Source organism: Streptococcus equinus (genome assembly GCF_900101445.1).
GTDB classification, from domain to species: Bacteria; Bacillota; Bacilli; order Lactobacillales; family Streptococcaceae; genus Streptococcus; species Streptococcus equinus_B.
Map to the genome: position 1 here is coordinate 57,672 of NZ_FNKE01000002.1, position 57,671 is coordinate 115,342.

At 38.3% G+C, this 57,671-nt stretch carries 49 protein-coding genes, 1 tRNA gene and 1 other RNA gene (1 of these 51 only partly in view); 38 read left to right on the top strand and 13 right to left on the bottom strand.

The window, feature by feature from the left end:
- The 7 genes from BLR83_RS07880 to BLR83_RS07910 form a co-directional block, all read left to right on the top strand.
- A protein-coding gene (locus BLR83_RS07880) for a GntR family transcriptional regulator (RefSeq protein WP_081341005.1) crosses the window boundary here: on the top strand, positions 1–981 show its 3' portion. Its footprint begins 96 nt before the window's first position; only the last 981 of its 1,077 coding nucleotides appear in the window; its start codon lies beyond the left edge, outside the window; the stop codon is at positions 979–981.
- A 178-nt stretch (positions 982–1,159) separates the two neighbouring features.
- On the top strand, positions 1,160–2,746 hold the full coding sequence (locus tag BLR83_RS07885; RefSeq protein WP_074561162.1) for a xylulokinase: 1,587 nt from the start codon (positions 1,160–1,162) through the stop codon (positions 2,744–2,746).
- Between the two features lie 9 nt (positions 2,747–2,755).
- Entirely contained in the window at positions 2,756–3,457 is a 702-nt protein-coding gene (locus tag BLR83_RS07890; RefSeq protein WP_074561163.1) for an L-ribulose-5-phosphate 4-epimerase, read from the top strand.
- A 43-nt stretch (positions 3,458–3,500) separates the two neighbouring features.
- Positions 3,501–4,925 carry an L-arabinose isomerase gene (gene araA / locus BLR83_RS07895; protein WP_074561164.1) on the top strand — a complete coding sequence of 475 codons (1,425 nt, stop codon included), beginning with the start codon at positions 3,501–3,503 and terminating at the stop codon, positions 4,923–4,925.
- Positions 4,926–5,044: 119 nt separating this feature from the next.
- Entirely contained in the window at positions 5,045–7,408 is a 2,364-nt protein-coding gene (locus BLR83_RS07900) for a phosphoketolase family protein (RefSeq protein WP_074561274.1), read from the top strand.
- Positions 7,409–7,562: 154 nt separating this feature from the next.
- A complete protein-coding gene (locus BLR83_RS07905) occupies positions 7,563–9,515 on the top strand; it encodes a glycoside hydrolase family 127 protein (RefSeq protein WP_074561165.1) in 1,953 nt (650 codons plus the stop codon).
- On the top strand, positions 9,512–9,754 hold the full coding sequence (locus tag BLR83_RS07910; RefSeq protein WP_074561166.1) for a DUF6171 family protein: 243 nt from the start codon (positions 9,512–9,514) through the stop codon (positions 9,752–9,754). Before BLR83_RS07905 ends, BLR83_RS07910 begins: the two co-directional genes overlap by 4 nt.
- Before the next feature lie 38 nt (positions 9,755–9,792).
- Here BLR83_RS07910 and BLR83_RS07915 read toward each other — a convergent pair whose 3' ends face one another.
- A complete protein-coding gene (locus BLR83_RS07915) occupies positions 9,793–10,683 on the bottom strand; it encodes an ArsR/SmtB family transcription factor (protein ID WP_074561167.1) in 891 nt (296 codons plus the stop codon).
- Between the two features lie 339 nt (positions 10,684–11,022).
- Here BLR83_RS07915 and BLR83_RS07920 point away from each other — a divergent pair, with 339 nt between their 5' ends.
- The 13 genes from BLR83_RS07920 (at position 11,023) to BLR83_RS07980 (ending at position 27,216) form a co-directional block, all read left to right on the top strand.
- Positions 11,023–12,363: an ABC transporter substrate-binding protein gene (locus BLR83_RS07920; protein ID WP_074561168.1), complete on the top strand. Its 1,341-nt coding sequence runs from the start codon at positions 11,023–11,025 to the stop codon at positions 12,361–12,363.
- A gap of 116 nt (positions 12,364–12,479) precedes the next feature.
- Positions 12,480–13,385 carry a carbohydrate ABC transporter permease gene (locus BLR83_RS07925; RefSeq protein WP_074561169.1) on the top strand — a complete coding sequence of 302 codons (906 nt, stop codon included), beginning with the start codon at positions 12,480–12,482 and terminating at the stop codon, positions 13,383–13,385.
- Positions 13,386–13,394: 9 nt separating this feature from the next.
- Positions 13,395–14,228 (top strand): carbohydrate ABC transporter permease, encoded by an 834-nt coding sequence (locus BLR83_RS07930; RefSeq protein WP_074561170.1) that lies wholly within the window; start codon positions 13,395–13,397, stop codon positions 14,226–14,228.
- A gap of 5 nt (positions 14,229–14,233) precedes the next feature.
- A complete protein-coding gene (locus tag BLR83_RS07935; RefSeq protein ID WP_074561171.1) occupies positions 14,234–14,839 on the top strand; it encodes a DUF624 domain-containing protein in 606 nt (201 codons plus the stop codon).
- 105 nt (positions 14,840–14,944) lie between these two features.
- Complete coding sequence (locus tag BLR83_RS07940) at positions 14,945–15,907, top strand: glycoside hydrolase family 43 protein (protein ID WP_074561172.1); 963 nt, start codon at positions 14,945–14,947, stop codon at positions 15,905–15,907.
- 56 nt (positions 15,908–15,963) lie between these two features.
- Entirely contained in the window at positions 15,964–18,354 is a 2,391-nt protein-coding gene (locus tag BLR83_RS07945) for a family 43 glycosylhydrolase (protein WP_074561173.1), read from the top strand.
- Between the two features lie 15 nt (positions 18,355–18,369).
- Entirely contained in the window at positions 18,370–19,563 is a 1,194-nt protein-coding gene (locus tag BLR83_RS07950; protein ID WP_074561174.1) for an arabinan endo-1,5-alpha-L-arabinosidase, read from the top strand.
- 37 nt (positions 19,564–19,600) lie between these two features.
- Positions 19,601–21,109, top strand: a complete 1,509-nt coding sequence (locus BLR83_RS07955; protein ID WP_074561175.1) for an arabinosylfuranosidase ArfA — start codon at positions 19,601–19,603, stop codon at positions 21,107–21,109.
- A gap of 20 nt (positions 21,110–21,129) precedes the next feature.
- Positions 21,130–21,777 (top strand): fructose-6-phosphate aldolase, encoded by a 648-nt coding sequence (gene fsa / locus BLR83_RS07960; RefSeq protein WP_074561176.1) that lies wholly within the window; start codon positions 21,130–21,132, stop codon positions 21,775–21,777.
- A 23-nt stretch (positions 21,778–21,800) separates the two neighbouring features.
- Complete coding sequence (locus BLR83_RS07965; RefSeq protein WP_074561177.1) at positions 21,801–23,240, top strand: alpha-N-arabinofuranosidase; 1,440 nt, start codon at positions 21,801–21,803, stop codon at positions 23,238–23,240.
- Between the two features lie 68 nt (positions 23,241–23,308).
- A complete protein-coding gene (locus BLR83_RS07970) occupies positions 23,309–24,649 on the top strand; it encodes an MATE family efflux transporter (protein WP_074561178.1) in 1,341 nt (446 codons plus the stop codon).
- A 539-nt stretch (positions 24,650–25,188) separates the two neighbouring features.
- Entirely contained in the window at positions 25,189–26,220 is a 1,032-nt protein-coding gene (locus tag BLR83_RS07975) for an aldose epimerase family protein (RefSeq protein ID WP_074561179.1), read from the top strand.
- A 39-nt stretch (positions 26,221–26,259) separates the two neighbouring features.
- Positions 26,260–27,216: an alpha/beta hydrolase gene (locus BLR83_RS07980; protein WP_074561180.1), complete on the top strand. Its 957-nt coding sequence runs from the start codon at positions 26,260–26,262 to the stop codon at positions 27,214–27,216.
- 32 nt (positions 27,217–27,248) lie between these two features.
- Here the strand turns inward: BLR83_RS07980 and BLR83_RS07985 are convergent, their stop codons facing one another.
- Positions 27,249–27,815 carry an NAD(P)H-dependent oxidoreductase gene (locus BLR83_RS07985; protein WP_074561181.1) on the bottom strand — a complete coding sequence of 189 codons (567 nt, stop codon included), beginning with the start codon at positions 27,813–27,815 and terminating at the stop codon, positions 27,249–27,251.
- A gap of 625 nt (positions 27,816–28,440) precedes the next feature.
- Between BLR83_RS07985 and BLR83_RS07990 the strand changes: the two genes are divergently transcribed.
- On the top strand, positions 28,441–29,865 hold the full coding sequence (locus BLR83_RS07990) for an isopeptide-forming domain-containing fimbrial protein (protein ID WP_074561182.1): 1,425 nt from the start codon (positions 28,441–28,443) through the stop codon (positions 29,863–29,865).
- Positions 29,866–29,967: 102 nt separating this feature from the next.
- On the opposite strand, the gene BLR83_RS07995 is transcribed toward BLR83_RS07990, so the two are convergent.
- The 4 genes from BLR83_RS07995 to BLR83_RS08010 form a co-directional block, all read right to left on the bottom strand.
- Positions 29,968–30,040: transfer RNA gene (locus BLR83_RS07995), tRNA-Lys, on the bottom strand.
- Positions 30,041–30,042: 2 nt separating this feature from the next.
- A non-coding RNA gene (gene ssrS / locus BLR83_RS08000) (6S RNA) lies at positions 30,043–30,233 on the bottom strand.
- A 109-nt stretch (positions 30,234–30,342) separates the two neighbouring features.
- Positions 30,343–31,611 (bottom strand): replication-associated recombination protein A, encoded by a 1,269-nt coding sequence (locus BLR83_RS08005; protein ID WP_074561183.1) that lies wholly within the window; start codon positions 31,609–31,611, stop codon positions 30,343–30,345.
- Entirely contained in the window at positions 31,601–32,095 is a 495-nt protein-coding gene (locus tag BLR83_RS08010) for a GNAT family N-acetyltransferase (protein ID WP_074561184.1), read from the bottom strand. Before BLR83_RS08010 ends, BLR83_RS08005 begins: the two co-directional genes overlap by 11 nt.
- Before the next feature lie 63 nt (positions 32,096–32,158).
- Between BLR83_RS08010 and BLR83_RS08015 the strand changes: the two genes are divergently transcribed.
- The 6 genes from BLR83_RS08015 (at position 32,159) to BLR83_RS08040 (ending at position 39,044) form a co-directional block, all read left to right on the top strand.
- Positions 32,159–32,629, top strand: coding sequence for a DUF3013 family protein (locus tag BLR83_RS08015; protein ID WP_074561185.1), 471 nt, complete (start codon positions 32,159–32,161; stop codon positions 32,627–32,629).
- A 245-nt stretch (positions 32,630–32,874) separates the two neighbouring features.
- Complete coding sequence (gene prmA, locus BLR83_RS08020; protein WP_074561186.1) at positions 32,875–33,828, top strand: 50S ribosomal protein L11 methyltransferase; 954 nt, start codon at positions 32,875–32,877, stop codon at positions 33,826–33,828.
- On the top strand, positions 33,829–34,572 hold the full coding sequence (locus BLR83_RS08025) for a 16S rRNA (uracil(1498)-N(3))-methyltransferase (protein ID WP_074561187.1): 744 nt from the start codon (positions 33,829–33,831) through the stop codon (positions 34,570–34,572).
- Positions 34,573–34,668: 96 nt separating this feature from the next.
- A complete protein-coding gene (locus BLR83_RS08030) occupies positions 34,669–35,682 on the top strand; it encodes a LacI family DNA-binding transcriptional regulator (protein WP_074561188.1) in 1,014 nt (337 codons plus the stop codon).
- A gap of 263 nt (positions 35,683–35,945) precedes the next feature.
- Complete coding sequence (locus BLR83_RS08035) at positions 35,946–38,126, top strand: PTS transporter subunit IIBC (RefSeq protein ID WP_074561189.1); 2,181 nt, start codon at positions 35,946–35,948, stop codon at positions 38,124–38,126.
- 102 nt (positions 38,127–38,228) lie between these two features.
- Positions 38,229–39,044 (top strand): endonuclease/exonuclease/phosphatase family protein, encoded by an 816-nt coding sequence (locus BLR83_RS08040; protein WP_234791877.1) that lies wholly within the window; start codon positions 38,229–38,231, stop codon positions 39,042–39,044.
- A gap of 337 nt (positions 39,045–39,381) precedes the next feature.
- On the opposite strand, the gene BLR83_RS08045 is transcribed toward BLR83_RS08040, so the two are convergent.
- Together BLR83_RS08045 and nrdI are read right to left on the bottom strand one after the other, a co-directional pair.
- On the bottom strand, positions 39,382–40,419 hold the full coding sequence (locus BLR83_RS08045) for a M42 family metallopeptidase (protein ID WP_074561191.1): 1,038 nt from the start codon (positions 40,417–40,419) through the stop codon (positions 39,382–39,384).
- A 99-nt stretch (positions 40,420–40,518) separates the two neighbouring features.
- Positions 40,519–40,989, bottom strand: coding sequence for a class Ib ribonucleoside-diphosphate reductase assembly flavoprotein NrdI (gene nrdI / locus BLR83_RS08050; RefSeq protein WP_074561192.1), 471 nt, complete (start codon positions 40,987–40,989; stop codon positions 40,519–40,521).
- 231 nt (positions 40,990–41,220) lie between these two features.
- Between nrdI and BLR83_RS08055 the strand changes: the two genes are divergently transcribed.
- Together BLR83_RS08055 and BLR83_RS08060 are read left to right on the top strand one after the other, a co-directional pair.
- A complete protein-coding gene (locus BLR83_RS08055; RefSeq protein WP_074561193.1) occupies positions 41,221–41,535 on the top strand; it encodes a PTS cellobiose transporter subunit IIB in 315 nt (104 codons plus the stop codon).
- Between the two features lie 16 nt (positions 41,536–41,551).
- Positions 41,552–41,872: a PTS cellobiose transporter subunit IIA gene (locus BLR83_RS08060; RefSeq protein WP_014334244.1), complete on the top strand. Its 321-nt coding sequence runs from the start codon at positions 41,552–41,554 to the stop codon at positions 41,870–41,872.
- A 188-nt stretch (positions 41,873–42,060) separates the two neighbouring features.
- Here BLR83_RS08060 and BLR83_RS08065 read toward each other — a convergent pair whose 3' ends face one another.
- Positions 42,061–43,461, bottom strand: a complete 1,401-nt coding sequence (locus BLR83_RS08065) for a glycoside hydrolase family 1 protein (RefSeq protein ID WP_074561194.1) — start codon at positions 43,459–43,461, stop codon at positions 42,061–42,063.
- A 150-nt stretch (positions 43,462–43,611) separates the two neighbouring features.
- Here BLR83_RS08065 and celB point away from each other — a divergent pair, with 150 nt between their 5' ends.
- The 3 genes from celB (at position 43,612) to manA (ending at position 46,696) form a co-directional block, all read left to right on the top strand.
- The gene (gene celB / locus BLR83_RS08070) at positions 43,612–44,880 is read left to right on the top strand and encodes a PTS cellobiose transporter subunit IIC (protein ID WP_074561195.1); all 1,269 of its coding nucleotides are present in this window, start codon (positions 43,612–43,614) and stop codon (positions 44,878–44,880) included.
- A gap of 52 nt (positions 44,881–44,932) precedes the next feature.
- A complete protein-coding gene (locus BLR83_RS08075) occupies positions 44,933–45,658 on the top strand; it encodes a GntR family transcriptional regulator (RefSeq protein WP_074561196.1) in 726 nt (241 codons plus the stop codon).
- Between the two features lie 87 nt (positions 45,659–45,745).
- Entirely contained in the window at positions 45,746–46,696 is a 951-nt protein-coding gene (gene manA, locus BLR83_RS08080) for a mannose-6-phosphate isomerase, class I (RefSeq protein WP_074561197.1), read from the top strand.
- 54 nt (positions 46,697–46,750) lie between these two features.
- On the opposite strand, the gene panD is transcribed toward manA, so the two are convergent.
- The 4 genes from panD to BLR83_RS08100 form a co-directional block, all read right to left on the bottom strand.
- Complete coding sequence (panD, locus tag BLR83_RS08085) at positions 46,751–47,152, bottom strand: aspartate 1-decarboxylase (protein ID WP_074561198.1); 402 nt, start codon at positions 47,150–47,152, stop codon at positions 46,751–46,753.
- A gap of 14 nt (positions 47,153–47,166) precedes the next feature.
- On the bottom strand, positions 47,167–48,009 hold the full coding sequence (gene panC, locus BLR83_RS08090) for a pantoate--beta-alanine ligase (RefSeq protein WP_074561199.1): 843 nt from the start codon (positions 48,007–48,009) through the stop codon (positions 47,167–47,169).
- A gap of 23 nt (positions 48,010–48,032) precedes the next feature.
- A complete protein-coding gene (panB, locus tag BLR83_RS08095; RefSeq protein WP_074561200.1) occupies positions 48,033–48,860 on the bottom strand; it encodes a 3-methyl-2-oxobutanoate hydroxymethyltransferase in 828 nt (275 codons plus the stop codon).
- Between the two features lie 174 nt (positions 48,861–49,034).
- A complete protein-coding gene (locus tag BLR83_RS08100) occupies positions 49,035–50,477 on the bottom strand; it encodes an RICIN domain-containing protein (protein ID WP_074561201.1) in 1,443 nt (480 codons plus the stop codon).
- Between the two features lie 443 nt (positions 50,478–50,920).
- Here BLR83_RS08100 and BLR83_RS08105 point away from each other — a divergent pair, with 443 nt between their 5' ends.
- The 6 genes from BLR83_RS08105 (at position 50,921) to BLR83_RS08130 (ending at position 57,580) form a co-directional block, all read left to right on the top strand.
- Positions 50,921–51,634: a GntR family transcriptional regulator gene (locus tag BLR83_RS08105; RefSeq protein ID WP_074561202.1), complete on the top strand. Its 714-nt coding sequence runs from the start codon at positions 50,921–50,923 to the stop codon at positions 51,632–51,634.
- A gap of 34 nt (positions 51,635–51,668) precedes the next feature.
- Positions 51,669–52,532: an ROK family protein gene (locus BLR83_RS08110; protein WP_074561203.1), complete on the top strand. Its 864-nt coding sequence runs from the start codon at positions 51,669–51,671 to the stop codon at positions 52,530–52,532.
- A gap of 141 nt (positions 52,533–52,673) precedes the next feature.
- Positions 52,674–54,896, top strand: coding sequence for a RelA/SpoT family protein (locus BLR83_RS08115; protein WP_039697485.1), 2,223 nt, complete (start codon positions 52,674–52,676; stop codon positions 54,894–54,896).
- Positions 54,897–55,024: 128 nt separating this feature from the next.
- Positions 55,025–55,468 (top strand): D-aminoacyl-tRNA deacylase, encoded by a 444-nt coding sequence (dtd, locus tag BLR83_RS08120; RefSeq protein ID WP_074561204.1) that lies wholly within the window; start codon positions 55,025–55,027, stop codon positions 55,466–55,468.
- 29 nt (positions 55,469–55,497) lie between these two features.
- Positions 55,498–56,346, top strand: a complete 849-nt coding sequence (locus tag BLR83_RS08125; protein ID WP_074561205.1) for a helix-turn-helix domain-containing protein — start codon at positions 55,498–55,500, stop codon at positions 56,344–56,346.
- A 100-nt stretch (positions 56,347–56,446) separates the two neighbouring features.
- The gene (locus BLR83_RS08130) at positions 56,447–57,580 is read left to right on the top strand and encodes an ABC transporter ATP-binding protein (RefSeq protein WP_074482989.1); all 1,134 of its coding nucleotides are present in this window, start codon (positions 56,447–56,449) and stop codon (positions 57,578–57,580) included.
- Positions 57,581–57,671: the final 91 nt, after the last annotated feature.

Here is a 57,671-nt window from a genome sequence, read left to right on the forward strand (position 1 = left end):
AAACTGCAAGAGATTTATCAAGTTAGCCGACATACTGTGCGACAAGCCCTTAGTTTATTGATTCAAAAAGGTTATCTAAAAGCTGAAAAAGGTTCAGGAACTTTTGTTTTGAATTATAAAGATGCGTTAAAAAATAAACCTCAATCCACTAAAACAATTGGTGTTATTACGACTTATCTATCTGATTATATTTTTCCAACGATTATTGAAGGGATAGAAGAAGTGCTTCGTGAACACGGCTATTCGTTAATGTTAAATGCGACCAATAATGATCCTGCGCAAGAGGAGGAATGCCTCAAGAGCATGATTTCTCAAGGGGTTGATGGCTTTTTGGTTGAACCGACATCAAGTAATGAATACAATCCTAATATCGCCTACTATTCACAATTAAAAGAGCAAGGAATTCCCGTTTATTTTTTGAATGCTTGCTATGATATGCTAGATGTTCCATATGCTAGTCTTGATGATGAGCAGGCTGGTTATGAAGCGACAAAATATCTTATTAGTAAAGGTCATACTAAGATTGGTCTTATTGCAAAAATGGATGATATGCAAGGTAAATTGCGTATGAAGGGCTTTATCAAGATGCACGAAGAAGCTGGATTGCCTTTCCAATCTCGTTATATTGCGACTTTTACGACTAAAAATCAAAAAGAAGTTGTTACACATTACGTTGAAGATATTTTAACCGCTGATGATGCTCCAACAGCTATTGTCTGCTACAATGACCAAGTGGCAAGTCAACTAATTCAAGCTTTGCGCGAAGTTGATTTAACAGTTCCTAAAGATATCTCATTGGTTAGTCACGATAATTCATATTTGGCTCAAGCGCAACTGATTACAAGTGTAAAACACCCTAAGAAGCAGCTTGGTCAAGAGGCTGCGCAACAATTAATCAATGCTATCGAAAAGAATACTGAGATGGCAACGATTCTTTATGCGCCTGAGGTGATTGAACGAGATTCTGTAAAAGAACTTTAAAAATTTTTTGAAGTTAAAAAATGATAGAAAAAGCTTGATGCTGTCCCATTTATGGGACTTTTTTTGTGTCTCAATCCATTTTATGTCCGAACAAATTTAAAAATATTTATTTACATGTCCGAACATAAGTGTTATAATAATCTCGAAAAATGAAAACGGATACAAAGGAGGGCTATCCATGGTGCATGTTATTGATGACATTAAAAATGGTCACGTATCACTAGGGGTTGAATTTGGCTCAACCCGCATAAAATCAGTGTTAATTGATAGCAAGCAAAGACCGATTGCTTCTGGAAGTTACAATTGGGAAAATAAACTTATTGATGGAATCTGGACATATTCACTAGAAGATATATGGACAGGTTTGCAGACATCTTATCGAAACTTAAAAGCAGATGTTGCTAAGAAATATCAAGTTCCACTTAAAAAGATCGGACAGATTGGTTTTAGTGCGATGATGCACGGCTACATGGCTTTTGACAAAGAAGGTAACCTGCTCGTTCCATTTAGAACTTGGCGAAATACCATCACAGCTCAAGCTGCTAAGGAATTAAGTGATTTATTTGATTTTAATATTCCAGAACGTTGGAGCATCGCTCATCTCTATCAAGCGATGTTAAACAACGAAGAACACGTTCCAAATATTGATTACCTTACAACTTTAGCTGGTTACATTCACTGGCAATTGACTGGTGAAAAAGTCTTAGGTGTTGGAGATGCTTCAGGGATGTTTCCGATTGATTCAGAGACAGGTGATTATAATCAAGAATTCTTGAATCTTTTTGCTAAGAAAATTGAATCTTACGATGTTTCATGGCAATTAAAAGACTTGTTGCCAAAAGTTTTAACAGCAGGTACGGTAGCTGGTGTTTTGACAGAAGAAGGCGCTAAACTTCTAGACCCAAGTGGTGAATTGGAAGCAGGCTCACAACTTTGCCCACCAGAAGGTGATGCCGGAACTGGTATGGTAGCGACAAATAGTGTGGCTAAACGAACTGGTAACGTCTCAGCAGGAACATCAATTTTTGCCATGATTGTTCTTGAAAAAGCATTGAAGAAACTTCATCCAGAAATCGATATCGTCACAACACCGGCTGGTGATTCGGTAGCTATGGTTCACGCTAATAACTGTACGTCTGATATCAATGCTTGGGTGAAAATGTTCCAAGAATTCTCAGGCTTGTGTGGTAAACCAATTAGTACAGCTTACATTTATCCACTTCTTTTCAACACAGCTTTGTCAGGTGATAAAGACTGTGGTGGTGTTCTAAGCTACGGTTATTACTCAGGTGAAAGCATCACAAATATCAACGAAGGTCGTCCAGTTCTTGTTCGCACACCAGATAGCAACTTCAATGTTTCAAATTTGATGCGCAGCCACATTCTATCAGCATTCTCAACACTTGCAATTGGGATGGAAATCTTGGTTGATGAAGAAAATATTCAAATTGATAAAATTCTTGGTCATGGTGGTATTTTCAAAACGCCTAAAGTTGGTCAAAAGTTGTTAGCAGCTGCGATTAACAGTCCAGTATCTGTAATGGAAACAGCTGGTGAAGGTGGTGCTTGGGGAATTGCTCTCCTTGCAGATTATATGACTCACACTGAACGTTCACTTGCTGATTATCTTGAAGAAGTTGTTTTTGCAGATGCTGATGTAGCAACTATTGAACCAGATGCTGCAGATGTCGAAGGCTTTAAAGCTTTCTTGGAAAAATACAAAAAGGGATTAGCTGTTGAACGAGCAGCGGTTGAAACGATTTAGGAGAAAGACATGTTAGAAGATTTAAAAGAAAAAGTCTATCAAGCTAACTTGGAATTACCAAAACGTCACCTTATCCAATACACATGGGGAAATGTCAGTGAGGTTGACCGTGAGTCAGGACTCTTTGTCATCAAACCATCAGGTGTTGATTATGACAAGATGACAGCAGATGATATGGTGGTTTGTGATTTTGATGGAAATGTTGTTGAAGGTGACCTTCGACCATCATCAGATATGCCAACCCATGCGGTGCTCTACAAAACTTACCCAGAGATTGGTGGTATCGTTCATACTCACTCACCTTGGGCAGCAAGTTGGGCACAGTCAGGACAAGACGTTCCAGCAATGGGAACCACTCATGCGGATACCTTTTACGGTTCAGTTCCTTGCGCGCGTTTCTTAACCAAAGAAGAATTAGATGCAGGATATGAACACGAAACGGGTAATGTCATCGTAGAAACATTTACCGAACGTGGCTTGGATCCGATGGCAGTACCTGGAGTACTTTTGCAAGGTCATGGCCCATTTACTTGGGGAACAGATGCTTATGATGCTGTCATGCACGCAGTGGTCTTGGAAGAAGTTTGTCGCATGAATGCTATCACACGTTTCCTAAACCCATTTGCACCAGAGTTGCCACAATACATCTCTGATAAGCACTATAACCGTAAACATGGTAAAAATGCCTATTATGGTCAAGCAAATCGTTAACTTATGATTAATCATTAAAAAGGAAATAAAAAGGAGAAATATTATGTTAGAAGCAAAAAAAGAATTTTGGTTTGTCGTTGGTTCACAACATTTGTATGGTGAAGATGCTCTTGAAGAAGTTAAAAAACATGCGCGTGAAATGGTCGCAACTTTGAATGCTAGCGGTAACCTTCCTTATCCACTTGTTTTCCAAGAAGAATTGGCTGTTTCAGCTGACAACATCACAAAATTGATGAAAGAAATCAACTACCGTGATGAAGTTGCTGGTGTTATCACTTGGATGCACACATTCTCACCTGCTAAAATGTGGATTCGCGGAACAAAATTGCTTCAAAAACCATTGCTACATTTGGCAACACAATTTAACGAATCTATTCCTTGGGCAACCATTGACATGGATTTCATGAACTTGAATCAATCAGCTCACGGTGATCGTGAATATGGTTATATTAACGCTCGTCTTCAAAAAAATAATAAAGTCGTTGTTGGTTACTGGAAAAATGAAAATGTTCAGAAACAAATCGGTGACTGGATGGATGTTGCCGTAGCTTACAATGCTGGATTTGAAATTAAAGTTGCTCGTTTTGGTGATAACATGCGTAATGTGGCGGTTACAGATGGTGATAAAATCGAAGCACAAATCAAATTTGGTTGGACTGTTGATTACTTTGGTATCGGTGATTTGGTTGAAGTGATTAATCAAGTCACTGACGAAGAAGTTGATGCTCTTTTTGCAGAATACAAAGAACTTTATGATTTTGATTATGGTGACTATGATGTTGAAACTTGGGAAAGCCATGTTAAAGAACAAGCGCGTTATGAAATTGCTTTGAAACGTTTCTTGGATGCTGGTGGCTACACTGCCTTCTCAGATAACTTTGAAGACCTTCATGGTATGAAACAACTTCCTGGTCTTGCTGTTCAACGTTTGATGGCACAAGGTTATGGTTTTGCTGGTGAAGGTGACTGGAAAACAGCTGCGCTTGACCGCTTTATGAAAGTAATGTCTCATAACCAAAGCACTGGATTTATGGAAGATTACACTTATGAACTTGCTGTAGGTAAAGAAGCCGCTCTTGAATCTCACATGCTTGAAGTTGACCCAACTCTTGCTCACAACAAACCAAAAATCAGTGTTAACCCACTTGGTATCGGTGGTAAAGAAGACCCAGCTCGTTTGATCTTTGATGGTAAAGCTGGCGCTGGTGTGGTTGTGTCAATGGCAGACTTCGGAACAAACTTCAAACTTTTGATTAACGAAGTTGAAGCCTTCGAACCAACAGAAGCTGCACCCAACCTTCCAGTAGCACGCGTTCTTTGGGAAGTCAAACCAAACTTCCACGAAGGTGTGAAATCTTGGATTGAAGCTGGTGGCGGTCACCACACAGTTGTTTCACTTAACGCTACATCTGACCAAGTTGTTGCTTGGGCTAAAATGGTCGGCGTAGATTATGTAGTTATTAAATAATCTTTAATAAAAAAGAAAACACTCCTCCCTCTTATTTATTTGTGTAGATGGGAGATGGATTGTATGCAGTCTTTCTCCCGTTATTTTTTTAAAAATTTTTAGAAAAGAAAGCGATGGTTATGACAGACTATAATTCAAAAGAATACCTATCAAAAGTTGATGCTTGGTGGCGAGCAGCTAATTACATTTCAGTAGCGCAAATGTATTTGAAAGATAATCCATTGATGCGTCGTGAAGTGACTAAAGAAGATGTTAAAGTTCACCCAATTGGTCACTGGGGAACAATTGCTGGGCAAAACTTTATTTATGCTCACTTGAACCGTGTTATCAATAAATACGACCTTAACATGTTTTACATTGAAGGACCTGGTCACGGTGGACAAGTTATGGTTTCTAACTCATACATTGACGGTTCATATACTGAACGTTATCCACAAATTACACAAGATGAAGCAGGTCTTAAAAAACTTTGTAAAATCTTCTCATTCCCTGGCGGTATTGCCTCACACGCTGCGCCAGAAACACCAGGATCTATCCACGAAGGTGGTGAACTTGGTTATGCTCTTTCACATGCCACAGGTGCTATCCTTGATAATCCTGATGTGATTGCCGCAACTGTTATCGGTGATGGTGAAGCTGAAACTGGTCCACTTAATGCTGGTTGGTTCTCAAATACATTCATCAACCCAGTTAATGATGGTGCTGTTCTTCCAATCCTTTACCTAAATGGTGGTAAAATTCACAATCCAACAATTCTTGCTCGTAAAACTGATGAAGAGTTGACTCGTTTGTTTGAAGGATTTGGTTGGAAACCATACTTTGTAGAAGGTAAAGACCCTGAAGTCATTCACGGACAAATGGCAGAAACACTTGATGCGGTTATTGAAGAAATTAAAGCTATTCAAGCTGAAGCTCGTAAACACCCAGCGAAAGAAGCTACACAACCAGTTTGGCCAGTGCTTATTGTCCGCATTCCAAAAGGATGGACTGGTCCAAAAGAATGGAATGGTGAACCAATTGAAGGTGGTTTTCGTGCTCACCAAGTTCCAATTCCTGTTGAAGCAGGTCACATGGAATATATTGACCATTTGACAAGCTGGTTGAATTCATATCGTCCAGAAGAACTCTTTGACGAAAAAGGTTACATCAAAGAAGAAATTCGTGCGATTTCACCAAAAGGTGACCGCCGTATGTCAATGAACCCAATCACTAATGCCGGTGTTGTTAAAAAACTTGACCTTGCTGATTGGCGCAAACATGCTATTGACACTACAAAACCTGGTAGCGTCATGAAACAAGATATGATTGAATTTGGTAATTATGTTGCTGATTTGATGCAAGCAAACCCAGATAACTTCCGTATCTTTGGTCCTGATGAAACAAAATCAAATCGCTTGAACAATGTCTTCAAAGTGACAAATCGCCAATGGCTTGGCCGTCGTGATGACTCATACGATGAATGGATTTCACCAGTTGGTCGTGTTATTGATTCACAATTGTCAGAACACCAAGCAGAAGGTTTCTTAGAAGGTTATGTCTTGACTGGACGTCACGGATTCTTTGCATCATATGAATCATTCCTTCGCGTTGTTGATTCAATGATTACACAACATTTTAAATGGTTGCGTAAATCAAAAACACACACTGATTGGCGTAAAAACTACCCATCACTTAACTTGATTGCAACATCAACTGTTTTCCAACAAGACCACAATGGCTACACTCACCAAGACCCAGGTCTATTGACTCACTTGGCAGAAAAAACACCAGAATTTATTCGTGAGTACTTGCCAGCTGACTCAAACTCACTCTTTGCAGTGATGGAAAAAGCTCTTGCTGATGAGGATAAAATCAATGTTCTTGTCACATCTAAACATCCACGCCCTCAATTCTATTCTGTTGAAGAAGCAGAAGAATTGGCGCGTGAAGGCTACAAAGTAATTGAATGGGCTTCGAATGATAACGGTCAAGAACCTGATGTTGTTTTTGCAGCAGCTGGTACAGAACCAAACTTGGAAGTGTTGGCTGGTATTTCAATTCTTCACAAAGCTTTCCCAGATATCAAGATTCGTTTTATTAACGTTGTGGATATTCTTAAACTTCGTTCACCAAAAGTTGACCCTCGTGGCCTTTCTGACGAAGAATTTAACAAACTCTTCACAACAGATAAACCAGTTATCTTTGGTTTCCACGGCTATGAAGATATGATTCGCGATTTGTTCTTCAATCGTGCTAACCACAACGTTTACGTTCATGGTTACCGTGAAAATGGTGATATCACAACACCATTTGATATGCGTGTCCTTTCAGAAATGGACCGATTCCACATTGCAAAAGATGCTGCCCAAGCTGTTCTTGGTGACAAAGCAGTTGAATTTGCTAAAGAAATGGATGACAAAGTGGCTTACCACACTGCTTACATCCGTGAAAATGGTGATGATATTCCTGAAGTTCAAAATTGGGAATGGGAAAATATTAACTAATTTTTGCTAAAACCTTTATTTTAACTACTAAAAACTAATACTTATAAATCTAACTATTCTAACACGAGAAAGGAGGCCAACAATCATGTGTCATATGTGATTTGGTGGTCTCTTTTTTCGATATTATAAGATGTTAATGATAGGTGAATGTGTCATGAAAGAATTTGAATTAAAAGACATTACAATTACATCGCCTTTTTGGCAACATTATTTACAGTTAATCAAGGAAAAAACGATTCCTTATCAATTACAAGTTCTTAAAGATGAGCTTGCAGTAGATGTTCAAGCAGAGCGCAAGGATGACAGCTTACCAGCAGGAAAAAGCCATGCGATTGAGAATTTTAAAATTGCTGCAGGACTCACGACGGGAGAACATTTTGGCTGGTTTTTTCAAGATAGCGATGTTTACAAGTGGATAGAGTCAGTCGGTGTGATTTTGCAAAGTAAGCCGGATTCTGACTTGGAATCACAAGCAGACGAGGTAATAGATATCATTGAACGTGCTCAAGAGCCAGATGGTTATCTTGATACCTATTTTCAGTTGAAATTTCCTAAATTAAAATACCGTCAGCTTTATTTCAGTCATGAATTGTACTGCGCTGGGCATTTGATTGAAGCGGCGATAGCTTATGACAAAGCGACAGGAAAAGATAAATTGCTAAATGTGGCTAAACGTTTTGTTGCCAATATTTCCGAGCATTTTGGTTACGGGGAAAATCAGATTCAAGGCGCGGATGGACATCAGGAAATTGAATTAGCGCTTGTAAAATTATATGATTATACCAAGGACGACTCTTATTTGCATTTGGCACAATTCTTTATTGATGTTCGTGGAAAAAATCCAAATTTTTATCGTGAAGAAGTAGTCGCCAATCTTGCTGCTGGGTTATCAGATGACAATCCAAGGATTGATTTGGAGTATTTGCAGGCTTACACGCAGCCAAAACACCAAAAACATGCTCTTGGTCATGCAGTGCGTATGCTTTATATGGCAACTGGTATGGCAAAGATTGTGGCACGTGATTTCGATTCAGAGTTGTATCAGGCATGTTTAGAGATTTGGGATGATATTGTGTACCGCAAGATGTATGTGACTGGTGGTGTTGGTTCGACTGTTCATGGTGAGGCTTTTGTTGGTTCTTATGATTTGCCAAACGATACTATGTATTGTGAGACTTGTGCTTCGATTGCTCTTCTTTATTTTGCTTACGAGTTATTTCAGATTTCACCAAAATCAGAATACGTCGATATTATGGAGCGCGTGCTTTATAATGGCATTTTATCGGGAGCAGCTGCGGATGGAAAACATTTCTTTTATGTTAATCCTTTAGAAGTTGATGTTGATTCTTGTTATCATAATCCTGGTAAGGGACATGTAAAAACACAACGTCCAGATTGGCTTGGATGCGCTTGCTGTCCACCTAATTTTGCAAGAACGATTGCCTCAATTGGGCGTTATATTTACTTAGAAAGTGGTAATGAACTTTATCTTAATCTTTTTATTGCCAGCCAGTTAAAAGGTGGAAATTTTTGTCTAGAGCAAAAGACAGATTTTCCATTTGGAAACAAGGTGGAAATAACTTATTCTGGTCAACAAAAGATTTTGTATTTGCAGGAGCCTTATTGGGCAAAAGATTTTAGTGTAACTTGTGAAAATGCTAAGATTTTGCAACACAAAGGTCGTCGGATTAAAATCTTTTTAGAAGATAGTGCTCATCTAGTATTACAGTTTAGTCAGCCAATTTTAACTGTTTATAGTAATCCAGAAGTTCGTGCGGATATTGGCAGAGTAGCTATTCAAAGAGGGCCATTTATTTATTGTGCTCAGGCTGCTGATAATCCTAATTTGAAGTATTATCGTTTAGATTCTAAATTTATTAATCAAGCTCAGGCTGTAAAGGTAACAAAAGATTTTGGAATTTATACTAGTTTGACGCTTCCGTGTCAAAAAGTTGACACTTGGCAAGAAAAGAGACTTTATCGATTTGATTATAAAGAAACTTCAAGTTTGTCTAATTTGATCATGATACCTTACTATCTTTGGGGTAATCAAGGTGAGATGGATATGCAAGTTTGGTTTCCAGAAGAAGGGAGAAGTATACCATGACAACACCGTGTTTTGGTTGTGCAGCGAAGGTGGCAATGTCAGACCAAGAGATTGAAGAATCTATTGCGGAACAATTGGCGTTAGAATTTAATTTAGTTGATGATGATGAGTGGCAACGTCGTCAGTCAATCTGTCAAAGTTGTCCACAACGACTTGGTCATACTTGTGGAAAATGTGGCTGTTACTACAAATTTAGAACAGCTCTAGCTGTAAAGACATGCCCAGAAGGAAAATGGTGAGAAAAAGGACGGCTAAAAGCCGTCCTTTTTTGTCTTTATTAGCTATAAAATAGTTTAACTTTAATATCTTGTTTGTAATTACCAAAGTTTTCGCCAAATAGTGTACAACCACCGACGTTTTTAGCGTCTTTTTTTACTTCAAAACGGAATTTCCAAGTATCTGCAGAAGTATCTAAGTCAGAAATTTTAAGAGTTGACAGAAAATCGCCATCGATGTTAGTACCAAGATCTGTGATACGAATGGTTTTTAGGAGGCCGTATTGGTTAAGGTGATCTGGGTACCATTTTGGTGTATACTTACCGCGAATATCACCAAAATCACCAGGGCTAGTCCATGAACCCAATTCGTAATCATTTAGTGAGAAAGTAATATCAGATGGCCAGTTGTTATTAGTGAATGGAAATTCAGATGAAATTTCAAATGAGATTTCCATCATTTTTAAAGTGTCACCCTCCTTTAATAAATTAGGAGCTTGATATTCTAAAAAACCTTGGGTGAACCAAACGATTTGAGCTTTCATTCGTTCTGGTACCATGAAATAACGTGGTTCATCAACTGGACCAATGAAATCATCTTTACTTGCTAAACCACATGTCGGCTCAACTGAATAATCAGTGTAATGGCCGACAGGAATATTTGTTTCGACAGTAGAATATGAGCTGAAAATCTTTTTAGGAAAATTAATTTCAATATGGTCGATTCCGACGCTGACAACTTTCTGGTGACCAATGCGCTCAGTTTTTACAATTTGAGCTTCTTCTAATTTTTTGATGTGCTGGGTGATAATAGCACTACTTAATTGTAATTCTTCAGCGATTTCTTTGATATTCATACTTTTTTGGGAGAGTAGTTGAATGATTTGTAATCTTACCTTGCTAGCGAGTGCTTCGTAGACTGGGAGAGATTCTGAATTGATTTCAAGTTGCATAAGGGACCTCCTTTTGAAATAATATTAACATTATTATTAATCTTTGTAAATAAAATTTCTGAATTAACAGAAAATAATGTTTAAAATTAAGCTAATTATAAACTGTTTTTTCAAAAAAATCTATCATTTTTTCTAAAAAAATACTTGAATTGTGAACTTAAAGTGTTATAATAAAGTCATAAAACGAAATGAAAGCGCTTTTAATCAATGAAAAAGGAGAATCAGAGAAAAACAAGATTAACAAAAACATTAATTTAAAGTTTTATATTTTGTTTATCTTGATAGGGGAAAGATAAACAAAAATGCGAATTAAAAAGGGAATTTGATTGAGGTAAAAAAATGAAAGTTAATAAGTGGTTTAAAGTGGCTGCTCTAGCTACAACTATTGGTTTAGGTGCATGTGTAGTAACAGGGTGCAGTAAAAAAACTTCTGCTAGTAAAGCATCAGATACGATAACATTTATGTTTCGTGGAGCTGAGGATGAAAAAAAAGCATATCAATCAGCTATCGATGAGTTTGAAAAAAAAGAAAATGTAAAAGTAAAAGTCATTGCTACAGATGCTGATCAGTATTCTACTAAATTGCAAGCAGCCATTTCTGGCGGTAAGACTCCTGACGTCTTTTATGTTGAACAAGGAAGTGTAATGGCTTATGCTGATAACGGTGTTCTTAAAGATATAACAAAATATGTTGAAAAATCAGATTTTGATTTAAATAATATTTGGGAATATGGAGTGAATAGCTATCGATATGATGGTGAAAAAATTGGTAAAGGTGCAATTTATGGACTACCAAAAGATGTAGGTCCGTTTGCACTTGGTTACAATAAAGATATGTTTAAGGCGGCCGGAGTAGATCTTCCAGATCCTGATAAACCTTATACATGGGACGAATTCGTTGATGTTTGTAAAAAATTGACACGAGATTCTAACGGGGATGGTAAACTAGATCAATGGGCAACAGGTTTTAATGTTCAATGGAGTTTGCCTTCATTTGTATGGAGTAATGGTGGTGATTGGGCTAATGAGGCTAAAGATAAAGTTACAATCAATACACCTGAATTTACTGAAGCATTACAGTTTATGGCAGATCTTCAAAATGTTTATAAAGTAACTCCGTCAGTCAGTGATTCACAAACTTTGGATACATATCAACGTTGGATGAACGGAGAAATTGCATTCTTCCCTGTAGGGCCTTGGGATATGAGTACTTATGATAAATTAGATTTTGAATATGATTTAATTCCTTGGCCAGCAGGTAAAACTGGTAAATCTGCAGCTTATATTGGTTCTTTAGGTATTGGTGTGTCAAATGCAACTAAAAATCCTGAAAAATCAGCTAAATTAGTAGAATATCTATGTGCTTCAAAAGAATGCCAACAACAACTTGTTGATGCTAAAATTCAAATTCCTAATTTGAAAGATATGGCTGAAAAATGGGCTTCAGATACAACAACTATGCCTAATAACAAGAAGGAATTTCTTGATATTGTTGAGGATTATGGACGAGCACTGCCTGGTGCTAATACATATAATCCAGAGTGGTATGATGAATTTTGGATTAATATCCAACCTGTATTAGATGGTAAAAAGACAGCTGCGGATTATGTTAAAGAAGTTCAGCCAAAAATGCAAGAAAAATTGGATGCAATTAACCAGCAAAAAGCTACCGCTAAATAATTTAGATTTAATATAAACTTTAAATTACAAAAATAGAATTATTTAAAGTATTTGAACTAGATAAAAATGAGTAGGTGGCTTGATGGTCACCTATTTATTTGTAAGGAGATGTTGAGATGTCGACAGTAAAAGCAAAGAAAAAAAGCAATTTATATGCTCATGAGTATCGTGTTGCATTTATGTTTGTGATTTTACCAGTCATTGGATTTTTAGTATTTTCATTATTACCGTTTTTATATTCAATTTATGCTTCTTTAACTGATTGGAACGGTTTAGGAAGAATGAATTTTATTGGAACAGAAAATTTTCAAAAATTACTTCGTGACCCATATTTTTATAAGACAATGTGGAACACACTATTTTTAATGTTAGGTATTCCAATTGGATTGATTCTTTCGTTCGCTTTGGCCTCTGCTTTAAGTAGAGGAATCAAGGGAACAACAATTTTTAGGACAATTTATTATATCCCAGTAATATCATCTTTAGCAGCTATTTCAATTTTGTGGCAATGGGCCTATAATGGTGATTTCGGGTTAGTTAACCAAGTATTAGATATTTTTGGTATTGATGGCCCCAACTGGCTGCAAAATCCTACGACAGTAAAACCAGCTATTATCTTGATGACTGTTTGGAAAGGGCTTGGATACTCAATGTTACTTTATTTAGCAGCTATTCAAAGTGTTCCAAAAACTTTTTATGAAGCGGCCGAGCTTGATGGTGCTACTGCATTCCAGAAATTTAGAAATATCACTTGGCCAATGGTTAAACCTGTTACTTTCTTCTTGATTGTAACTAATATTATCGGTGGTTCACAAATATTTACAGAAATTAATATTATGACACCAACAGGGGGACCTGAATATAGTTCTGCAACAATTGTTTGGTACATCTGGCAAAAAGCGTTTAAGAACTGGCAAATGGGATATGCATGTAGTATGGCATTAGTACTGGCAGTAATAGTATTTGCAGTTACAGCTCTTCAATTTTGGATTAATAGTCGTTCTGAATATACAGTTGATTAGGGGGATGTCATGAAAAAATTACAATTATCACATGTATTGATTGTCATCATCTTATTAATAGGTTCTATAGTTATGATAGGTCCTCTATTATGGATGGTTTCAACTTCTTTAAAAGATAAAAATGGTGTTTTTCAACTACCACCACAATGGATTCCAAATCCTATAAGAATAGATGCATATAAGAGATTGTTAGATTTGGATACTCTTGTTTCAGGGATAAAAAATACTGTGATTGTGTCATTAACTGTTACAATTATCGGTACGATTACCTCTAGTATGGCGGCGTTCTCGTTTGCAAAATTAAAAATGCCATTTAAAAATCTCTTATTTTTGATTCTTTTGGCTGCAATTATGATTCCTTATCCTGCAGTGATGATTCCACAATTTATGATGTTTTCAAAAATTGGCTGGGTTGATACGTTGTTACCATTAATTATTCCGGGATTATTTGGTAATATCACAATGATTTTCTTCTTGCGACAATATTTATCAAGTGTTCCAGATTCAATTATTGAAGCAGCTAAAATTGATGGTGCAAGTTATTTAAAGATATTTTTTAATCTTATTTTCCCATTAATTCGCCCAGCAATTGCTGCACAATTTATTCTCTGGTTTATGGGAACATGGAATGATTACTTGGCACCTCTAATCTATTTGAACTCTCCAGAAAAACAAACGTTACAAGTTGTTATTGCAAACTTAAATGCTGCCTATGCAATTCAAACTGATTATCCATTGATTATGGCAGCTTCAGTTGTTTCACTATTACCGGTGTTAATTGTGTTTATTATTTTCCAAAAACAAATTATTGAATCCGTTGCAATTTCAGGTATGAAAGGTTAATTATTATGTGGCAGAAAGCAATGAATTGGCTACATGTAGCTGTACTATTTATTATTTTAAATTTTTTATGGATAATGGGAACAACAATTGGTTTAGTCATATTTGGAGCTATTCCAAGTACCATAGCTATTTTGAAGTTAATTGAGCTTCCACGAATTTTTGAGAATGACTACGCTTATACTGAGTTTGCACGTCGTTATATTCAGAATTATAAAGAAGCATTCAGGCACAATAAGTTGTTCTTGTTTTTACCTGTAGCTGTAGAAATCATTGCTTTTTTTGAACTTTTAATGATTAGTCGATTTGAACTTCTTCAAGCAGTTTTTCAAATTCCTATAATTATTTTAATGGTATATAACTTATTTGTAGCTTTTCATATATGTTATTTAGCAACGCAAATGAGTAAGTTAACTTTAAAAGATTATAAAGTAGTACTTTTAAGTCCTTTAATTTTTAAACGCTCAACAATTTTTGGAGTGGTAACATTGATGGCATTGGGAATCATTGCAGTCTTTAAAAATTGGATGTTTCTAGTTCTATTTTCTTTGGGAATATATGTTGCTTATTTAATGATAAATCATGATTATAAGAGTCATAGATGGATTAAATAAGCCATAATTGTAATATTGAAGTCGATATAAAAAATATTTATTAAAATTAAAAGAAAGGTCTGTCTAATAGAGTTGTATTACTTTATTAGAAAAAATTAAAAATTAATGGTGGAAGAATTAATCTATCACAATCCTATCGTTGTGGAGCGTGCTGACCCTTGGGTGTATAAACACACAGATGGTTATTATTACTTCACAGGTTCTGTTCCTGGTTATCAAACAATCGAGTTGCGTCGTGCGAAAACCTTAAATGGCTTGGGGGAGTCAGCCGAGGTTAAAACGATTTGGCATGCGCACGAATCTGGACCGCTAAGTGAATTGGTCTGGGCACCAGAAATTCATTATCTACGAGGTAAATGGTACATTTATTTTGCAGCAAGTGATGATGCGGTTGAACGTAGTCAATTTCATCACCATCGGATGTTTGTACTAGAAAATGAAAGCGCTAACCCTATGGAGGGTAAATGGGTGGAAAAAGGACAGGTAAAAACGCAGTACGAAAGCTTTAGTATTGATGCGACAGCTTTTGAATTGGAAAATGACTTGTATTACATTTGGGCACAACTTGATCCACGCATTCCAGGCAATTCAAACCTTTATATTTCAAAAATGGAAAATCCATGGACACTCACAGGTCCGCAAAAATTATTGACCATTCCTGAGTATGATTGGGAGAAAATAGGATTCTTGGTTAATGAAGGACCAGCAGTTTTAATCCGAAACGGTAAAGTTTTTGTGACTTATTCAGCCAGCGCAACGGATGAAAATTATGCGATGGGGCTACTTTGGGCAAATATTGGTGATGATTTGCTAGATGGTTATTCTTGGCACAAATCAGAAAAACCTGTCTTTGTTTCATCTGAGAAAAATCATCTCTATGGGCCAGGGCATAATTCATTCACACGTAGTGAAGATGACACCCAAGATGTTCTCATTTTCCATGCGCGTCCAGAAAAAAATAAAGCTGGAGATCCGCTTGATAATCCAAACCGACACGCCAATGCTCAAATCTTTTCTTGGGATGATAAGGGATTTCCAGTATTTGGTGAGCCTGGTCAAGTAATGTAATAGTTGATAAAAGACATGGTTTTAGGATATTAAAAAGGGTATTTGGAGGAAAAATCATGCAGACAAATGGAAATGTTCGCCAACGCTTTTCAATTCGCAAAAGTCATCTTGGTGCAAGCAGTGTACTACTGGGAGTGTCCATTGCTTTGTTATCAGGTGGTGTGACTGTCCAAGCAGAAGAAACTAATGTAGTTTCTGAGTCACCGATTTTGCTCAGTCAATCGCAGTCATTGCCTGAGGAGAATCAAACAAATTCTACAGAAGTTGATGCTAATTCACAGACTTCTGATAATGAGTCACAAGTATCTACTGATACACAAGTAGCAAATCAAGTAGATACAGAGCTTGAATCACAGTCAGAAACAGAGGCCCTGGCAACTCAAGACAAACCAGTTGAGTCAGTCGAAACTCCTTCTGATGTTAATCCTGCTCAGGCAGCAGATAGTGAAAGCACGACTCTTGGAACTAAGGCACTTGCTGATAATCAATCACCTGCTATTGACTTAACAGATAGCAAGGTGACTGTCACAGCAACTGCCAAAGATAAAGATTTTAAACGTGTTTCTGTTCACGACCCTTCTATTTTTTACGATGAAAAAACAGGAACTTATTACATCTTCGGCTCTCATTTAGGACAAGCAAAATCAAAAGATTTACAAAACTGGACACCACTTTTCAATCATGAGTATGAAAATCCATCAAGTATTCTTGGTGATTTGAATAAAAATCTTGCTAAGCCATTTGAATGGGCTGGATATGATGATGCGGATTGTGCTGGCGGAAATTATGCAATTTGGGCGCCAGATGTGGTCTGGAACCCAGATTATAAATGGGCTGATGGTTCGACTGGTGCTTACATGTACTATTTCTGTACGTCATCAACTTGGCGACGTTCAGTCATTAGTTACGCTGTTTCAAAAACAGTGGAAGGACCATATGATTATGTTGACAGTTTGATTTATTCTGGTTTTACAAGAGAAGATTCGACAGACGGTAGCACTCGTAATACTAATTACAAAGGTACTAATATTGACGAATTGATGGCTGCTGGTGTTATTGAACCAGGATTTTCAGCAATCTGGAACCGTGATAATGGTCATACTTACAATAATGACTATGCACCGAATGCTATTGACCCAAATGTCTTTTATGATAAATCTGGCAAGCTTTATATGAGTTACGGTTCTTGGTCAGGAGGTATTTATCTTCTAGAATTGGATAAGACAACTGGTAAAGCCATTTATCCAGGTAAAGATGGTAAAACAGCTGATGGACGTCATATTGATAAATATTTTGGGACTCATTTAATTGGTGGTTATCACCAATCTGGTGAAGCACCTTATATCATTTATGATAAAAACACTGATTATTACTACATGTTTATCACTTATGGTGGTCTTGGTCGCGAAGGTGGCTATAACATGCGTTTGTTCCGTTCAAAACGTGTGGATGGACTTTATGTTGATGCTAAGGGGAAACACCCAACTTACACAAGTTGGACTGCTGATCCTGTTAACGATGCCTATGGTATCAAGGTTATGGGTAACTATAACTTAGATAGTCTGCAGTCAGCTTACATGTCGCCAGGACACAATTCAGCTTTTATTGATAAATCTGGTAATTGGTACCTAGTTAATCATACACGATTTAATCAAGGAACTGAGTATCATGAGGTTCGAGTTCACCCAATGCGCATGACTGAAGATAATTGGCCGGTTGCTTTACCGTTTGAATATCGTAAATCAGATTTGACATTAACAAAAGCAAGTGAGGGTCAATTTATTGGTGATTATGAATTTGTTAATCACGGTCGTGATACTTCAGGTCAACCGTTACCAAAATCACGTCTACAATTAAATGCGAATGGTACCGTGACTGGAGCTTTGACAGGTACTTGGACAAGAACTAAAAAAGGAAATAATTACTACATTACCATCAAGACAAAAAATGTTACTTATAAAGGTGTCTTTGATGTTCAAAAAGATGAAAGTACTAGTCATAATCCTTGTCTCGTTTTTGCCCTAGTCGGCAATAATAACGAAGTGATTTGGGGTGTGAAACCTTATAAAGTTACTCAAAAATCAACGACAAAAACGACTCGAGCTAATCAAAAAATAGTAGTATCGAAAGCGCAAGCTGATACAACTTTTGGATTTAAGCAAATTGTTAATCAAACACTTTTATCAAAACCAAATACCTTGGCAGTAACTCTTCATGCTGCACGAGAAATGAATGTTTCTGATAGTGTGACAACTCCTCATGAAAAACAAAATCAAACCAACTCTCCTAAAGTTAAGAAAGTCCAAAAGACTTCAGTACTTGCAGCTCCTACTACTAAAACTAAAGAGATAACAAAGGTAAGTTCTAAAAAGTCAAGCTTGTTATCAGTTATTTGTGGTGTTCTAACAGCTGGTCTTTTAGGAACTTTCTATGAAAAGAAAAGATGATAAAAAGGAATTGAGATGCAAGAGAATCAATTGACCTTTGGTGTTCATGATCCGACGATTATAGAGCACGACGGGCGGTATTTTCTATATTCGACAGATACTAGACAACCTGAAACTTCGGGAGTTCCGATAAGAATGTCACGGGATTTAGTTGATTGGGCATTCATTGGGAAAGCCTTGCCTGGTGTTCCAAAGGAGGCTAAAGAGTGGAGTAACGCTCTTGGCCTTTGGGCACCGGATATTATTCAGTATGGCGATGAATATCGGATGTATTATTCAGCGTCGACCTTTGGTAGTACTCGGTCATATATTGGTCTAGCGGTAGCGAAAACACCTATCGGCCCTTTTAAAGATCAAGGAGTGGTTGTTAAGACGAATCCAGAAATCTGTCACCATAATGCTATTGATGCTAACGTTGTCACAGATAAAGATGGTAAGCAGTGGCTATTGTATGGCTCATTTTTTGGTGGTTTGTATATTTTACCTTTGGATAAAAAAACAGGTAAGCCAAGTGAGGCAGGTTTTGGAAGACGCGTAGCTATGCGACCACAGAGTGTTGATACGGCTATAGAAGGTGGATTTATTTATTACAACCCAGATACTGATTACTATTATCTTTTTTGTTCTTATGATTCTTTAAATGATAGTTACAATATTCGAGTTGCTCGTTCACGTCACATCGATGGACCTTATATTGATTGTAAGGGATACGCTATGGATGATTTTACTCATCATCCTGATGAAATTGGAATGAAGGTCTTGGGAAGTTACCAATTTTCAGGAGAAAAAGTAGTACTGGCACCGGGACATAATTCTATTTTCAAACGTTCGGATGGTCAATTATTTATGGTTCACCATGCCAGACGTAAAGCATTTTCGGATGAATTTTTCTTAAATGTTAGAAAGATATTTTGGTTATCAAGTGGTTGGCCAGTGGTGTCGCCTTGTTTGTATGAAGAAGATTGTAGACAGAAAAGTTTAGACCTTGCTGGTGACTGGAAAATTATCCGTTTTGATAGATGTCATCACTTAAAAGAAAGTATTGCTGAAACGATTAAAGAGAATGACTATCAAAAAACAGGTGACAATGAGTTTAAGTGGCAAGGAAATCTCGTAAAAACTTGGTTAGAAATGGTTGATGGAAATACTGAACAAGTCCTTTCGGGGATGACACCTGAAGGTTATGGCATTATAGCAAGAAAGATTTAGTATTTTGAGGTCACTGCCTCTTAGAAAAGGGAAGATTATGCAGAAAGCTTCTTTACGAGTTGTCAAAGATATGACAATATCAAAAGTTGATAAAAGACTCTTTGGTTCATTTATTGAACATATGGGAAGAGCAGTTTACGGAGGAATTTACCAACCTGATCACATTTCTAGTGATGAAGATGGTTTTCGTAATGACGTTAAAGAGTTAGTTAAAGAACTCGGTGTTACTTTAGTACGTTACCCTGGTGGAAATTTCTTATCAGGATATAACTGGGAAGATGGTATTGGTCCAAAAGACAAACGTCCTGTCAGAACTGATTTAGCATGGCGTGCTATTGAAACTAATCAAGTCGGTATTCACGAATTTGCAAAATGGGCTAAAGAAGTCGGCGTCGAGGTTAATATGGCAGTCAATATGGGCACTCGAGGTATCGATGAAGCTCGTCATTTGGTTGAATACTGCAATTTTGAAGGTGGTACATATTGGAGTGATAAACGTATTGAAAACGGCCAAAAAGAACCGTTTGGTTTTAAAACATGGTGCATCGGAAATGAAATGGATGGCCCATGGCAAATTGGCCACAAAACCGCCGAAGAATATGGTCGTGCAGCAGCAGAAACAGCTAAAGCAATGAAATTAGTCGATGATTCTATCGAACTTGTTGCTTGTGGTAGCTCTACCAGTCATATGCCAACCTTTGGTGATTGGGAATTGACGGTTTTAGACCACACTTATGATTATGTTGATTACCTCTCACTTCACCAATATTATGGTAATCCAGCTAATAATCTAGAAGAGTACTTAGCATCTTCACTTGATATGGATGACTTTATCAAAGGTGTGGTAGCTATCTGTGATGCGGTTAAAGCTAAAAAACACAGCAAGAAACAGATGAACCTATCATTTGATGAATGGAATATTTGGTATCATTCAAATGAAAATGATAAACAAATCAAACCTTGGTTGATTGCGCCACCACAACTTGAAGATCATTACAATTTTGAGGATGTCCTAGTACTTGGAACACTTTTAATCACATTGTTGAAGCACGCTGATCGTATTAAGATTGCTTGTCTAGCACAGCTTGTTAATGTCATAGCACCAATTTTCACAGAAGAAAATGACAATGAAAGTCCAGCATGGCGTCAAACGATTTTCTATCCATTTATGCAAGCTGCACAACACGGTAAAGGAACTGTGATGACTCCACTTGTTTCATGTGATGGTTATAAGACAGAAAACTATGACAAAGTACCCTATCTTGAAACAATTTCAGTGTTGAATGAGGACGAAACAGAATTAACAATTTTTGCAGTCAACCGTTCACGTGAAGAAATGGACTTAGCTGTAGATAGTTTAGGACTTGCTTTTGAAGATGTGATTGAATTTACTCATATGTCAGGTCACGATATTAAAGCAGTTAATAGTCTAACTTCTGACGACATTAAACCAGTTGTTTCTGATAAATATGCCGTTAATGGTGACCAACTTAAGGTTACTCTTGATGGTTTATCTTGGAATATGATTCGAGTTGCAGTGAAATAAGAAAAGGTAAGGAGAAAAAAGTGAAATTCTTTTTAGACACAGCAGATGTGGCAGCAATCACAGCTGTAAATGAATTAGGAATTGTAGATGGTGTGACAACAAATCCAACAATCATTTCACGTGAAGGACGTGATTTTGAAACAGTTATCAAAGAAATTTGTCAGATTGTCGATGGTCCTGTTTCGGCAGAAGTCACTGGCACAACAGCCGAAGAAATGATTGCTGAGGCGCGTGATATTGCAAAATGGGCTGATAACATTGTTGTCAAAATTCCAATGACTATGGAAGGTTTGAAAGCTGTTAATGTCCTTTCTAAAGAACATATTAAAACTAATGTGACGCTGATTTTTACAGTGTCTCAAGGGCTCATGGCAATCAAAGCTGGTGCGACATATATTAGCCCATTTGTTGGACGCCTTGAAGATATTGGAACAGATGCTTATGAATTGATTTCGGATTTGCGAGACATCATTGATTTTTATGATTTTGATACAGAAATCATTGCAGCGAGCATTCGTAATCGAGCACAAGTTGAAGGTGTTGCGAAATGCGGTGCACACATTGCGACTATCCCAGCACCCTTGTTTGACAAAATGGCACAACACCCACTAACTGATAATGGTTTGAAACAATTCATGGCAGATTGGAAAGCATTCCAAGGTAAATAAACTTAGTGTGATAAGGAGAAAAAATGAAAATTACCTTAACAAAAGAAAAAGGACCTAAAATTTCAAAATACATTTATGGGCATTTTGCAGAACACTTAGGACGTTGTATTTATGAAGGAATTTATGTCGGTGAAGATTCATCAATTCCAAATATCAATGGTATGCGTACCGATGTCGTCGAAGCTCTAAAAAACATTAAAATCCCAGTTCTTCGTTGGCCAGGTGGTTGTTTTGCGGATGAATATCACTGGAAAGACGGTATTGGTCCAAAAGAAAATCGTAAAAAAATTGTTAACACTAACTGGGGTGGCGTAACTGAAAATAATCACTTTGGGACACACGAATATTTTGAATTGCTTCGCCAACTTGGCTGTGAAGCTTACATCAATGGTAACGTTGGTAGCGGTACAGTCCAAGAAATGCAAGAATGGATTGAATACATGACTATGGACGGTGAATCTCCAATGGCAAATCTTCGTCGTGAAAATGGTCATGACGACCCTTGGAAAGTGGCATTCTTCGGTGTTGGTAACGAAAGCTGGGGTTGTGGTGGGAACATGCGTCCAGATTACTACGCAGATGTTTATCGTCGTTACCAAACATTTGTTCGCCAATATGGTAAAGATAAAATCTATAAAATTGCTTGTGGTCCCAATATTGATGACTACAATTGGATGGATCGTGTGATGTCTATTGCTGCGCCATTTATGGACGGCATTAGCTTACACCATTATGCACTTACTGGTGCTTGGGAAGACAAAGGACCAGCACTTGGTTTTGAAGAATCACAATGGTGGTCACTTCTTAAAAGTGCTAAGAAAATGGATGAACTCATCACAAAACACAGCACTATCATGGACAAATACGACCCTGAAAAACGTGTTGGTTTGATTGTTGATGAATGGGGGTCATGGCTTGCTGTCGAACCAGGTACAAATCCAGGATTTCTTTACCAACAAAATACAATTCGTGATGCCATGGTTGCTGCTCTTACATTGAACATTTTCCACAAACATGCTGACCGTGTTCATATGGCAAATATTGCACAAACAGTTAATGTTTTGCAAGCAATGCTTTTGACTGAAGGCGATAAAATGGTGAAAACACCAAGTTATCATGTCTTTGATTTGTACAAAGTGCACCAAGATGCTGAAGTAGTAGCATCATATGGAGATGAATCTGATACACTTTCTTACACAGTTTCTAAGAAAGATGGTATGATTTCAATTTCTCTTTGCAATTATTCATTAAGTGATACACAAACACTTGATGTTGCTGGTGAATTTGGTGATACAATCGCCGAAGCTCGTTATATTTCAGCAGATAAAATGGATGAACATAATGACTTTGAACATCCGGAAAATATTGTTATTAAAGATTTTGATGGAGTAAGTGTGGCTGATGGTCAATTATCAATCACAATGCCTCCAATGTCAGTAGCAACAATTCGTATTCCAGAATAGGAAATTATCTGGTAACACGGGAAAAAATCTATTTTGAAATAGGTTAGTCTCTTTTTAAGAGGTGTTACATGCAGGATTTAACACAAGGAAAACCGATAAAGGTTATTATCTTATTTACTATTCCTTTAATTATAGGGAGCTTTTTCCAACTAGCTTATAATTTCGCTGATGCGATGATTGTTGGACACACATTGGGTCAAACAGCATTTGCAAGTATTGGGGCAACAGGAAGTTTGACTTTTTTAATCATTGGATTTGCCCAAGGGCTGACAGGTGGATTTTCCATTATTGTTGCCCAGCGTTTTGGTGCTAAAGATTATAGTGGCTTGAAGCGTAGTTATGTTCATGGCTTGTTTTATACGATAGTGGTTAGCTTACTATTGAGTATTCTCGCTTTACTCTTTTTAAGACAATTACTGCAACTTATGCAAACACCAGATAGCCTAATAAAATTTTGTGAGCGCTTTCTAATATCTATCTTCGGTGGTTCAGTATTTACAGTACTATTTAACTATTTATCAAATGTATTACGAGCAGTTGGGAACTCAACTACACCTTTGGTTGCTTTGGTTTTAGCATGTTTAATGAATATTGGGTTAGATTTCCTTTACATCTTAACTTTGCATATGGGAGTTTTTGGAGCAGGTGTTGCAACGGTAGAAGCGCAATTTTTTTCAGTTATCTTTTTACTTGTTTACATTCGGAAAAAGGTGCCATACTTCCATCTGAAAAGAAGTGACTACAAATTGAACGCTGCGGATTTGAAACTTCATGCTAGGTTAGGATTTCCGATGGCTTTCCAAAATAGTATCATTGCCATTGGTTCGTTAACACTCCAAATTGTATTGAATAATTTGGGAACAGTTGCAATTGCTGCTCAAAGCATTACAGCAAAAACAGATCAGTTAGCCATGCTTCCAATGATGAACCTTGCACAAGCCATATCAACATTTACAGCTCAAAATTATGGAGCCCACAAGTTTAAACGTTTGATAGAAGGACTTCGACAAACGCTGGCCATTGTTGTTATTTGGGCAATTACTTTTGCTATTTTTCTTATAACATTTAACCGTTTCTTCTCTGGACTTTTTATCAATCATCCATCTGAAGATGTTTATCAATTGGCAAAAATTGCTTATGTGATTAATGGATTGTGTTACTGGATTTTGGCAATTCTTTTTATCGTACGAGGTTTCATTCAAGGATTAGGGCGAAGTTTCGCGCCAACACTCGCAGGAGTTATGGAATTAATCATGCGTGTTGTGGTATCGATTGTCGGACTTTTAACAGTTGGTTATACAGGAGTTGTTTTTGCTAATCCCGCAGCTTGGTGTGGTAGTGTGGCAATTTTAATCCCAGCAGCAATTATTTACAAAAAACGTTTAATTGATGTTGTAGACAAAAAATAAGCTCAGTTGTCAAAGCGTGGGTGGGCTGAGATACGTTGGGGTATCTTACTAATAAATTTTAGATGATAAAGGAATAATTTTGAAAGGAGTGGTTTATCAAAAAAGTTATTAAAAATGTTTTTTGATGGGTGTAGACATTATGTTTTTCTTTAATTTTTAACGAAAAAAGTTAGGACTCCTTTTAAACACCCATTGTATTAATCTGCGTTGTGTTTAGAAAAAGTATCTTTTCTATTGGTTAATGGCAATTGAGACTCACCTAGTAGTTTAATAACAAAAATGACATATACCTTATACCTAAAAACTTAGAATTGCAATATTGTCTAACATAATCTCCTTTAGACAAGAATTATCAATTGCTATTAACGGTATGAAATGATTAATGGTTCTAAACATTAATAATAAGGGAGAACTGATAGGGTTCTCTCTTTTTTAGTAAATGTGTTTTAGTAAAACCTTGGTAAAAACTTACGGAAAACGTTTACAAAAAATTTTATGAGGAGTAAAATAAAGACAAGACCTAAGAAAGAGGGAGAAAAATGAAAGTAGTACAAGAAATTGTAGCAACAATTAATGGGAAAAATATTGAAAAATACACGATTGTCAATGATAATGATGTGCAAGTTGGTTTGTTGACTTTGGGAGCAACTTGGCAAGAATTTTTGGTGCCAGATGGAAAAGGTGGACACAAAAATATCATTATTGGTTTTGATGATCCTGCTGAATATGGCAAAAATACTTTGTGTGCTGGACAATCTATCGGTCGTGTTGCTGGGCGTATTAATCATGGTCAGTTTACACTTGATGGAAAGCTTATGCAGCTTCCGCAAAATGAAAATGGCAACACTCTTCACGGTGGTCCTCAAGGCTTTCATAAGCAAATTTGGCAAGCTTGTGTTGATTTAGAACGCAATCAAACTAGCATTGTCATGACTTATAATGCTAAAGAAAGTGTGGATGGTTTCCCAGGTGATATGCTTATCACAGTGCGCTTTACACTAGATAACAACAATCGCTTTACGATTCAATACACTGGTAAAAATGGCGGTCAAGAAACGCTATTTAATCCAACGAATCATGTGTACTTTAATCTTGGGGAAAGACAAGATTTGACACACCATACCTTTACTTTGGCAGCGGACCATTATTTAGAAACACGTGATGACCTCATTCCAACAGGAAAACTCATTGACGTTTCTGAAACAGCTTATGATTTTAGAGCTGGTCGAAATCTTGGAGATGCCATTAAGGCGACAGGCGGATTTGACGATGCCTTTTTAGTCCCAGCTTCACTTGATGCTCCTTGTGGTGAGTTAAAAGATGAAGAAAGCGGCGATGCTGTTAAACTTTATTCAGACCGTAATGCTTGGGTTGTCTACAGTATGGTTGGTATTCCTGATGGCATTTACCCAGCGCGTGATAAGGGTAAAATGGCTAAAGAATTTGAAGCAGTGGCACTTGAAGGTCAATTCTTGCCTGATGCGATTAATCATGCCGGCTTTGGTGATATTGTCTTGCAAGCTAACGAAGAAAAGACTTACACCATTGCTTTTGAATATTACAGAGGATAATTTCTAGTCCCCATCGATTTTTTGAAAGGTGGAAAAGCTGTGGAAAAGTTATACATCTGGGGAGATAAAATTCCTGGAAATTCAAAAAAGTGTAAGACTGATATTTTGGATATTCACAAAGAGTATTCTCAACAAGAAATAATTGAAAAGTACCCTGGTATTTGGGATAAAACAAGTTCAGAACTTGGTGATTTATCGGGTAACGATACTATGGTGTATCACCAAGAAATTGAACACGGTCCTGCTAAAATGACCTATGAAGATGAACCGTTTTTAATCCCCTATATTGTTGAAGGAAGTGATAGTTGTGTGATAATCTGTCCTGGTGGTGCTTATCTGACAAAAGTTATGGAAGACGAAAAAGCAACAGCTGAGGCTTTAAATCGCGCAGGTATATCGGCCTTTATCCTCTGGTATCGGACTTATCCTTATCATGCTCCGCTGATGTTTTTAGATTGTCAACGAGCTATACGTTATGTGCGGTATCATGCGAGCGATTATGGTATTGACCCAGAAAAGATTGTTTTGATTGGCTTTTCTGCTGGTGGTAATTTGGCTGTTGAGACCTATTATTGGTTAAGAAATCGAAATCTTATGCCTGATTATTCATTAGATGAGGTCGATAAGGTCGATGCTAAAGTAGTAGGGCTTGCAGGCGTATATCCAGCGATTTCTCTAGTTAATGATAAGATTATTGCTATTTTAGCTGGTCGAGATACTTACGATAATCCTGAAAAAAGAGAGCATTTTACCAAAGAATATGACATCTTTAGCCAAGTCCAGAAGGGAGATGTGCCACTATTTTTGTGTGCAGCCATGGATGATACAATTGTTGATCCGGTACATCTTTTGACTCTGACAAGTATAGCTAAAGAAAAGGAAATTCCTGTTGAGTTACATCTTTTTCCACAAGGTGGTCATGGTTTCAATGACGAAACGATACTTAAACAATGGAAAGAACTCTTTATTTTGTGGCTAAAACGGATATTAAATTAAAAATCAGCACCCCCAACGGGTGCTGATTTGCTTTAAAGGTTGAGATTATTTAAAAAATCTTGGCGATCTTGTGCGGTGCTTTTATCGATATTTCCCATATTTTGCCAGGTGATATGCTTAATGCCAAGCTGTTTTAAGGTAGCGTTGATGAAAACGCGCTTGATGGCATCGCCGCAAAAAAGTCTTAAGTACCAAGTTGGTGAAGTAGATGTGGTGAGGATTGTGACTTTTTCGATGTGGGTCAAATGCCCAATAAGACCAGTTTTTCCGACCTCGTAGGCAAATGTTTTTTTCATAACCTTGTCGATAAAGCCTTTAATCATTGCTGGTGTGTCATTCCACCAAATAGGAAAGATGAAAATAACATGATTAGTAGAGGTTAAAAATTTTTGGTACTGCTCGACAAGCGGGTCAGTGGTTTTCCCATCTTTAAATAAAGCCAGTTCTTCGCTGGTATAGGCTGGATTGAAATGGTCTTTGTATAAGTCGACGAGGTTGAATTTTTCTTGTCTTTGCATCAAAGTCCCTTCGACATTTTCTAAAATAGCGTGATTGAAACTTTTGTCATAAGGGTGTGCGTAAATAATGAGTGTATCCATTGTAACCTCCATGAACAATTTTTTCACCTACATTCTAGCATAATAGCTTCAAAAAAGAGAGTAGAAACTGTCTCTTGTCAGGCTGACAAGATATTTCTTGGGGAATTTTGATGTGGTAAGCTTTAATTATGATAAAATAAATTTATCCGAAACATTATTGTTTACATCTCCAATGGCACTGGGGACAGTGCCGATTTTTGTTGAGATAGGCTAATCATTTTGTTTTGAGATGGTGATACTATAATACGTTTTTAGTGGTTCTCTTTTTGTGTTAATTTAACTGTGATGGGTTTGAATTGACACTGTGACAATCTTTATATTAAAAGCTTATGTTGCTGGAAGAAAGAAATGTGATACAATAGTATTAATCCTTTAAAACTTTTCTTTTTTTCAATAACTATCAAAGCGCGCTAGTTCAGCGCGCTTTTTTGTATCTAAAATAATAAAAACTAAAGAAGTCTTTGATAAAAGTGTGATAATCATGAGCAAGTTTTAACTATCAAAGTAAATTTTTATGATATAATAGTATCCTATAGTTTTTGAAAAAAAGTGAAAGTGATAGAAGATTTAGAAGTGTTGAGTTCAATGTGACTTTATCTTCTTTAAATGGGAAAAAGGACCTAATATGAAAAAGATTAAACTTATTCTTGCTACCCTAATGGCAGCCCTTTTTATTTTTGTTGGTGGGAAAGCTTTAGCTTATGATATCACGGTTACTAACGGTGGTTCAGGAACTTATGAAACCTACCAAATCTTCACTGGTGATTTGTCATCAGATGAAACAACTCTTTCTAATATCAAATGGGGAGATGGGATTACACCAGCTGGTCAAGCTGCTCTTCAAGCAAAGTATGGTGTGAGTTCTGCCGCAGAAGTAGCTGAAAAACTTGATGCCAATAAAGAAAATGCTGGCTATGCAGAAGAATTTGCTAAAGCAGCAGGTCAATACCTTCAAAATGCAGCAGGTTTAACTGGACATGCGGCTGGTTATTACCTTGTCCAAAATAAGACAGTTGGAAGTAACGAAGCTTACACGAACTACATCTTGGAAGTCGTCAAAGATGTTAAGGTAACCCCAAAAACATCAATTCCAAGTGTTGAAAAAAAAGTTAAAGAAACTAATGACACGACTGGTACTGTTAGTGACTGGCAAGATTATGCTGACTATGATGTGAAAGATAAAATTCCCTTTCAATTGACAGCGACTCTGCCAGCTAACCTTGACTCTTATGAGAACTACTATTTTGAGTTAGCAGATAAATTGTCACCAGGATTGACTTACAATGGTGATGCAACGGTTTATCTTGTTAATGGAAAAAATCAAATAGATGTTACAAAATACTTTAAACTCGATGGCTTAAACTTTAAAATTGATAATTTAAAATCGCTTAGTAAGCTGACGTCATCATCAAAAATCGTAATTGAATATAATGCAACTCTTAATGAAAATGCTGTTTTGGGTTCAGCTGGTAACACAGGTAGCGTTGAGTTAATCTACTCAAATAACCCTAATAATACTGGTGTCGGAGCAAGTACAGGTAAAACTCCTGAGAAAGTTGTCAAAGTCTACACCTACGAAGCAATCTTTGAAGAAGTTGATAAAAACAAAGAAAGCTTGAAAGGTGCTGAATTTACGCTTTACAAAGTCGTCAAAGATGGCGACACTGATAAAAAAGTAGAAGTTGGAAAAATATCTGTTGATGAAGCAGAAAAATTTGCCTTCAAAGGACTTGATGCTGGTAAATACACCCTTGTGGAAACAAAAACACCAGATGGCTACAATACTATTAAACCAATTGAATTCAAGGTTGTTGCTAATTATGATAAAAAATTAGATACCCCTACAGAACTTTCAGGTGAATCAAAAGACGCAAGCTTTGAGTCAAACCTTGATGAAGGGTCATTGACTGCTGAAATCATTAGTCGTAAAGGATCTCTTCTTCCATCAACTGGTGGTATGGGAACAACAATCCTTTATCTTGTAGGATCAATCCTTGTCCTTGTCGCAGTTGTTCTATTAATTACGAAAAAACGTATGGAAAGAAATTAATATAAAAATATCCCCACGCTAGTCTAGTGTGGGGTTTTGTTGTGCCTTTGTTTTACAAACAAAAAAACCTTGCAATAGCAAGGCTTCAGGGATGTGGGAAAATCCTCCCTATAGGGCTCGAACCTATGACCCATGGATTAAGAGTCCACTGCTCTACCAACTGAGCTAAGGAAGGATAATAAGCTGTATTGGCACCGTGATCCACGCTTTGTATTGAACCCGCGATCTTAAAGCAGGTGGGCAACTCGCTTCTCCTTAGTCGCTTCCGCGTGTGACGGCTTGCATACTGGAGAAAGACTACTGTTTCCCGAAATACAAAAATTTAGTCGGTCAACACATTGATGTGAATTCGTATGCCACAGCAATAACCTATGTAATTATGATACCACTTTAAAAAATTTTTTCAAGGGATAAACTGAAATTTTAGAAAGCGTTTTTTGAAAAACGTCAAGAAAACTTACAGAAAGTAGGCCGTGATTATTTTGATAAATGATCGATGCGTTCTTTATTGGCGCCGAGGGCACGCTCGTATTTGCCTGTTTGGTTGGGTTCAAAATAATTTTTGCCGACCAATTTATCTGGAAGGTATTGTTGTTTCACCCATTTTTCAGGATAGTTGTGAGGGTATTTGTAATCTTGAGCATTACCAAGCTCTTTACTACCAGCATAGTGTCCATCACGCAAATGACGTGGGATTGGTAGTGAGCCGTTTTTATGCAAATCAGCGATAGCTTCGTCGATAGCTGTGTAGGCTGAATTTGATTTTGGTGATAAGGCTAGGTCAATCACGACGTTAGCAATCAAGATGCGGGCTTCAGGAAAACCGATTTTTTGAGCGGCATCAAGGGCTGTGACGGTATGAATCTGGGCATCGGGATTGGCAAGACCGATATCTTCATACGCGATGACAGTCAGTCTTCTAGCAAGGCTTGGCAGATCCCCAGCTTCAATTAAGCGAGCTGCGTAATGCAGGCTAGCATTAACGTCAGAACCACGGATGGATTTTTGAAGGGCTGAGAGCACATCGTAGTGTCCATCGCCGTTTTTGTCCATGGTAATGTAGCTGCGCTGCAAGCTATTTTCAACGGTGTCAAGGTTAATGTGGCGAATGCCTTTGTCATCAGCTTTGGTTGACATGACCGCTAAATCTAGAGAGTTAAAGGCAGAGCGCAAATCACCGTTGGTAGCTGTTGCGATGAAATCAAGAGCATCCGCATCAATATCAACATCAAATTCAAAGCCGCGCTCCTTATCTGATAAAGCCGTTTGAAGAGCTTGTTTGATATCGTCGGTTGATAGTGGTTCTAGCTCAAAAATTTGTACGCGGGAGCGGATGGCAGGTGTCACTGAGAAAAATGGATTTTCTGTGGTTGCCCCAATCATGATGATGTTTCCATTTTCAAGTAGGGGTAAGAGGAAGTCTTGTTTGGTTTTATCAAGACGATGAATTTCATCGAGGAGTAAAACCAGACCACCAGAGAATTTGGCTTCTTCAGCGATTTCTTGCAGGCGCTTTTTACTGTCGGTTGTGGCATTGAAGGTACGAAAGGCGTACTTGGTTGCTCCGGCAATAGCGCTAGCGATTGAGGTCTTCCCGATGCCGGGAGGACCGTAGAGAATCATGGACGAGAGCATGTTGGCTTCGACCATGCGGCGAATGATTTTTCCTTCGCCTACCAGATGCTTTTGCCCGATAACTTGATCGATGTTTTTGGGGCGCATCCGTAAAGCGAGATTATTTGGCATGTATTTCCTCCAAGTAATAACTGTACATGAGGTCATCGACGTAAGTACCGTTTAGATAGAATTGATTTTTAAGGGTAGCTTCCAGAGTGAAGCCGATATTTTCGTAGAAACGACAGGCGTTTTTATTTGATGATAGCACGTGGATGACAACTTTTTTGTAATTATCAGATTTGGCCATGGCAAAGAAAGCTCGGATGAGTGAGTGTCCGATGCCTTGACCTTGAGTGTCTTTGTCGACTGCGACAATGAAACTTACCACGTGACGTGCGCTAGGGAAAGGATAGTAGGCATGATAATCAAGAACTCCCAAAATAACCCCGTTTTCTTCGGCAACGAGATAATGTGAATGATTCTGAAAGGCTTGAATGATTTTATGTTTATTTGCGGCTGGTAAGCTAGCAGGTGTATTGAAGTTGTCCCAAGTTTTATTTTCCATGGCAACGACTTGTTCAATGTCTTCTAGCTTCATTGGTCGTATTTGCATGTCATTTCCCCTTAAGTATGATAAAATAATTGTAACACAAAAGAAGATTGGAAGAAATTTTTAATGGCTAAATTTGGCTTTTTATCAGTATTAGAAGAAGAAATGGATAAGCACTTCACCTTTGATTATGCCATCGATTGGAATAAGAAAAATCATGCGGTGGAAGTGACTTTTATTTTGGAAGCGCAGAACCAAGCTGCTGTTGAAACCGTGGATGACCAAGGTGAGGTTAGCAGCGAGGATATCGTTTTTGAAGATTACGTGCTATTTTATAACCAAGCAAAATCTAAAGTTGACCATGATGACTACTTGGTGACTGTTCCTTTTGATGCGAAAAAAGGATTCTCACGCGAATTTTTAGCGTATTTTGCAGAAACATTAAACGACGTTGCAACTAAAGGTCTTGATGATTTGATGGATTTCTTAGCAGATGAAAATGCAACTGACTTTGCCCTTGAATGGGATGCTGAAAGCTTTGAAAAAGGCAAAGCAGAGTTAACAGAAACAGAATTCTTTGCTTATCCGAGATATTAAGCAAAGTTAGTGAGTTGGGGTTAATAGCTCCGCCTGAAATAGATTAGATAGAAAGGAATAGGTTCGGTTAGTGTTTTTAACTGAACCCGCCCGAAACAAAATAGAAAAGGAGTGTAAGGATAAGTGTTCAGCTTTGAACACGGACGGAAAACTCGGAAAAAAGATAAGCTTGACTAGTGTCTGTCGACACGTCATCAAGCTTCCTATTTTTCAGTCGTTTTCTAGTCGTCCTTTGTATCAGAATTATGGACAAGTGGCAAGAGTTGACTGTTGAGGTCTTGCGTGATGCAGAAGAGGCTGCGTCAAATATTTTGATTGAATTGGGTAGTCAAGGGGTTGCTATCGATGATAGTGCTGATTATCTTGGTCATGTTGGGAAATACGGAGAAGTTTTCCCAGAAATTAAACAAGTGGAAACTGTGAAAATTACAGCTTACTACCCTGAACACATTGACATTGAAGAAGTTGAAAAAGAAGCGTCTAAACGTTTGGCTGAATTGACACATTTTGGTGTGGATGCTGGTGAGGTTCACTATGAGACACAAGAATTGGCTGAGCAAGATTGGGCTGAAAATTGGAAGAAATATTATGAGCCAACACGTATTAGCCATGATTTGACAATTGTTCCAAGTTGGACAGATTATGAAGCTGGTTCAGGTGAAAAGACGATTCGTCTTGACCCAGGTATGGCTTTTGGTACAGGAACTCACCCAACGACAAAAATGAGTCTTTTTGCGCTTGAACAAGTGCTTCGTGGTGGAGAAACTGTGATTGATGTGGGAACTGGTTCAGGTGTGCTTTCAATTGCAAGTTCACTTCTTGGGGCAAAAGATATCTACGCTTATGACCTTGATGAAGTAGCTGTGCGCGTGGCGCAAGAGAACATTGACCTTAATGATAACACTGAAAATATTCACGTGGCTACTGGTAACCTTTTGCAAGGTGTAGACATTCAAGCTGACGTTATTGTGGCAAATATCCTTGCGGATATCTTGGTTAACATGACCGAAGATGCTTATCGTCTTGTGAAAGATGAAGGCTACCTTATCATGTCAGGAATTATCTCTGATAAATGGGAAATGGTTCGTAAGTCAGCTGAAGACGCAGGATTCTTCCTTGAAACACACATGGTTCAAGGCGAATGGAATGCTTGTGTTTTCAAAAAAACAGATGATATTTCAGGTGTAATTGGAGGATAAATGCAACAATATTTTGTAGCTGGACAGGCTCAAGATGTGGTGACAATCACAGATAAAGACACGGTTAAACACATGTTCAACGTCATGCGCTTGACTGAAGATGAAGAAGTGGTGCTAGTTTTTGATGACCATATCAAACGTTTGGCAAAGGTTATCGACAGTGCTGAGCATCGTTTTGAAATCCTTGAAGAACTTGATAGCAATGTTGAAATGCCAGTTGAAGTGACGATTGCTGCTGGTTTTCCAAAAGGAGATAAGTTAGAATTTCTAGCTCAAAAAGGGACTGAGCTTGGCATGGCAAATCTCTGGGCTTTTCCTGCGGATTGGTCTGTCGTCAAATGGGATGGCAAGAAATTAGCTAAAAAAGCAGACAAGTTAGCAAAAATTGCTCTTGGTGCTGCGGAGCAAAGTAAACGTAATCGCATCCCGCAAGTGACTCTTTTTGAGAAAAAAGCTGCCTTTCTAGCAGAATTAGAACAGTTTGATAAGATTTTTATCGCTTATGAAGAATCTGCTAAAGAAGGCGAGACAGCTGTTTTAGCGCGTGAACTGTCACAAGTTAAAGCAGGAGAGAAAATTCTTTTCATTTTCGGTCCAGAAGGTGGAATTTCACCAGAAGAAATTACAGCGTTTGAGGAAAAAGGTGGGCTGAAAATTGGCTTAGGTCCGCGTATCATGCGTGCAGAGACAGCGCCGCTTTATGCCTTATCAAGTGTCAGCTATGCTTTAGAATTACTAAAATAAGAGTGAGATTTTTCTCGCTCTTATTATATTTTTTAATTGACAGCGCTTTAAAAAATTTTTATCCTAGAGATAACGATTTCAAGATGAGGATAGAAAATGACAACGATAAAGGATGTAGCAAAGCTTGCTGGCGTCTCTACGTCGACAGCCTCAAGAGCTTTGCATAACAGTGACATGATTAGTGAAGCAACTAAGGAACGCGTTCGTCGTGCCATGCAAGAATTAGATTATTCACCAAATTATTCTGCGCAAAATTTGGTGAATCGCACGACTAACACCATTGGGATTGTGCTACCAGTTCGTGAGAGCCAAGATTCTCTTGGTAATAACCCCTTTTTCATGCAGATTATCCAAGGTATTTCAAGTGTTTGTAGTGAGAATGATTACATGGTTAGCTTGGCAAGTGGGCGCACGCCAGAAGAACTGCGCAAAAATTGTCAGGCACTGATTCGTAGCGGCAATATTAGCAAATTTATCTTTTTGTATTCGCACAAAGATGACCCAGTTTTTGATTTTGTGAGAAAGCAGAAGAAAGTTTCTTGTGTAGTTGTCGGAAGTTCTTATGAAAAAATCGCCTCAAAATCTGTTCAATTTGTGGATAATGACAACCATCAGGCGGGGCGAGACGTTGCCGAATTTATGGTGAATAAAGGTTTTGAACATCTTGTTTTTGCCTATACTGACATGAACGAATTGGTGCAGACTGAGCGTTATCAAGGCTATCAGGAATATTTAGAAGAACAGCAAAAAGACAGTTTGTCTCTTCATTTTTCAAGGGTCAAAGAAGATGAGAATATTCTTAAGCTGCAGCAGTTTTTAGCTGAGCATCCTAAAACGCAAGCCTTTATTGCTTGTGATGATATCATGGCTATTCGTTTGCAACGCTTGTTTAAAAATAGCAAACAAGAAAAGTCTTATGCCGTGATTAGCTTTAACAATTCTTTGATTACAGAAATTGCCAATCCAGCTTTGACATCGGTTGATATTTTTCCTTATCAGCTTGGTGAGAAAGCTGCGCAATTACTTTTGGAAAAATCTAGAAAAAGCGCAAGCCAGAAAGTTATCATTCCTCATCAAATCATCGAAAGAGAATCAACGATTGCATTTTAATTAAAAAAATAAAAGAGTAAAGAAAGCTTTTTTTCATTGGGAAAAAGTCTCTTTGCTCTTTTTTGTTTTAAAAAAATTCTCGAAAACGCTTTACAAAATAAAAATACGTGCTATAATAAAATCATCAAAAGCAACGCAAACGTTTGCGTAAATTATTCAACTCAAAAATCATTTATTTTACACAAATCAAGTAATATTAGTGACGTTCTTGCTTGATTTGTAAAGCAAATGGTTTCCGAGAAAAAGTTTTAAGGAGTCGTTTCATGAAGAAGGCATTTAAAAAATTGACAAGCTTCGAATTTTGGCAAAAATTCGGTAAATGCTTGATGGTTGTTATTGCCGTTATGCCGGCAGCCGGTTTGATGGTTAGTATTGGTAACTCGCTCCCGCTAATCAATGCTGACTCAGCTGTACTTGCTACTGTTGGTAATGTTATCGCACAAATTGGTTGGGGGATTATCAATAACCTTCACATTTTGTTCGCTCTAGCTATTGGTGGTAGCTGGGCAAAAGAACGTGCTGGTGGTGCATTCGCCGCTGGTATCGCATTTATTCTTATCAACTTGATCACTGGTCACGTTTACGGTGTATCACTTGATATGATTGCTGATAGTAAAAGTGTTGTTCACAATGTTCTTGGTGGCAAGATGCTTGTCTCTGACTACTTTGTTAATGTGCTTGGTCAACCAGCGCTTAACATGGGTGTCTTTGTAGGTATTATCTCAGGTTTTGTTGGGGCAACAGCTTACAATAAATACTATAACTACCGCAAATTGCCTGATGTTCTTTCATTCTTCAATGGTAAACGTTTCGTACCATTCGTTGTTATTTATCGTTCAGTTCTTGTTGGTTTGTTCATGGCACTTGTTTGGCCAATTATCCAATCAGGAATTAATGGATTTGGTATGTGGATTGCGTCATCACAAAACTCAGCTCCATTCTTAGCACCATTCTTGTATGGTACTTTGGAACGTTTGCTTCTTCCATTTGGTCTTCACCACATGATTACTATCCCAATGAACTACACTTCACTTGGTGGTACTTATGAAATCTTGACTGGTGCTCAAAAAGGTACTGAAGTCTTTGGTCAAGACCCACTTTGGTTAGCATGGGTAACAGACCTTATCAACCTTAAAGGTTCAAATCCTTCAGATTACCATCACCTTATGGCAACTGTAACACCTGCCCGCTTCAAAGTCGGACAAATGATTGGTGCAACTGGTACACTTATGGGGCTTAGCCTTGCAATGTACCGTAACGTTGATCCAGACAAGAAGAAAAAATACACTGCGATGTTTATCTCAACAGCAGCTGCTACATTCTTGACAGGTGTTACTGAACCAATCGAATACATGTTTATGTTTGTCGCAATGCCACTTTATGTTGTATACGCACTTGTACAAGGGGTGACATTTGCTCTTGCTGATTTAGTTAACCTTCGTCTCCATTCATTTGGTAATATCGAACTTTTGACACGTACACCAATGGCTCTTAAAGCAGGTCTTGGTGGAGATTTAATTAACTTTGTTATTTGCTGTATCTTATCAGGTGTTGTGATGTACTTCATCGCAGACTTTATGATTAAGAAATTTAACTTTGCCACTCCAGGTCGTAACGGTAATTACGATGACATGGATGATGACGCTGCTGCATCAACAACTGGTGCGACAGTATCTGCAAACTCTCAAATCGTTCAAATCATTAATCTCCTTGGTGGCCGCGATAACATTGAAGATGTTGATGCTTGTATGACACGACTTCGTGTAACTGTCAAAGATGTCGCACGAGTTGGTGATGAAGAAACTTGGAAAAAAGCTGGTGCTATGGGTCTCATTATCAAAGGCTCTGGTGTTCAAGCTGTTTACGGACCAAAAGCAGATATCTTGAAATCTGATATTCAAGACCTTCTTGATTCTGGTGCTGAAATTCCAACAATCGACTTAGCAGAAGTTAAAGGTAATGATGTTACAAAAGTCTCATATAAAGGTGTCACAGAAGATGTCCTATCAATCGCAGATGGTGAAGTAAAACCAATCACAGCTGTTAAAGATCCCGTATTTTCAGCTAAAATGATGGGTGATGGCTTCGCTGTTGAACCAGAAAATGGTAATGTTTATGCACCTGTGTCAGGTATTGTCACAAGTGTCTTCCCGACTAAACATGCCTTTGGATTATTGACTGATAGTGGTCTTGAAGTTCTTGTTCACATCGGACTTGATACTGTTGCTCTTAACGGTGTGCCATTCTCTGTTAAAGTAGCAGAAGGTCAACGTGTTCAAGCAGGTGATCTTTTGGTGGTAGCTGACTTGGCAGCTATCAGTTCAGCAGGACGTGAAACGACAATCATTGTTGCCTTCACAAATACAGCAGAAATTAAAGCAGTCAATTTAACACAAACAGGAAAAGTTTCTGCTAAAACACCTGTTGCAAAAGTAGAACTTTAAGCTTATATTACTAATAGTGATAAAGAGATTTGGGTTAAAACTAAATAGAAGGGAGTCCGGGGTAGACATCTCGGACTCTCCTTTAACTTGAGGAGAAAGGACATGGCAAAATTTTTAACACTTAATACGCATTCTTGGTTAGAGGCAAATTCGTTAAAAAAATTATTCGATTTGGCAGAAAATATTTACATTGAGAATTATGATGTCATTTGTCTTCAAGAAATTAACCAAGACATTCGAGGCTTAGCTGCAAAAGATGTGGAAGGGTATGAAAAATTACCTGGTAGCCCAGAATTACACCGTGATAATTATGCTCTTCAATTGGTCAATTACCTCAGAAGCCAAGGAAGACATTATTATTGGTCTTGGGCTTATAACCATATTGGATATGATAAGTACAATGAAGGTGTTGTGATTTTATCGAAAAATCCAATTAAGGTAAAAGATATTCTTGTCTCAGCGGTGGATGATGAGCATGATTATCATACTAGACGTGTCCTAGCGGCTGAGACTGAAGTTGATGGCAAACCAGTTACCGTGGTGAGCCTTCATATGTCTTGGTTCGGTAAAGGATTTGAAAGTGAATGGGCAAAGTTAGAAAAAGCGCTCAGCGATTTTCCTAAACCACTTGTCCTTATGGGAGATTTCAACAATCCTACCGATACGGCTGGCTATGACATGATTTTAAACAGCCCGCTTGAGTTGCAAGATAGTCACAAAGTGGCTAAATCCATTCAAGGTGATCACACCATTATCGAAGATATTGATGGCTGGGAAGGCAATAAACAGTCACTCAAGGTTGATCACGTTTTTACAAGTAAAGAAATTGAGATTCAATCCTCAACCGTTGTCTTTGATGGCGGTGAATCTCCAATCGTCAGTGACCATTTCGGTCTTGCTGTCGAACTTAACTACTAATTAATTCTACCTCCTAATTATTTGTTTGTTTTTTAAAGCGCCCTTGTCCCGGGGCGCTTTTGATGTGTAAAAAAAACACCTTGGTAAAAGGCGTTTTAAAATATAAACAAATCTAAAATTAGTTATTTACTATAATTTGATTTTAGAAATATTGCGAGCTTTGCTCTCGATAGAGTGATATTTTCCACCGTGGTGAAAGTGGCTGAAATAATGATAAATCAGCCACCGGGAAGTTTTGAGACTTTAGGCTCAAAACTTAGGCATGGAATTTCGAAGGAATTCGCTGCCGACCATACCACCTAAGGGAAGTATCAGAAAAAAATTTTGTTATATATTTTTATTCCACAATTGGGCTTTTTAGGTAAGCGTCAACAAGGCGTTCTGTTGCTTGGACAGAGTCGATGTGTGTGCGTTCATATGAGTGGCTTGATTCGATGCCTGCGCCAAAGAGGGCGTGTTTGACTTCGGCACCTGCACGAAGGGCAGCAGAGGCATCACTACCATAGTATGGGTAGATGTCCAATTTGTATGGGATTTTATTTTCTTCAGATAGGGCAACAAGGTGTTGGCGGAGTTCGTAGTTATAAGGTCCAGAACCGTCTTTGACACAGATTGAAACGCTGTATTCATCTGTTTGTTGGTCGTCACCCATAGCCCCCATGTCAACTGAAAGGTATTCGACTGTTGCAGCTGGAATGCTTGAGTTAGCACCGTGACCGAGTTCTTCGAAAGCAGAGAAGTAGAAGTGAGTTGTGTATGGCAAAGTGATATTTTGAGCTTTGTATTCTTTGAGCAATTCAATGAGAATGGCTGCTGATACTTTGTCATCCAAGTGACGTGATTTGATGAAACCTGATTCGGTAACAACCACGCGTGGGTCAAATGAGATAAAGTCCCCAACTTCGATACCAAGAGCGCGTGTTTCTTTTTCGTTGGTTACTTTTTCATCTAGACGAACTTCCATGTTAGCTTGATTGCGTTCAGCAGTTCCAGCATCTTTGTAGACATGAACAGAAGTTTGGTGCATAAGGATTGTACCACTAATTTTTTTACCATTTTTGGCAACGTGGATAGTACAATTTTCACCTTCGATAGCGTTGTAGACAAAGCCACCGATAAGGTCCATTTTAAGGCGACCGTCTGGTTTGACAGCTCGCACCATGGCACCAAGGGTATCAAGGTGAGCTGTGACCACGCGGTGTTTGCTGTCATCTTTACCAGTGACAGTGACCATAACGCCACCTTTATTTGTGCGGACAGGAGCGTAGCCAAAGCTTTCAAGCTCAGCAATCACGTAATTCATAATGTGGCTTGTGTAGCCAGTAGGTGAAGGGATATTTGCAAGTTTTGTAATGTAATCAACTGTTGTTTTCATTGTCTCTCCAATACCATCTAGTCATTTGTCGGACATTTCCGACAGTCTAATGTCATTATAACATTTATTTGCGACTTTGTTTCTGACGAAGAAAAAAAGTCATTTTGACTGAGGCGTAAAGTTTTGAAAATGGTCTACGATAACTTCTGCTAGTCGTTCAATATCTGAGCTTGTGCCGCGGAGTTCAAAGTCCCCAAGCATGGGAAATCCAAAGCGGTTGGCGTATTGTTTGGCTGTTAAGCAGTACTGTTCATTGAAATTGCGGTTGCCTGAGCCGATAATACCAAAACACTGTTTGTCATTATCATGGGCAGCAATGAAATCTCCAAGTGGGGTTGTCAAAATCTCAACATCACCAGAGTCAACGCCATTGCCACCTTCTAGGTAGGTCGGCAGAATTGCCACAAAAGGTGAGGCAATGGGAAAGGTTTCGTGGTTAAGATCCTTGATATTGATGGCTTTACTAGAGAGTTGATAATGGTTCTGAAGATATTCTCCTAAACGTTTCACAAAGCTCTGGACATTGCCACTTAAGCTAATGTAGACGATGGTTAGTGTTTTTTCTGTCATAAGACACCTCATGTGAATAGTGTTTTTAGCCAATTTACCATAATGAAAGGGCAGAGACAAATGATTAGCTTGGAGAAATTAGTTGGATTTTAAATGTGATCTTTTAAAAAGTTTGCTCTTTTAAAATAAAAGACTAGACTTATCAAAATACCTGTGATATACTTTTTGTAAAGATGTTGGGGAGTGAAAACATCTTTAGCTAATATTTATATTCAAAAAGGGAGAATGCCCATGTCAAAAGCATTAATTATTTGTGTTGCTGGAATGTCATCATCACTTATGGCTCAAAAAACAACAGAATTCTTCAAAAATCAAGGTAAAGATATTACTGTTGAAGCGATTAGCTCTAACGAAGGTGAGCGCGTGATTACGGATGCTACTTATGATTTGTATCTTGTTAGCCCTCAAGCAACTATGTACTACAACCAATTTGCGACTGCTGGTGAAAAATCAGGACGACCAGTCGTTAAAGTGCCACCACAAGCTTATGTTCCAATTCCAATGGGAGTTGAAAAAATGGCTAACTTAATTTTAGAAAGCATTTAATGAGGGATTGCAAGATATGACAGAAGAAGAATTACAACTTGCCGCTTTTGAGATTATTTTACACAGTGGAACAGCTAGAACTTACGTTCATGAAGCTTTTGATGCCATGAAAGAAAGTAAGTTTGAAGTGGTGGAAGAAAAATTAGCTGCTGCTGACGAAGAATTATTACAGGCTCACCATGCCCAAACAGATTTGCTACAGAAATATGCAAGCGGTACCGAAATTAAAATTGAGATTATTATGGTGCATGCTCAGGATCATTTGATGACGACAATGACTTTAAAAGAAGTTGCCATTGAGATGATGGGAATGTATCAAAGATTTGCACTTAAATAAATGAAATCAGATGAGCGAGTGAAAAACTCGCTCTTTTTTCATCATAAAAGAAGCTCCCTTCCTTGGTTAGAGGAAGGGAGCTTTTTGTTTGAATTAATAAAAGGATAGAAGTTTTGATTACCGAGGATGGGTGATAATCATAAGTACTAATTTTTAATTGGAGGATTGAAATATGGGATTAGGAGGGATTAATCGTTAAAACCATTATCGATAGTGACTTGTTTGAACCATTCACCTGATTTTTTAATGGTTTTGATTTGAGTGTGGATGTTATTTGAGATGAATCCGTAGCGGTTACGGTAAGCATTCATCCAAGACCAGCAGTCAATAGGTGTCCAAAGATGGTAACCAAAGCAATTTGACCCTTCTTGGATACCACGGTGAAGGCAAGCAAGGTGTTCTTTGATGAAATCAATACGGTAGTCATCTTGGACTTGCCCCTTCTCATCCATGAAGCGTTCCTCGCGAGAGACACCCATGCCATTTTCAGAGACGAACCAAGGAATATTATTGTAGTTATCGCGGATGTTAATGGTGATATCATAAATGGCTTCTGGGTAAATTTCCCAGCCTTTATCAATATTCATGCGACGTCCTGGCATATTGTATTCGTCGTAGTAACGATTTGGCATCCAATCACCGACAGAGTTTGGTGCAATGTCTGGTGCTTTGACACGATTTGGGTGGTAGAAGTTAACCCCTAAGAAATCAACGGTATTATTTTTGAAGATTTCAGCATCTTCAGGTTGGGTTTGCCAGATGACACCGTCTTTTTTAAGAACTTCTTCAAGTTCTTCTGGGAAATGTCCCTTGATAGCTGGTTCAAGGAACATTTTGTTATTCCAAAGTTCAGCAAAGTGTGCTGCTGCTTGGTCGTCGTAAGAATCAGAAGCGGCGTATGTAGGTGTCAAGTTTAAAACAGTACCGATACGACCGCCATCTTTATCCAAACCAAGTTCTCTGAACTTAGCGATGGCTTTTGCAGATGCAATATTCAAGTTATAAGCGACTTGGACAGCTTTTTTGCCGTCGACTAATTTTGGATAGTGGAATTGGTAAAGGTATTCACCATCAACGACCACCATCGGTTCATTGTGAGTGGTCCAATCTTTGACACGGTCACCAAATGCTTTGAAAGCTTGCTCAGCAAAGCCTACATAAAGGTCAACCACATGACGTGATTCCCAACCACCATATTTATGATAAAGTTCGACTGGTAAGTCGAAGTGGTGTAGGTTCATGATTGGACGAATACCATTTTCGATAAAGCAATCAATGACTTTATTGTAGAAGTCTACTGCATCTTGGTTGACAGTGTTTTTTTCAAGGTCATCGATCAAACGTGTCCATTGAATAGAAGTACGGACACTATTTAAACCGACTTTCTTCATCAAAGCAATATCTTCTTTATAGCTATTGTAAAAGTTAGAGGCTGTGTCTGGTCCAACTTGGTTATAAAAAGCTTCAGGTTCAATTTCATACCAATAGTCAAACATATTAGCATGTTTCTTATTGAAACGTCCTTCACTTTGAGGTCCAGATGTTGCAGCTCCCCACCAGAAATCTTCTGGAAATGTGTAAGTTGCCATAGGATTCTCCTTAATAAGTTTTGGTTTTACAAGTACAATTATACACTTTTAAAATCAAAAGACAATATTTTTATACAAAAAGACTAGACTTTTACAAAAAATAAGTTATAATGATAATGTAAAAACAAATAAATGGAAAGAGGAGTATTTATGAACAAGTTTCTAGATGCTATCAGTGACAAACTTTTGCCTTTGGCAAACAAGCTCGCTTCAAATCGTTATTTATCGATTTTGCGTGACGCCTTCATGCTTGCCTTCCCCTTGACTATGTTCGGGTCAATTGTCGTGGTTATTTGTAACCTTCCTTTTTTAAACGATGGTACGAAAGCGCTTTTAAACGACCTGCTTGGTAGTGGTCAAAGTGCTACCATGTCGATTATGACAGTCTTCGTTACTTTTGGTATTGGTTATTATCTTTCTAAATCTTACGATGTTGAGGGAATTTTCGGGGGTGCTATTTCATTTGCAAGTTTCCTTATTTTGACACCGTTTTTCACAACAAGTGATGGTGGCGAAAAAGTTTCAAGTGTTTTGAGCCTTGATCGCCTTGGTGCAAAAGGAATGTTTCTTGGGATGATTGTCGCTTTTCTTGCTGCTGAAATTTACAGCCGCACGAGCAAAAAAGGATGGCAAATTAAAATGCCCGACAGTGTACCACCTGCAGTTGCTAAGTCTTTTGCGGCTTTGATTCCAGCTATTTTGACACTTTCATTCTTTACAGCGATTAATGCTGTTGTGACAGTTGGTTTCAAAACAAATCTTCACGATGTGATTTATAACGTTATTCAAGTTCCGCTTGTCGGTCTTGGAAGTAGTATCTGGGCAACTTTGGTTGCAATCTTCTTTATTCAATTCCTGTGGTTCTTTGGTCTACATGGGCAAATTCTTGTGAACTCAGTCATGGACCCTGTTTGGAATACATTGATGTTTGAAAACTTGGAAGCTTACAAGGCAGGTGAACACCTTCCTCACATTATCTCAAAACCTTTCATGGAAACATTCACTGTTGGTCTTGGTGGTTCAGGGATGACGCTTGCAGTTGTTATTATCATGGCCTTTATCATGAAGAAAAAACAATATCGTGATGTTGGTCGTTTGGCACTTGGTGCTGGTATCTTTAACGTTAATGAGCCAGTAATCTTTGGTTTGCCAATCGTTTTGAATGCTACAATTCTTATTCCATGGGTTATTTCACCAATTATTGTCACAGCCCTTAACTATTTTGTGATGTCAATTGGTCTTGTTCCTGCACCAACAGGGGTTTCAGTTCCTTGGACAGTACCTGTCTTCTTTAGTGGAATGATTGCGACAAACTCACTTGCTGGTGGACTTCTTCAAATTGTGGACTGCTTGATTGTTGGCTGTATTTGGCTACCATTCTTGCACATGCTGGACAAACAACCTGAATCTGCGCTATAATATGACTATAGTTTAAAATTATTAGTCTATACAAGTAGAGTAGGAGCGATCTATGTCAAAATATGAAGAGATTGCAGGGATTATTCGAGCTAGAATTTCAGATGGAACGTATCCGATTGATTCCATGTTGCCGATTCAGTCTGATTTGGCAAAGGAATTTGGCGTTAGTCGAATGACGGTGAAAAAAGCTATTGAGATGTTAACTATCGAAGGCTTGGTCATTTCAAAACAGGGAAATGGGACCAAGGTTTTGAATTCTTCATTTTGGGACAAAGAGGATTCAAAATTTCGATTGAACAACTACAATGGTTTAAGCCACGATATGAAGGATGACCCTCGACAATTAACGAGTCAAATTATTGAGTTTACGGTTGAATTTCCCGATGCGGAAATTGCCGAACGACTTCAAGTGGAAGAATCAACGCCAGTTTATAAGATTATTCGATTACGTCTCTTAGATGGTGAGCCGTATGCGCTTGAGCATACTTACATGGCTTGCGATTTAGTTCCAGGTCTGGATGATAGTATTTTATTAGCATCCGTTTATGATTACCTTTGGAATACTTTGGAACTTAAATTTGCGGGGTCTTATCGTCATATTACAGCTGAAAAGCCTGACCATTATGACAAAGATTACCTTGCTTGCAAGGATGATGACCCGATTTTGCAAGTTGAGCAAGTGGTTTATTTGGAAAATGGTAGACCAATTGAGTATTCACGTACGCGAAATCGTTACGATATCCGCGGGTATTCATTGCTAGATGTTAAAAATAGTTAAGAGTCGATAAGGTAACGGTTAAGTCTGGAGAAAAGTCTCCAGGCTTAACTGCTGAACGGGGAAATCCCCCGAAAGAAAGGACAAATTATGGCAGAACCATTATTTTTAAAAGCACAAATGCACGATAAAATTTGGGGTGGGACTAAGCTTCGTGATGAGTTTGGTTACGATATTCCAACAGAAACGACTGGCGAATACTGGGCAATCTCAGCTCACCCAAATGGTGTATCAATTGTGGATAATGGGACTTATAAAGGACAAGGCTTAGATAAACTTTACCGTGACCACAAAGAGCTTTTTGGTAATCCAAAATCTGAAGTCTTTCCATTGTTAACTAAAATTTTGGATGCCAACGATTGGCTTAGTGTTCAAGTTCACCCAGATGATGCTTACGCTCTTGAGCATGAAGGGGAGCTTGGTAAGACAGAATGCTGGTATGTCATTGCAGCGGATGAAGATTCTGAGATTATTTACGGTCATAATGCTAAATCTAAAGAAGAACTTGCCAAGATGATTGAAGCAGGTGATTGGGATAATTTGTTGACAAAAGTTCCAGTCAAAGCAGGTGATTTCTTCTACGTACCAAGCGGCACAATGCACGCCATTGGTAAAGGCATTTTGATTTTGGAAACACAACAATCAAGTGATACAACTTATCGCGTCTACGATTTTGACCGTCGAGATGCTGCTGGAAATCTCCGTGATCTTCATATCAAACAATCAATTGATGTCTTAACCATTGGTGAACCAGCTAACAGCACCCCTGTGACTCTCGGTGTGAATAACTTGACTTCAAGCCTTTTGGTGTCAAATGAATTCTTTGCGGTTTATAAATGGATGGTGTCAGGTGAAGTTGCTTTTAGTCAAACAGCTCCATATCTTTTGGTCAGTGTTTTGTCTGGTCAAGGTAGCTTAACTGTTGATAACTGTGTTTATAACGTGAAAAAAGGTGACCATTTTATTCTTCCAAATGATGTGAAAACTTGGAAATTTGATGGCGACCTAGAAATCATTGCTAGTCACCCAAATGAAAACTAATTATAAGTAGACATAAACAAAAAGGAATCCGAAAATTTCGGATTCCTTTTTTATTTATTTTTCAACTTCAAGGTCGTACAAACGCCCTGCTTTTTCGTAGCGCGTGAAGCGTGCGAGTTTATTATTGTCATCAACGAAGACGACGCGTGGCTTGTGCGTTTTAGCTTCTTCAGGTGTGAAGTCAGCGTATGACATGATGATGACGTGGTCACCGACATTGACGAGTTTTGCTGCGGCACCGTTAAGGCAAATCTCACCTTTCCCTGGTTCGCCAGCGATGATGTAGGTTTCAAGGCGGCTGCCGGTCTCCACATCAGCAATCTGTACTTTTTCGTATTCCACCATACCAGCTAGTTCAAAAAGTTCTGGGTCGACGGTGATACTACCAACATAATCCACCTCAGCACCCGTTACGACAGCGCGGTGAATTTTTGATTTTAACATTTGAATGTGCACGATTTTTTTCTCCCTTACTCGTAGATGTGATTGTCAATTAAGCGTGTCTTGCCAATGTAAACCGCAATGGCATTGAGGACAGGACGGTCGATTTCGCTAACGGGTTCTAGAGTTTTCCAGTCCACAAATTCGACATAATCAATCTTTGCTAGCGGTTCTTTTTCAATAAAAGCAGTCATAGCTTCTTTTAATTTGCTAGTGTCTTTTTCGCCATCAGAAATCATCTTTTCAGCAAGAGCCAAACTTTGTGAAAGAACAAGAGCAGCTTTTCGTTCGTCAGCTGAAAGGTAAGTATTACGGGAACTTTTAGCAAGTCCGTCAGCCTCACGAACGATTGGGCAACCAACGATTTCAAGGTTGAAATTCAAATCTTCAACCATGTGTTTGATGACAGCCAGTTGTTGCGCATCTTTTTGACCAAAGTAGGCTTTATTTGGTTCCACAATGTTGAAGAGTTTTCCAACGACGGTACAAACTCCACGAAAATGAATTGGGCGTGTTTTCCCGCAAAGTCCCTTCGTCAACGTTGACATGTCAATGAAACTTGAAAAAGTAGGAGAGTACATGTCGCTAGGTTCTGGATTGAAAATCAGGCTAGCGCCTGCGGCTTCACAGAGTTTGGCATCTTGTTCCAAATCACGTGGGTAGCTTTCAAGGTCTTCAGTCGGAGCAAATTGAATTGGATTGACAAAAACGCTGACAACAACGTGGTCATTTTCAGAAACAGCTTTGTCAATCAAACTCTTATGCCCTTCGTGAAGGTAGCCCATTGTGGGAACAAGTCCGATAGTTTTTCCATCTGCTTTCCAAGCTTGAACAGCTTTTCGAACGTCTTCAACGGTGTGAACGATTTTCATGTAATGTCATGCCTCTTTTCTAATTAATAGAGCTTTTCAATAATACTGTCATCAATATGATATTCATTATCAGGTGTTGGGAATTTCTGAGCGTCAACATCTTCGATATAGTTTTTGACAGCGTCGGAGATGAGCTCGCCGATGTTGGCATAGCGTTTGACGAATTTTGGTGTGAAATCAGAGAATAACCCCAACAAATCAGCGTAAACTAACACTTGTCCATCGGTTTGATTGCCAGCGCCAATCCCAATGGTTGGAATATCTAGCTGTTTGGTTACAAGTTGGGCGAGTTTAGCTGGGATAGCTTCAAGAACCACGGCAAAAGCACCAGCTTCTTGAACAGCTTTGGCATCTTCTAGAAGTTGTTTGGCAGCAGCTTCGGTTTTGGCTTGAACTTTGAAACCGCCGAAGGCATTGATGTGTTGTGGGGTTAAACCAAGGTGAGCACAAACTGGAATCCCAGCCTCCACCATTGCCTTGATTTGTGGACAGACACTTTTACCACCTTCTAATTTGACGGCTTGGCAATGAGTCTCCTTCATCAAGCGCCCAGCATTTTCCACAGCTTTTTCAACTGATACTTGATAAGACATAAAAGGCATATCAACGATAACCAGAGCGTTTTTAGCCCCTCTGCAGACTGCTTTGCCATGATGAATCATATCTTCCATGGTTACTGAAATAGTGTCATCGTAGCCTAGCATGACGTTGCCAAGAGAATCACCAACAAGAATGCTGTTGACACCAGTGCTATCGATTAATTTTGCTGTTGAGTAGTCGTAGGCGGTTAACATGGTTAACTTTTTACCGTCTGCTTTAGCTTTTTGAAAGCTCAATACGGTATTTTTCATGAGAGTCTCCTTTCACCAAAAGCCACAAAAACTTTTAGAATAAAACATGTCTAGCTAACATTATATCAAATATTCAGAAAATTTTAAATTGTAGGTCAAAAATAAGTAGTGAGAAAGCATTGCTATTAACATAAAAGAGCCTGAAGCGTAGTTCAGACTCTGAGTGTGAAATGATTAGTCAAAAATACTGCAAGATTTTGAGGTGTTTTTGATACCATTTGTGTCATTGATAATGGCGTTACCTTGCTCAGTCAATTGTGTACCAGCCCAATCTTGGACCATGTCGAGATAAGCAAGTTCACTGCTATTTCCTTTCCAAGACCAGCCAAGATACCCAACACCTTTTGCTTGAGAGTAGCTCATGATTGTCTTGTAATCGATTGGACCATTTGTGTGTTTAATACCAAATTCACCGATACATAACGGTGCCCCAACGGCTAGTGATGAATCAATATTAGTTTGAACAGCACCGTAAGCTCCAGCGTATTCGTACATGTGGATTGAGAAAATAAGGTTGTGCTCTGAATCGGATTGGACGACACTTTGGCCAGCATCTGCGATTGATTTTGGATATTGTCCCCAGCCTGCGCAGTCAACCATGATGGTATTTTTGATACCAACGTTACGAAGTTTGGGGATAACTTGTTGATAACCTGCTGCCCAGTTTGAACTATCCCAAGCTCCGCCCCATTCATTGGCGATGTTTAAGATGACATGGTCTTCGTTTCCAATGAGAGCATCTTTCATTTCTATCCAGTAATTAGCGGCATTTTCCAAATCTTGAATGTTATCTGAACCAGTAGCGTCGTGTGCTTCGACGATAGCAATCAAGTGGTTGTCTTTACAAAGTTTGATAAGTTTTTGAATTTCTGCTAGTGAAGTTTTGCTGTATTGCTGCCCGTCTCCCATAACGATACGAATACAGTTGGCTCCAGTTTTTGCAATAGCAGGAATGGCAGTGTCTTCCTGACCTTTATACCAAGCATAAGGGTAGTTAATACCGCGCATGATAAATGGATTGCCTTTGGCATCATAGAGAGTTGTTCCATTTGTGTGAAAGCCACTGGTTGTGGTTACTGGATTAGGGTTGGGATGATCTTCACCTACTTTGGTAAATTCCCATTTTTGATTAGTCCCATTAGTATCAGACCATTGTTGGACGTTAGCACCTGCATTAGTTGCGCCACGAGCGACGTCGAGTACTTTTCCGCTAACAGCAGAGACTAACTTGTAAGAACCGTCGCCGTTATCAACAATTTTCCACTTTTGACAAGTCCCGTTAGTATCGTCCCATTGCTGCACATTAGCGCCATCATATGTTGCAGCAGAAGCAACATCGAGTACTTTTCCACTATTTACAGATACCAATTTATAATAGCCGTCGCCAGTATCAAGGACTGTCCATTTTTGATTAGTCCCGTCAGTGTCGTCCCACTGTTGGACGTTAGCGCCCGCATTAGTTGCACCACGAGCGACATCAAGAACTTTCCCACTGTGCTTTGCTGTGATTTTGTAAGTATTTCCTGAAATAATCGCATCAGCTTTTACCTCATGAGCTGCTACAATACCAGAAAGTAATGTTAGTGCCGTTAAAGATCCAATGAGTGTTTTTTTCATTAGTTTTCTCCCCCTAAAAAGTTTTAGGCCCTTATGTTTTGAATATAACTTTTTTCCGCGGTAAATAAAGCAATTGTATACAAATAATCAAAAAAAGTTTCAGGAAGCGCATCCAAAAAAAGTATAACATAATTCTTTATAAAAGTATATACTTTTATAAAATAAAATGATAAAATGAAGCTGTCAAAAGAAGGAGGAGGTGAATAGCTTATTAATTGACAAATTTATTATCCGATAATTAAAGAATTTTATTAGTTAACCATAAAAATCAGAGCAACTTTTAAAATCTCCTGGGCTGTTTTGGTTTTTTTATGGTTACATTTTATGGGAAAAAGTATCATTTACAACAAATTATCAATTAACATTTGGAACTTTAGCTCTTCTAGTTTAAAATATAGATAATAATATGCATTAGTTTATATATTAGATTTAGAGGAGAAGCAATGGAAAAATATAACCTTATTGCAAATGATGTGCGTAAGAAAATTTTAGAAGGTGTTTATCAACCGAATGAACAGCTGCCTTTTGAAAAAGATTTTTGTCGCACGTACAAGGTTAGTAAGATGACGGTCAAAAAAGCCTTAGATATTCTCGTTACAGAAGGTTTGATTTACAAACGTCGTGGAGCAGGGACTTTTGTCATGGACCTGTCAGTTGAAAAAATGGAGAAAATGTTGATGGATATCCAAATGATGGGGACAACAGCATTTTATCCAGATAAAAAAATTACAAGTCGCGTGATTGATTTTACGGTTGTGAAAGCAGACGCGGAAATTGCAGAAAAACTAAAAATTAAGGAAACAAGCTTTGTTTATAAAATTCATCGTGTCCGCTTAGTTGATGATAAACCAACGGTTATCGAAGAAACTTATATGCCAATCGATTTGATTACAGGTTTGAAAATTGAGCATGTGGAAAATTCGATTTACGATTACATTGAAAATGACCTTGGTTTAAAAATTCAATCAGGCCACCGTACTATTACTGTTCGTCGTGCGACGGATGAGGAAGCTGATTACTTGTCACTTGAAAAAGGTGACCCAGTAGCAGTAGCTGTTCAAACGGGGTATTTAACAAATGGTGCTGCGTTTGAATACTCAATTAGTACACATCGTTATGATGAATTTTCATTGGAGATTGTTTTAACACACCACTAGCGGTGATTTTTGCTAGGTAGAAATGGAGAAGAAAATGAATTTAGTCGTGTTTGATATTGGTGGAACTTCTGTGAAATATGGTCGCTACCAAGACAGTGCCATTGATAAAAAAGGTTCCTTTCCAACTCCCAAAACATGGGAAGAAATGAAAGAAAACTTGCATCGTGTCTTCACAGAATTAGCGGATGCTGATACCAAAGGAGTTGCTATCTCTAGCCCTGGTGCTGTGGATACTGAAGAAGGTGTGATTAAAGGCTTTAGTGCTATCCCATACATTCATCATTTCAAGATTATTGATGAATTGGAAGCAATGTTTGGCCTACCTGTGACCATCGAAAATGATGCTAACTGTGCTGGCCTTGCTGAAAGTCAATTTGGCATCGGAAAAGACAGTAAAAAATCAATTTACTTCATCCTTGGAACAGGTATCGGTGGTGCGGTTTGCCTTGATGGTAAATTGTACAAAGGAAGTAGCCTTTACGGTGGTGAATTTGGTTTCATGATTATCAAAGACGGCATTACGCTTAGTAACCTAGCTAGTCCTGTTGCTGTGGCTAAAAAATACGCTAAGGAACATGGCTTGACTGATTTTACTGGCAAAGATTTATTTGATTTGGCAGATGCTGGCAATAGCGATGCGAAGGCTGCCTTGTCAGAAATGTATGATGTCATTGCTATCGGTATTTTCAACTGCCTTGTCAGCATTAATCCTGATTTGGTTGGTATTGGTGGCGGTATTTCTGCGCGTGAAGATTTGGTGCCAGAACTTGAAAAACGTCTGCAAAAATTGGTTGAAAAAACTGATGCTCACGGATTAGAATACCAAGTAAAAACTTGCCAATTCCGAAACGATGCCAATCTTTTAGGAGCCGTTTCTAATTTCTTAAATAGCAAATAACAGTTTAAGGCTTGATGAATTTTCAAGCCTCTTTTTTATTTAGTAAACAAAGTCTTTAAAATGGATAAGGCATTGGTATTTTGGGGCGTTTAGTGTTAAAATAATATACAATATAAATCTGTATGCAAAGAAGAGGTCCTTATGGCAAAAATTGTGAATTTGACGGGTGAAGAGGTCGTTGCCCTAACGGCCCAATATATGAGCGAATCTGATGTAGCGATTGTTCAAAAAGCATTAGATTACGCGACAAAAGCACATATCTCACAAGTTAGGCAATCAGGCGAGCCTTACATCATCCATCCTATCCAAGTTGCAGGTATTTTAGCAGATCTTCATCTTGATGTGGTGACAGTGGCTTGTGGTTTTTTGCATGACGTTGTTGAAGATACTGAGATTACTTTAGATGAAATCGAAGCCGAATTTGGTAAAGATGTGCGTATCATCGTGGATGGTGTGACAAAACTTGGTAAAGTTGAGTACAAATCACACGAAGAGCAATTGGCTGAAAATCACCGTAAGATGCTTATGGCCATGTCTAAAGATATCCGTGTCATTTTGGTAAAACTTGCTGACCGTCTTCACAATATGCGCACTTTGAAGCATCTTCGTAAGGACAAACAAGCGCGTATTTCACGTGAAACCATGGAAATCTATGCTCCCCTTGCTCATCGTTTGGGGATTAGCCGCATCAAGTGGGAATTGGAAGATTTGTCATTCCGTTACCTCAATGAAATTGAGTTCTACAAGATTTCTCACATGATGAATGAAAAACGTCGTGAACGTGAAGCCTTGGTTGATGAAATCGTCAAGAAAATCAAAGACTACACTGAAGAACAAGGGCTTTACGGTGACGTTTACGGTCGTCCAAAACACATTTATTCTATTTATCGCAAAATGCGTGATAAAAAGAAACGTTTCGACCAAATCTATGATTTGATTGCCATTCGTTGTATCATGGAAACACCTAGCGATGTTTACGCTATGGTTGGTTACATTCATGAATTGTGGCGTCCAATGCCAGGGCGTTTCAAAGATTATATTGCTGCGCCTAAAGCCAATGGTTACCAATCTATTCACACGACTGTTTACGGACCAAAAGGACCAATCGAAATTCAAATCCGTACCAAAGAAATGCACCAAGTCGCTGAATACGGGGTTGCTGCTCACTGGGCTTACAAAAAAGGGATTAAAGGCAAGGTTGATAGCCAGGAACAAGCTGTCGGTATGAGTTGGATTAAAGAGTTGGTTGAATTGCAAGATGCCTCAAACGGTGATGCGGTAGACTTTGTCGATTCAGTTAAACAAGATATTTTCTCAGAACGTATCTATGTCTTCACCCCAACAGGTGCCGTTCAAGAATTGCCAAAAGACTCTGGGCCAATTGATTTTGCTTACGCCATTCACACACAAGTTGGTGAAAAGGCTGTTGGTGCTAAGGTTAATGGTCGTATGGTACCACTAACTGCCAAACTTAAAACAGGTGATGTGGTTGAAATTGTAACCAATCCAAATTCATTTGGACCAAGCCGCGACTGGATTAAAATTGTTAAGACAAACAAAGCCCGTAACCGCATCCGCCAATTCTTGAAAAATCAAGATAAGGAATTGTCAGTCAACAAGGGTCGTGAGCTTTTGGTGGATTATTTCCAAGACCAAGGCTATGTGGCTAACAAATACTTGGATAAAAAACACCTTGAAGCCATTTTGCCACGTTTCAGTGTTCGTAGCGAAGAAGCTCTTTATGCGGCTGTTGGTTTCGGTGAAATTAGTGCGGCAGCAGTTTTCAATCGTTTAACAGAAAAAGAACGTCGCGAAGAAGAACGCGCCAAAGCGAAAGCAGAAGCAGATGAACTCATGAATGGTGGCGAAATCAAGACAGAAAATAAAGAAGTCTTGAAAGTCCGCAGCGAAAATGGCGTTATCATCCAAGGTGCTTCAGGTCTTTTGATGCGTATCGCCAAATGTTGTAACCCAGTGCCAGGTGACCCAATCGAAGGTTATATCACCAAAGGTCGTGGGGTGGCTATTCACCGTGCGGACTGTCACAATATCAAGAGCCAAGAAGGCTATGAACAACGTCTGATCGAGGTCGAATGGGACGACGCTACTAGCGCTAATAATGATTACATCGCTGAAATTGATATTTATGGTCTTAACCGTTCAGGGCTTCTAAATGATGTTCTTCAAGTCCTTTCAAACGTTACTAAGAACATTTCAACCGTCAATGCCCAACCAAGTAAGGATATGAAATTTGCGAATATTCACGTTAGCTTCACAATTCCAAACTTGACGGAATTGACTGCTGTTGTCGATAAAATTAAAATCATTCCAGACGTTTATTCTGTCAAACGTACAAATGGATAACTAAAATGAGCTGTATAATCAGCTCATTTTTTTGTTTGAAAGAGTATGTGGTAAGTGCTTTTTTTATTTTTCTGAAAATGTTAAAATGGCAGTAATGAAAGCGAATTTATTTTCAGAAAGGAATAGATATGAAAGTAGTCATTCAACGTGTTAAAGAGGCACAAGTTGTAATTGATGATGAACTGGTTGGAGATATCAATCAAGGTTTATTGTTGTTAGTTGGAGTAGGACCAGATGATGAGCAAGAAGATCTTGATTACGCTGTTCGTAAAATCACTAATATGCGCATCTTTTCAGATGACATGGGCAAGATGAATTTATCTGTCCAAGATATTAAAGGAAGTATCTTATCAGTGTCTCAATTTACTTTGTTTGCGGATACCAAAAAAGGCAATCGTCCAGCATTTACAGGTGCCGCAAAACCTGATAAAGCTGAAAAAATGTACCTTGACTTTAATGAAGCACTTGCTCAATTCGTTCCTGTTGAAACAGGTGTTTTTGGTGCAGACATGCAAGTTAGCCTAGTCAATGACGGTCCTGTTACCATTATTTTGGATACAAAATCACGTTAAGTTTAGTTAAGAATGGACGGAGGTGGAAGATGTCATTAGAGCGATTGTTTCCAGAAGCTGTTGAAGCTGGCAAGGTTGAGCATGCAGAAGATTGGGTAGCTGTTGAGGAAAATGGGCAAACGTATTACCTTCCTCTAGCAAATCTGAGTGAGCGTGAAAAAGCATTACTGGCTTTGCAAAATGACGGTATTTTAGAAGACAAGGTGACTGAGAATCCTTGGTACCGTTATTTGATTCAAGATGATTTGAGTGTGGCAAAAGATTATAAAGCCTTGCAAATCATTTACATCGATCACAAGGAAGCCTTGCCAGAAGAACTGTGTGATTTTTTTGTGACCTTGTTACCTAACTTGCTTGCGACGGTGGTCATTTCAAAGACTAGAACATTACTCATTCTTGATCAAGAAGAGATGATTGAAGCAGAAGATTTAATCGATGATGTGCTGCCGACTTTGGAAAGTGACTTTGGTATCAAGTTAACCATTTTCTTTGGCAATGTCTGGTGTAAATTTCAAGCAGATGATTTGCCAGCTTTTTACCGTGAAGAAAGTCGCTTGTTTGCCAATATGAGACATTTTCGTGGTAATGAACGAACAGTCAGTTTTTCACAAATGTTGCTGCTAGCTTATGCGCACCAGCTTGATTTGCCAGCTATTAAACATAAAATGTTGCAAGCTATTGATGATAGTAAAGACATCAGACCGATTATCATGACCATGTGGCAAGAGCAGGGCAATCTTGCTAAAACAGCACAGAGTCTCTATATTCACCGTAATTCTTTGCATTATAAAATCGAGAAATTTCGCCTCCTGTCAGGTTTGAATTTGAAAAATCTTAATGATTTGGCATTTTCATACCTCTTAATTATGGAAAATTAGTTTTTGGGCACATTGCACAAAAAATCTTGTGACTCCTGTCTATATCATGTAAGCGTTATCTTTGCTATAATAAAGCCACATAGATCAAAGGAGTTAAAAAATGGTAGAACTTAATCTTAATCATATTTACAAAAAATACCCAAATGCAAGCCACTATGCTGTTGAAGATTTCGATCTTGACATTAAAGATAAAGAATTTATCGTTTTCGTAGGACCTTCAGGTTGTGGTAAATCAACAACTCTTCGTATGGTTGCTGGTCTTGAAGATATCACAGAAGGTGAACTTAAAATTGACGGCGAAGTCGTTAATGATAAAGCACCAAAAGACCGTGATATTGCCATGGTTTTCCAAAACTACGCTCTTTACCCACACATGACTGTTTACGATAACATGGCATTTGGGCTAAAACTTAGAAAATATAAAAAAGACGAAATTGACAAACGTGTTCGCGAAGCCGCACAAATTCTTGGCTTGACAGAATTCCTTGAACGCAAACCTGCTGACCTTTCAGGTGGTCAACGTCAACGTGTTGCTATGGGGCGTGCTATCGTGCGTGATGCCAAAGTATTCTTGATGGACGAACCTTTGTCAAACTTGGATGCCAAACTTCGTGTGTCAATGCGTGCTGAGATTGCTAAGATTCACCGTCGTATCGGTTCAACAACAATCTACGTTACTCACGACCAAACAGAAGCCATGACACTTGCTGACCGTATTGTTATCATGAGTTCTACTAAAAACCCTGACGGTTCAGGAACAATCGGTCGCGTTGAACAAATTGGTACACCACAAGAACTTTACAACCGTCCAGCTAACAAATTCGTTGCTGGTTTCATCGGAAGTCCAGCCATGAACTTCTTTGAAGGAACAGTTAAAGACAATACTTTGGTTAGTGACTCAGGTTTCACAATTACTTTGCCAGAAGGTCAAAAGAAATTGCTTGAAACAAAAGGTTACAATGGTAAAAAAGTTATCTTCGGTATTCGTCCAGAAGATATCTCAAACAACCCACTAGCTCGTGAAACATACCCAGGAGCAACTCTTGAAGCTGAAGTTACTGTTTCTGAATTACTCGGTGCTGAAACAATGCTTTACGTTAAAGTAGGTAACACTGAACTTGTTGCTCGTGCGGATGCGCGTGATGTTTACCAACCAGGTTCAAAAGTGGAATTGACATTGAATGTTGCCAAAGGTCACTTCTTTGACCCAGAAACGGAGGCAGCTATTCGCTAATTTAACGCTATCCAAAACAGAACTCTTCTAGAATACAACCCAAAAAGCCTTACGTCTAACGACGTAGGGCTTTTTTGGGTTTTCATCATAA

What these genes read in the sequence shown, in the direction of transcription:
- BLR83_RS08115 (WP_039697485.1), top strand. Translation starts at nt 52,674, where the DNA reads ATGGCAAAAATTGTGAATTTGACGGGTGAAGAGGTCGTTGCCCTAACG.
- BLR83_RS08075 (WP_074561196.1), top strand. Translation starts at nt 44,933, where the DNA reads ATGTCAAAATATGAAGAGATTGCAGGGATTATTCGAGCTAGAATTTCA.
- BLR83_RS07935 (WP_074561171.1), top strand. Translation starts at nt 14,234, where the DNA reads ATGTGGCAGAAAGCAATGAATTGGCTACATGTAGCTGTACTATTTATT.
- BLR83_RS07885 (WP_074561162.1), top strand. Translation starts at nt 1,160, where the DNA reads ATGGTGCATGTTATTGATGACATTAAAAATGGTCACGTATCACTAGGG.
- dtd (WP_074561204.1), top strand. Translation starts at nt 55,025, where the DNA reads ATGAAAGTAGTCATTCAACGTGTTAAAGAGGCACAAGTTGTAATTGAT.
- BLR83_RS07910 (WP_074561166.1), top strand. Translation starts at nt 9,512, where the DNA reads ATGACAACACCGTGTTTTGGTTGTGCAGCGAAGGTGGCAATGTCAGAC.
- BLR83_RS08005 (WP_074561183.1), bottom strand. Translation starts at nt 31,611, where the DNA reads ATGCCAAATAATCTCGCTTTACGGATGCGCCCCAAAAACATCGATCAA.
- BLR83_RS08065 (WP_074561194.1), bottom strand. Translation starts at nt 43,461, where the DNA reads ATGGCAACTTACACATTTCCAGAAGATTTCTGGTGGGGAGCTGCAACA.
- BLR83_RS08100 (WP_074561201.1), bottom strand. Translation starts at nt 50,477, where the DNA reads ATGAAAAAAACACTCATTGGATCTTTAACGGCACTAACATTACTTTCT.
- BLR83_RS07990 (WP_074561182.1), top strand. Translation starts at nt 28,441, where the DNA reads ATGAAAAAGATTAAACTTATTCTTGCTACCCTAATGGCAGCCCTTTTT.
- BLR83_RS08015 (WP_074561185.1), top strand. Translation starts at nt 32,159, where the DNA reads ATGGCTAAATTTGGCTTTTTATCAGTATTAGAAGAAGAAATGGATAAG.
- BLR83_RS08105 (WP_074561202.1), top strand. Translation starts at nt 50,921, where the DNA reads ATGGAAAAATATAACCTTATTGCAAATGATGTGCGTAAGAAAATTTTA.
- BLR83_RS07985 (WP_074561181.1), bottom strand. Translation starts at nt 27,815, where the DNA reads ATGGATACACTCATTATTTACGCACACCCTTATGACAAAAGTTTCAAT.
- BLR83_RS07890 (WP_074561163.1), top strand. Translation starts at nt 2,756, where the DNA reads ATGTTAGAAGATTTAAAAGAAAAAGTCTATCAAGCTAACTTGGAATTA.
- araA (WP_074561164.1), top strand. Translation starts at nt 3,501, where the DNA reads ATGTTAGAAGCAAAAAAAGAATTTTGGTTTGTCGTTGGTTCACAACAT.
- BLR83_RS08030 (WP_074561188.1), top strand. Translation starts at nt 34,669, where the DNA reads ATGACAACGATAAAGGATGTAGCAAAGCTTGCTGGCGTCTCTACGTCG.
- nrdI (WP_074561192.1), bottom strand. Translation starts at nt 40,989, where the DNA reads ATGACAGAAAAAACACTAACCATCGTCTACATTAGCTTAAGTGGCAAT.
- BLR83_RS08025 (WP_074561187.1), top strand. Translation starts at nt 33,829, where the DNA reads ATGCAACAATATTTTGTAGCTGGACAGGCTCAAGATGTGGTGACAATC.
- BLR83_RS08055 (WP_074561193.1), top strand. Translation starts at nt 41,221, where the DNA reads ATGTCAAAAGCATTAATTATTTGTGTTGCTGGAATGTCATCATCACTT.
- BLR83_RS07930 (WP_074561170.1), top strand. Translation starts at nt 13,395, where the DNA reads ATGAAAAAATTACAATTATCACATGTATTGATTGTCATCATCTTATTA.
- BLR83_RS08010 (WP_074561184.1), bottom strand. Translation starts at nt 32,095, where the DNA reads ATGCAAATACGACCAATGAAGCTAGAAGACATTGAACAAGTCGTTGCC.
- panC (WP_074561199.1), bottom strand. Translation starts at nt 48,009, where the DNA reads ATGAAAATCGTTCACACCGTTGAAGACGTTCGAAAAGCTGTTCAAGCT.
- BLR83_RS07940 (WP_074561172.1), top strand. Translation starts at nt 14,945, where the DNA reads ATGGTGGAAGAATTAATCTATCACAATCCTATCGTTGTGGAGCGTGCT.
- BLR83_RS07965 (WP_074561177.1), top strand. Translation starts at nt 21,801, where the DNA reads ATGAAAATTACCTTAACAAAAGAAAAAGGACCTAAAATTTCAAAATAC.
- BLR83_RS07900 (WP_074561274.1), top strand. Translation starts at nt 5,045, where the DNA reads ATGACAGACTATAATTCAAAAGAATACCTATCAAAAGTTGATGCTTGG.
- BLR83_RS08040 (WP_234791877.1), top strand. Translation starts at nt 38,229, where the DNA reads ATGGCAAAATTTTTAACACTTAATACGCATTCTTGGTTAGAGGCAAAT.
- BLR83_RS08035 (WP_074561189.1), top strand. Translation starts at nt 35,946, where the DNA reads ATGAAGAAGGCATTTAAAAAATTGACAAGCTTCGAATTTTGGCAAAAA.
- BLR83_RS08045 (WP_074561191.1), bottom strand. Translation starts at nt 40,419, where the DNA reads ATGAAAACAACAGTTGATTACATTACAAAACTTGCAAATATCCCTTCA.
- BLR83_RS08125 (WP_074561205.1), top strand. Translation starts at nt 55,498, where the DNA reads ATGTCATTAGAGCGATTGTTTCCAGAAGCTGTTGAAGCTGGCAAGGTT.
- BLR83_RS08110 (WP_074561203.1), top strand. Translation starts at nt 51,669, where the DNA reads ATGAATTTAGTCGTGTTTGATATTGGTGGAACTTCTGTGAAATATGGT.
- BLR83_RS07925 (WP_074561169.1), top strand. Translation starts at nt 12,480, where the DNA reads ATGTCGACAGTAAAAGCAAAGAAAAAAAGCAATTTATATGCTCATGAG.
- BLR83_RS07970 (WP_074561178.1), top strand. Translation starts at nt 23,309, where the DNA reads ATGCAGGATTTAACACAAGGAAAACCGATAAAGGTTATTATCTTATTT.
- BLR83_RS07905 (WP_074561165.1), top strand. Translation starts at nt 7,563, where the DNA reads ATGAAAGAATTTGAATTAAAAGACATTACAATTACATCGCCTTTTTGG.
- BLR83_RS07955 (WP_074561175.1), top strand. Translation starts at nt 19,601, where the DNA reads ATGCAGAAAGCTTCTTTACGAGTTGTCAAAGATATGACAATATCAAAA.
- celB (WP_074561195.1), top strand. Translation starts at nt 43,612, where the DNA reads ATGAACAAGTTTCTAGATGCTATCAGTGACAAACTTTTGCCTTTGGCA.
- manA (WP_074561197.1), top strand. Translation starts at nt 45,746, where the DNA reads ATGGCAGAACCATTATTTTTAAAAGCACAAATGCACGATAAAATTTGG.
- BLR83_RS08130 (WP_074482989.1), top strand. Translation starts at nt 56,447, where the DNA reads ATGGTAGAACTTAATCTTAATCATATTTACAAAAAATACCCAAATGCA.
- BLR83_RS07950 (WP_074561174.1), top strand. Translation starts at nt 18,370, where the DNA reads ATGCAAGAGAATCAATTGACCTTTGGTGTTCATGATCCGACGATTATA.
- BLR83_RS07920 (WP_074561168.1), top strand. Translation starts at nt 11,023, where the DNA reads ATGAAAGTTAATAAGTGGTTTAAAGTGGCTGCTCTAGCTACAACTATT.
- BLR83_RS08060 (WP_014334244.1), top strand. Translation starts at nt 41,552, where the DNA reads ATGACAGAAGAAGAATTACAACTTGCCGCTTTTGAGATTATTTTACAC.
- BLR83_RS07975 (WP_074561179.1), top strand. Translation starts at nt 25,189, where the DNA reads ATGAAAGTAGTACAAGAAATTGTAGCAACAATTAATGGGAAAAATATT.
- prmA (WP_074561186.1), top strand. Translation starts at nt 32,875, where the DNA reads ATGGACAAGTGGCAAGAGTTGACTGTTGAGGTCTTGCGTGATGCAGAA.
- BLR83_RS07945 (WP_074561173.1), top strand. Translation starts at nt 15,964, where the DNA reads ATGCAGACAAATGGAAATGTTCGCCAACGCTTTTCAATTCGCAAAAGT.
- BLR83_RS07915 (WP_074561167.1), bottom strand. Translation starts at nt 10,683, where the DNA reads ATGCAACTTGAAATCAATTCAGAATCTCTCCCAGTCTACGAAGCACTC.
- panB (WP_074561200.1), bottom strand. Translation starts at nt 48,860, where the DNA reads ATGAAAAATACCGTATTGAGCTTTCAAAAAGCTAAAGCAGACGGTAAA.